A 45,068-nucleotide genomic window follows, 5' to 3' on the forward strand; every position below is an offset into this window, starting at 1 on the left:
CCATGCGCAAGCTGCTCGGTGCGGTCTACAGCGTCGCGAAAAACCGTCGACCCTTCACGCCGCAGCTCGCCGCTGCGTCGGTTACGGACTGACGATTTTTCTTGCGTGGGGGTCCCGGTATCTCAGGTCTCAGGTCTCGGGGACGGGCAGGGAAAACGAAAACGTGGTGGTCTCCCCGGGAACGCTCTCGGCCTCGACCCGCCCTCCGTGTGCCTCCACGAGCCCTCGCACGATGTAAAGCCCGAGCCCGAGCCCCTTGATCGTCCCGCCCCTCGCGCGACCCCGCTGGAATCGCTCGAACAGGGCGCGCATGTCCTCGGCCGTGATCCCCGGCCCCTGATTGCGCACCGAGATCACGACCTCGCAGCCACGCCTTTCCGCGACGACCTCGATTGGCGTCCCGGGGGCGCCGTATTTGAGCGCGTTCGAGAGAAGGTTCTCCACGACCTGCTCGATCCGCTGCGCATCCACGGGGACCACGGGCAGCTCGTCGCGGATGGAGAGCGTCACGCGATCGCGGGCCTCGGTCGTCTCGATGACGTGCCCGAGCAGCTCCGGGATGTCGGTCGGCGCGCGCACGAGCTCCAGCCGGTGCGCCTCGATCCGCGACAGATCGAGCAGATCGCCGATCATCCGCTCGAGCCGCTCCGTGCTCGTCACGATGCGCTCGGCGCGGCGGCGCGCCGTGGGATCGGGCGAGCGCGCGAGCATCCCCGCGAGGGTCATGATCGTCGTGACCGGCTGGCGCAGGTCGTGGGCCACCACGCTCGTCCATTCCTGCCGCAATCGTTCGAGCTCCTTCAGCGGCGTGATGTCCTCGTAGGTCACGACGGCCCCGAGGATCTGGCCGTCGTCGTTGCGAATCGGCGATGCATTCGTCAGGATCGGCACGTCGGGTTTGTCCGGAATGCGGATGAGCAGCTCCCGCCCGGTCACCACCTCGCCGCGCATGCCCCGCTCGATCGACAGATCCCCTTCGGGCACGGGGCAGCCGTCCGGCAGGTGCAACCGCTGCCGCATGAGGCTGAGCGGATCCTCGATCGGCCCGGTCACGCCGAGCAGCTCCTCGGACCTCCGGTTCAGGATGAACCGCGGACCCTTGGGGAGCTCGCAGAGCACGATCCCGATCGGCGAACGGTCGATCACGGTCCGGAGCCATCGCCTTTCGGTCGACAGGGCGCGCACGAGGTCCTCGCGCTCCGCTTCGAGCCGGCGCTGCTCGGTCACGTCGTCGTTGATGGCGAATGCCCCGAGGATCTGCCCCTCCGGATCACGCACGGGCGCCGCCGAGCTCAGCACGATCTTGTGGTGCCCTTCGATGGCCTCGATCTCGATGAGCTCGTTCAGCACGGTCTCGCCCGTCCGCACCGCGCGGGTGAGCGCCCATTCGTCGGGCTCGACCTCCTTGCCCGTATCGACCCACCACCCTTTGAACGCGCCGAGTCGCTCCGGCCCGGCGAGCAGCGCTCTGCCCCAGATGCGCTTCGCCGCGGGGTTCGCCAGGACGGACTTGCCGTGCTCGTCGGCGACCCAGACCCCGACGGGCAACGTCTCGAGCACCTGCCGGAAGAGAAGCTCGCTCTTCTGCAGCGCCATTTCTGCCTTCCGCTGCGCGGTCACGTCCTGCACCGTCCCGGTCATGCCGATCGTGCGCCCCGCCTCGTCGCGGATTACGTCGCCCTCCGCGTGCACGATCCGCTCGACCCCGTCGGCGGCGAGGATGCGATGATCGATCGAATAGGTAGCGAGCCCGTGGAGGGCTCGTTGCACCGCTTCGTCCACGCGCGCGCGGTCGTCCGGGTGCACGAACCCGAGGAAATCCCCGTAGGTTTTCTTGTCATGCGAGGGGGGGAGGCCGAAGAGACGGAAACATTCGTCCGACCAGGTCGTCTCGTCCGCCGCGGCCACCCACTCGAAGCTCCCGATGTGGGCGATCCGCTGGGCGCGGGTGAGGCGCTGCTCGCTCAGGCGCAGCGCCTCCTCGGATTGCGTTCGTGCGCTGATGTCGCGGAGGGTCGACATGTGTCTGCCCGGCACGAAATGAGCCTGCGCCGCGAACTCGCCGATGAACGTGGTCCCATCGGCACGCCGGAACGGCCCCTCGGCCTTGAAGCGCCCGGCTTCGAGGAACGCCGGCCACGCCTCCCGGAGCTCGGCCGCGACCTCGGGGGGCCGGAGATCGAACACGGTCCATCGCAAGAGCTCGTCGCGAGAGGCACGCAAAAGCTCGCAGGCGCACGGGTTTACGTCGAGGAGGCGCCCCTCGTCGTCCGCGACGAGGATCCCGTCGAACGCGTGCTCGAAGATGCTTCGGTAAAACCGCTCGGACTCCGTGATCGTCCCTCCCGTCATGCCGCCGCTGCTCACCCCAAGGCTTCCTGCCCGGCTCCTCGCCGCCCCAGCGTCTTCTAGCCCACCACCGATCGGCCGGCAAAACAAGCGCCGTCTTGGGCACTCGGGCGCGCTTCACCGCTTCGCGTCGAGCTCCGGGTAATGTCGGAAAACATCCTCTTCGCAGAAGGGCAGCCGCCGCGGGGACGCGAGATAGGCCGCGATCCGGGGGCGCGCGGCCACCGCTGCCGCGAGCGCCGCGAGCTTCGGCGTGCTTCGCTCGGCGCGTGCCATGGCGTTCGGGAACGCGTACCGCAGGCCCTCGATCACCTGGAACATGGAGAGGTCGACGTACGACAGGGCGGAGCCGATGAAATGTGCGCCCCCGTTCCTGGCGAGCGCCTGCTCGAAATACCCCAGGAACCTGGGCAGCCGCTCCTTCCGGAAGAGCGACGCGCGCTTCTTCGCCGCGGCCTTCTGGTCCTCGTAATAAAGGCTCGACGCGATCGGGTGGTGCGTGTCGTGGATCTCGGCGACGAAATCCGTGATCGAGAGCTGTAGCTGATGCGCAAAAAGGCGGCTCTCCTCGTCGTCGGGGACGAGTCCGAGCCGCGGGCCGAGGTAGAGCAGGATGTTCGCCGTGTGCCCCAGCAGAAAATCTCCGACCTTGAGGAACGGCGGCGCGAACGGCACGAGCCCGCGGCCCCCGCCTTCGAGGAGCTTCATCATCGCGCGGACGCCGCCGCCTTTTTTCGCGGGCAAGCGCGAAACGTCGACGTACGGGACGCCCGCCTCCTCGAACGCGAGCCGGACGAACTCCCCGCGCCCCTGGATCGACGGCCAGTAGTACAGCTCGTAACGCGCCTTCACCCGGCGCAAGGTATCACGGCGTCAGACCCCGTTCGAATGCTGCCGCAAATGGGTATCCACCGCCCGCGCCGCGTCGCGCCCCTCGCGGATCGCCCATACGACCAGCGATTGACCACGACGCATGTCCCCCGCGGCAAAGACCTTCGGGTTCGAGGTCTGGTAACTCCGCATATCAGCCTTCACGTTTCCGCGCGCGTCGAGCGCCACCCCGAGCTCCTCCAGCATTCCCTTGCGCACCGGGTGCACGTATCCGAGCGCGAGCAGCACGAGATCTGCCGGGACGTCGAATGCGGAGCCGGGGATCTCCTCGGCCCGTAGGGCGCCGGTCGCGTCCTTTTTCCAGTCGAGCCGCACGGCGGAAAGCGCCTCGACCTTCCCGTTCTTGCCGGAAAAAGACTTCGTCGCGATGGCGAAATCGCGGGAACAGCCCTCCGCGTGCGAGCTCGACGTGCGCAGCTTCATCGGCCAGTACGGCCACGTGAGGGGTTTGTCCTCCTTTTCGGGCGGCTCCGGCATGAGCTCGAAGTTCGTGACGGATCGGGCGCCCTGCCGCACCGCCGTTCCGATGCAATCCGACCCGGTGTCGCCGCCGCCCAGCACGACCACGTGTTTGTCCGTGGCGAGGATCTGTCCGGCCACCTCGTCCCCGGCGATCCGCTTGTTCTGCTGGGTCAGGTAGTCCATCGCGTAATGGATCCCGTCGAGGTCGCGCCCCGGCACCTCGAGCGGTCGCGGCGCCTCCGAGCCGCCCGCGAGCACGACCGCGTCGAACCCGGAGAGCAGCTCCTTCGCCGGCAGGTTCACGCCCACGTGCATGCCCGTCCGGAACACCACGCCCTCGGCCCGCATCTGATCGAGCCTGCGATCGACGTGCCGCTTCTCCAGCTTGAAATCGGGGATCCCGTACCGGAGCAGGCCCCCGATGCGATCGTTTTTCTCGAACACCGTGACCTCGTGCCCGGCCCGCGCGAGCTCCTGCGCGCACGCGAGCCCCGCCGGCCCCGAGCCCACCACGGCGACGCGCTTGCCCGTCTTGTGGCTCGGGGGCTGCGGCACGATCCAGCCCTCGTCCCAGCCCCGGTCGACGATCGATTGCTCGATCGTCTTGATGGTGACCGGCTGATCGTTGATGTTCAGCGTACAGGCCGCCTCACACGGCGCGGGACAGACACGCCCGGTGAATTCGGGGAAATTGTTCGTCGAATGGAGCACCTCGAGCGCGTGGCGCCAGTTGCCGCGGTAGACGAGGTCGTTCCAGTCGGGGATGACGTTGTTGACGGGACAGCCGCTATGGCAAAACGGAATCCCGCAATCCATACAACGCGCGCCCTGCCGGCTCACCTCGACGGGCGCCATCGGCAGGACGAGCTCCTCGTACCGCTGGATACGCAGCGGCACCGGCACGACCTCGGGATCCTTGCGCTGGATCTCCAGGAAGCCTTTTACCTTACCCATGGGCCACGACCTCCGTCACTGCAGCGGGAGCGGCCTTCGCGGCCTCCTCGGCCGCGTGCTCGGCGAGCGCGCGGCGGTATTCGTGCGGCATCACTTTCACGAAATGGGCCCGGTATGCGTGGAAATCGTCCAGGATCGCCCGCGCCCGCGCGCTGCCCGTGTAGAAGAAGTGCTTTTCGAGCAGGCTCTGGACGATCTCCGCGTCCGCGCGCCCGAGGTGCCGGACCGCCCCCTGTGGCATGTGCTCCGCGTCGAGGACCGGCTCGAGGGCCACCATCGAGAGGTTACACCTCAATCGGAAATCCCCGGTCATGTCGAGCACGTAGGCCACGCCGCCGCTCATGCCCGCGCCGAAGTTGCGCCCGGTCTTGCCGAGCACGACCACGGTGCCGCCGGTCATGTATTCACATCCGTGATCGCCGATCCCCTCGACGACCGCCGTCGCGCCGGAGTTCCGCACCGCGAACCTTTCGCCCGCGACGCCCCGGAAGTACACCTCGCCGCAGATCGCGCCGTACAGCACGGTATTGCCGACGATGATGTTCTCCTCCGGCACGATCGGACAATCGCGCGGCGGATACGCGATGATCCGGCCGCCGGACAAACCTTTTCCGACGTAATCGTTCGCCTGCCCTTCGAGCTCCAGCGTGATCCCCTTCGCGAGGAACGCGCCGAAGCTGCCGCCGGCCGTCCCGCGGGCTCGGATCCGGATCGTGTCGTCCGCGAGCCCCGCGTGCCCGTACCGCCGCGCGACCTCGCCGGAGAGCATCGCCCCGGCCGCGCGGTGGATGTTGCGGATCGGCACGTCGAACGCGACCGGCACCTGGTTGACGAGCGCCGGCTGCGCCTCGTCGATGAGCCGATGATCCAGCACGTGCTCCAGGCTGTGATCCTGCCGCTCCGTCCAGCGGATCGAAACGCCCGGCGGGGATTCGGGCCGGTAAAACACGCGCGAAAAATCGAGCCCTTTGGCCTTCCAGTGCGCGATTCCGCGCCGCGTGTCGAGTTTGTCCGAGCGCCCCACCATCTCCGCGAAGGTGCGGAAGCCCATCCGGGCCATGTACCCGCGCACCTCCTCGGCGACGAAGAAGAAGTAATTGACCACGTGCTCGGGCTGCCCGGCGAACCGCTTCACGAGCTCCGGATCCTGCGTGGCGATGCCGACGGGGCACGTGTTGAGGTGGCATTTGCGCATCATGATGCAGCCCTCCACCACGAGCGGCGCTGTCGCGAAGCCCATCTCGTCCGCGCCGAGCAGGGCCGCGATCACCACGTCCCTGCCCGTCTTCATCTGCCCGTCGGCTTGCACCGCGATGCGGCCGCGCAGCCGGTTCAGGACGAGCGTCTGTTGCGTCTCGGCCAGGCCGATCTCCCACGGCCCGCCCGCATGTTTGATCGACGAAAGCGGCGAGGCGCCCGTGCCGCCGTCGTGCCCCGAGATCGTCACGTGATCCGCGTGCGCCTTGGCCACGCCCGCGGCCACCGTGCCGACGCCGACCTCCGCCACGAGCTTCACGCTGATGCGCGCCCGCGGGTTCACGTTCTTGAGATCGTGAATGAGCTGGGCGAGGTCCTCGATCGAGTAGATGTCGTGGTGCGGCGGCGGCGAGATCAGGCCCACGCCGGGCACCGAGTGCCGGATCTGCGCGATGTACTTCGACACCTTGTGCCCGGGGAGCTGCCCGCCTTCGCCGGGTTTGGCGCCCTGGGCCATCTTGATCTGGATGTCGTCGGCGTTGACGAGGTACTCCGTGGTCACGCCAAAGCGACCCGCCGCCACCTGCTTGATCGCCGAGCGCATCGAGTCGCCGTTCGGCAAAGGCACGTACCGCGCGGGATCCTCGCCGCCCTCGCCCGTGTTCGACTTGCCGCCGATCCGGTTCATCGCGATCGCCAGCGTCGTGTGCGCGGCCTTCGAGATCGAGCCGAGCGACATCGCGCCCGTGGAAAAACGTTTCACGATCTCGGACGCCGGCTCCACCTCCGAGAGCGGGATCGGGTGCTCCGATTCTTTGATCTCGAACAAACCGCGCAGCGTCATCAGCCGCTCGCTCTGGTCGTTCACGAGCCGCGCGTATTCCTCGTACGTCGCGGGGTTGTTCATGCGTGTCGCGTGCTGGAGCTTCGCGATCGCGTCGGGCGTCCACATGTGGGCCTCGCCGCGGGTGCGGTAGGCGTAGTCGCCGCCGGCGTCGAGCGTGTTCCGATAGGCCGGCGCGTCGCTGTAGGCGCGCCGATGCAGGCGCACGGTCTCCTCGGCGATCTCCTGCAAACCGACGCCCTCGATGACCGTCGCCGTCCCCGTGAAATAACGATCCACGAAGGCCGAGGCGAGCCCGACCGCCTCGAAGATCTGGGCGCCGCAATAAGACTGGTAGGTCGAGATGCCCATCTTGGACATGACCTTGAGCAGCCCCTTCGCGATCGCCTTGATGTACCGCGCGCAGGCATCGTGATGCGTCATTCCGGGCGGCAAGAGATCGCCGAGCATGCCCAGCGTGGCGAACGCGAGGTTCGGGTGGATCGCCTCGGCGCCGTAGCCCGCGAGCAGCGCGAAATGGTGCACCTCGCGCGCCGATCCCGTCTCGACCACGAGCCCCGTCCGCGTCCGCAGGCCCGCGCGCACGAGGTGCTGGTGCACGTCGCTCACCGCGAGCAGCGCCGGGATCGCGATGTGGTCCTCGTCGACGTCCCGATCCGACAGGATCAGGATGTTCACCCCGCCGCCGCGCACCACGTCTTCAGCGTCCGCGCAGAGTTTTCCGAGGGCCGCCTCCATCCCGTCCGCGCCCCACGCGGCCGGGTAACAGATCGACAGGACCACCGACCGAAAATGCCCTTTCGTGAGCTCCTCGGCACGGTGCAGCTTCTCCATGTCCTCGAACGTGAGAATGGGCAGGTGCACTTCGAGCCGCATGTTCGGCCCGCTCTCGTCGAGGGCGAGGATGTTCGGCCGCGGCCCGATGAACGAGACGAGCGACATCACGGTCTCTTCGCGGATCGGATCGATCGGCGGGTTCGTCACCTGCGCGAAGAGCTGCCGGAAGTAGCCGTAGAGCGGCTTCGGCCGATCGGAGAGCACGGCGAGTGGCGTGTCGTCGCCCATCGAGCCGATCGCTTCCTCGCCCGTCGCGGCCATCGGCGCCATCACGAGCCGCAGATCCTCCTGCGTGTAGCCGAACGCCTGCTGCCGATCGAGCAGCTTGTCGCTGTCGGGCACCGGCACGTAGTCCGGCATCGGGATGTTCTCAAGCCGGAGCTGCGTGCGATCGAGCCATTTCTGGTAAGGCCTGTGCTTCGCGAGCTTCGTCTTCAGCTCCTGATCGTCGATGATGCGCCCCTCGGCGAGATCGATGAGCAGCATCTTTCCCGGCTGCAGGCGCCATTTCTTGACGATCTTGCGCTCCGGGATGTCGAGCACGCCCGCCTCGGAGGCGAGGATCACGTAGTCGTCGTCGGTGAGCAGATACCGCGCGGGCCGAAGGCCGTTCCGATCGAGCGTCGCGCCGATCTGCCGCCCGTCCGTGAACGCGATCGCCGCGGGCCCGTCCCAGGGCTCCATGAGCGCCGCGTGGTACTCGTAGAAGGCGCGCCGACGCTCGTCCATCAGCGGGTTCGTGGCCCACGCTTCCGGGATCATCAGCATCATCGCGTGCGCCAGCGAATAACCGCCGAAGTAGAGCAGCTCGAGGGCGTTGTCGAACGAGGCCGAGTCCGACTGGCCGTCGTAGATGAGCGGCCAGATCTTCTGCAGGCCGTCGCCGAGCAGCTTCGAGGCGATGTTCTGCTGGCGCGCGCGGATCCAGTTCACGTTGCCGCGCAGCGTGTTGATCTCGCCGTTGTGCGCGATGAGCCGGAACGGATGCGCGAGATCCCACGAGGGGAACGTGTTCGTCGAGAACCGCTGGTGCACCATGGCGAGCGCGGACTCGACCGCCTTGTCCTTCAGGTCCACGTAGAACTCGCCGACCTGGTGCGCGAGCAGCATGCCCTTGTACACGATCGTCCGCGCTGAAAACGAAGGCACATAGAACTGCCCCGCGCGCGAGATCCGGAGCGCGCGGATCGCGTGGCCCGCGCGCTTGCGGATGATGTAGAGCTTGCGCTCGAAGGCCTCGACGTCCGGCGTGGAGAGGCCGCGCGCCACGAACACCTGCCGGATGACGGGCTCGCTCGCTTTCACGCCCTCGCCGAGGCCGGTGTTGTCGACGGGCACGTCACGCCAGCCGAGCACCTCCTGGCCTTCGGCCACGATGGCGCGCACCACCTCGTGCTCGCAGGCCGCGCGCGCGCCCGGGTCTTGCGGCAGGAACATCATGCCCACGCCGTACTCGCCGGGCTCGGGCAACGTGATGCCGGAGAGCGCGCACTCGCGCACGAAGAACGTGTGGGGGATCTGCAGCAGGATGCCCGCGCCGTCGCCTTGCAGCGGGTCGGCGCCGGTGGCGCCGCGGTGGGTCAGGTTCTTCAGGATCTCGAGGCCTTGCGCGACGATCGCATGGCTCTTCTTGTCCTTGATGTGGGCGATGAACCCGAGCCCGCACGCGTCGTGCTCGTTGCGCGGGTCGTAGAGGCCCTGGCGGGGCGGCGGCGCCTGATGCTTCACAGCCTACGATCGTACGGCGATCGGCGGCCGAAGCACAGTCCATGTTGCTGCGATGCAGCAATTTCTTTTCTTACCCTGGTGCGACGCGCTACGGCCTCGACCCGGTGCGGCAATCCGTCCGCACCCGACTCAAGAGGCCGGCCGGTACAGGACGTCGGAGCGGAGGACGTATTTCGTGCCGTCCGTGACGGCTTTTCCCGCGTGGAGGAGCATGTGCTGGAAGAGGAGCGCGTCGCCGGTCTCCGGGACGATCGTGCGCTCCTGCTCGGGGAATTCGGTCTCTCCGCCGGCAAACCCCTCGTTCAGATAGACCATCAGCGTGAGCAGGCTGCGCGTCCCGCCCTCCCCCGCGTACGATTGATCCTGGTGCAGGCCGAAATGCTGGCCGACCTCGTACCGATAAATCCGGAGCGGCAGGAAGATCCCCGAAAGATGCATGGCCACGCGCCCGCGCGCGCCGAGCTCGGTGGTCATGCGCTCCGGCACGTGGGGCGAAACCCGCCGAAAGAGCTCGTCCGCGAGCGCGGGATCCCGCAGCACGGCCGTGGTGCTCGAACGAATGCGGGTATCGACGACGCGGCCCTCCTCGGCGTTCACGGTGGCCGGCAGCCACGTGCCGTCGCTCGCGCCGTCGAGGATCTTCGCGCAATCTTCGGGCGAAAACAGCGCGGGGACCGTCCAGAGCAAGGGGACGGTGAAATCGAAATGCCCGACGTAGAGGCCCATCACGCGAAGATTACCACCTCGCGGAAACCGGCGCGAGATTTTTACTTCATGGCGTCCGTGGTGTCACATGGGCTTTGCGGGAGCGCTGAGGCGATCTCCTGCAGGAGGAGATGTGATGAAACGAATGGTTTGCGCGGGGATGCTTTCGGCGCTCCCGCTCGTCGTGGGCTGCGGGAGCGACGGGGGCAGCGGGGGCGCGGCGGGCGGCCCGCCCGCGGACGCGGTCACCTACTGGGAGCATATCAAGCCCGTCCTCGACGCGAAATGCAATAACTGCCATACCCAGGGCGGCATCGCGCCCTTCTCGCTCGAGACGTACGCCGACGCCGCCCCGCTCCGCGGCCTCATCAAGCAGACGACCGAGGAGCGGACCATGCCGCCGTGGCCCGCGGCCAAGGGCTGTAACGATTACCTCGGCGATCGCTCGCTCACGGACGATCAGATCACGCTCCTCGGCACGTGGGCCGACGGCGGCGGGATCGAGGGGGATCCGGCGAAGGAGGGCGCGCCGATCGACCCGGGTCCCGGGAACCCGCTCTCCCGCGTCGATCGCACGCTCGAAATGCCGGTCGAGTACACGCCCACGAAGGCGCCCGACGATTATCGTTGCTTCGTCGTCGACTGGCCCGACGCCGAGACGTCCTACGTGGCCGGCTTCCGGGCGAACCCGGGCAACGCGCGGGTCGTCCACCACGTGATCGCGTACCTCGTGGAGCCCGCGCAAGTCGCCGAGCTCGAGGCGCTCGACGCGGCCGAGGACGGGCCGGGATATACTTGTTATGGTGGGGCAAACGTGAAGGCGAGCTGGCTCGGTAGCTGGGCGCCGGGCAGCCTCGGCGCGGACACGGCGGAGGGCACGGGCATTCGCGTGGATCCGGGCTCGAAGATCGTGCTGCAGATCCATTACAACACGCTCGCCGCGGGCGCCGAGCCGGATCGCACGTCCGTCGATTTCCGCCTCGAAAAATCGGTGACCAAGGAGGCGAAGATCCAGCCCTGGGCCAACCCCTCGTGGCTGCAAGGCAATGGAATGCTCATCCCGGCGGGTGAGGCCGACGTGAAGCACGCGTTCGCCGCCGACCCGACGGCTCTCGCGCCGAACCCCGGGCCCCTCACGGTGTATTCTGCCGGCCTGCACATGCATACGCTGGGCGCGTACGGCTCGCTTCGGATCGAACGCGCGGATGGCAGCAGCGAGTGCTTGCTCGACATCCCGAAGTGGAATTTCCACTGGCAGGGCGCCTATGAATTCGTCAAACCGATGACGTTGAATCCCGGCGACAAGCTCTCCCTCGAGTGCCACTGGGACAATACCGCGGAGAACCAGCCCGTCGTGGACGGGGTGAAGATGCCGCCGAAGGACGTGACCTGGGGAGAAGGAACGACGGACGAAATGTGTCTCGGGACATTCTACCTCACACGATGATTTTTCCTTAGACGCCGTGGGGCTCGGCTCCGACTTCCTATGCGCGACGAACCATGCCAGAGTGCGCGCCGAGGACTGAGGAGGGAATCATGAGCTTCACGAAACGCGTCATCGCCGTCGTCGGCGCCACGGGCGCGCAGGGCGGAGGTTTGGTCCGCGCCATCGCCGCCCACCCGAGCGGCGCATTCCGCGCCCGCGCAATCACGCGCAATGTCAATTCGACCGCCGCGAAGGAGCTTCGCGCCCTCGGCGCCGAGATCGCCTTCGCCGATCTCGATGACGAGGCCAGCCTGCGCCGCGCGTTCGAGGGCGCCTACGGCGCGTACTGCGTCACCTTCTTCTGGAGCCACTTTTCCCCGGAGAGAGAGACCAAACAAGCGCGCGCGATGGCCCGGGCGGCGCGGGCCACGCGCGTCGAGCACGTGATCTGGTCGACGATCGAGGATTCGCGCAAGTGGGTGCCGCTCTCGGACGATCGCATGCCGACGCTGCGGGGGAAATACAAGGTCCCGCATACCGATGCGAAAGGCGAGGCCGACGCGACGTTCACCGAGCTCGGCGTCCCGACCACGTTCTTTCACACCTCGTTTTACTGGGAAAACTTCCTTCACCTCGGCATGGGCCCCCAGCGAGACGGCCAGGGCCGCCTCACGCTCACCCTGCCCATGGGCACGGCCAAGCTGCCGGGCATCGCCACGGAGGACATCGGGCGCTGCGCGTACGGCGTCTTCGAGCGCGGCCCCGCGATGATCGGGCAGCGCCTCGGCGTTGCGAGTGACCACCTCACCGGGAGCGAGCTCGCCGCCGCATTCTCGGCGATCGCCGGCGAGGAGGTGCGATACCACGCCATCGAGCCCGAGGCGTACCGCCGCCTCGATTTCCCCGGCGCCGACGACCTCGGGAACATGTTTCAGTTCAAACGAGATTTCATGGCCGATTATTGCGGCCTGCGGGACCTCGCGCGGACGCGCGCGCTGAACCCGAACCTCCGCTCGTTCGCCACGTGGCTCGCGGAGAACCAGAGCCGCTTCGTCTTCCCGCCGCGCGTCTGAGCCGCGCGTCTACGTCCGTTTGTCCGGGGCGAGGGCGCCCGTGAGCAAGAGCTCGACGAGCTGCGCGAGAAACCCCTCGTCGATCGGCCGGCGCTCCATGCCGAGCCGGTGGTGGATGGTCGCTGCGAGCGAGCGGAAAATCAGGTTTGCGTCGATGCCGGGGGCGAGCTCGCCTCGCGCCTCGGCCGCTTCGATCACGGGGCGAGGCAGCGCCTCCATCGATTCGCGGAGCGACTGAGCGATGGCCACGGTTTCGGCGTCCCGATCCTCGCCGAAGAGCAGGCGCCGGAGGCCCTGCACCTCGGGCGAGCTCGCCTGCGCGGCGATTTGGCGCGCGATGAGAAGCAGGTCCCCGCGAAGCGAGCCCGTGTTCGGCGTGATCGCGCGATCGACCGTGATCGATCGGACCGCCGCCCGCACGAGGTCCTGCTTCGTCGGCCAGCGCCGATAGACCGTGGTTTTGTTCACCCTGGCGCGCGCGGCCACGTCCTCGATCCGCAGCGCCTCGTAGCCGACCTCGGCCAGCACCTCCAGCGCGGCCGCGAGGACCCCTCGCACGACCGGCTCCCCCCGGACGAGCGCGCGCCGTTCGGTAGGGCTCGGCTTCTCCTTCATGACCTGCTGTCCACGAGGCTCCGATCGCATCACAGAGCTCAGTGGAAGCCAACTTCGCGGCGTTGTCGACCCGGATCGCAACGGGTCGTTGCGGTAGAGACGTGAGCTGCTACATCATCGCAACTTCGAGTTGCGGTTGGGGCCGCGGGGAGGAATGGAGCGATGTTCGACGATGCACCGAGGACCGGGACATTTCTGCTCACCAGCTCGACCGCGTCGGGCCACCTCCTGCGTGTCCTTGACCTCGCGGAGCAGCTCACCTCGCGCGGCCACCGGGTGCTCTTCAAGACGAAGGCCGACCGGGCGAGTGACGTGAAGGCGGCCGGCGCCGAGCTCGTCCCGTACGAGCAAGTCGTCGATCTGCAGGATTTTGCAGTGCACGCGCAGCATCTTTCCTTGCCGACATGGATCCCGCGCCTTTTGCGGTTCCCGTTCATGCGCGGTTTTTTCCAGGCCAGAAACGTCCTGCTCGCGCAGGAGCTCGAGCCCTTGCTGCGCCGCGAGCGGGTCGATTGCGTGGTGTACGACTTCATCGATTACGGCGCTGCCTTCGCCGCGGAGCGCGCGGGGATCCCCTGGGCGAGCGCCGGCAACATGGGCACGGTCCTCACGCGGGACGAGCTGCCGCTGCTGCTCGACGCGTCGTCGAAATGGCGCCGCCTCGGCAAGGTCCCCGCCGTGCCCCACGCCCTCCTGAACCAGTTCGTCTCCCTTCGCGCCGACCGCGAAAAACTCGGCCTTCCCCCGTATGCCCGCGGCACGGCGGAGCTCATCGCCGCGATGGCCTCGCCCCACCTGCACATCATCATGTCGTACCGCGGCCTCGCCGGGGACATTCCGCTTCGTGATCGCCAGGTCTTCGTCGGCCCCACGACGTTCAACGTCTCCGCGGGGCCGCGTGGAGAAGCGCCACGCGTCGAGCCCGGGACCGTCGTCGTCAGCACCACGACCACGGGCCGCGACGACGGCTTGTTCCGGCGTGTGCTCGAAGCCGTCGCGCCGCTCGGCGTCCCCGTCCTCGGCACGGCGGCGAGCGCGGGCGACGTCCCCGAGGGCCTCGGCGCGCATGTCCGCATCGAGCGGTACATCCCGCACGACAAGGTCTTCCCGGAGGCGCGGGCGCTCATCACGCACGGCGGCTGGGGCACCGTGGGTCGCGCCTTGGTGCATGGTTTGCCCATGCTGGTGATCCCGCTCTTCGGCGATCAGATCCTCAATGCGGCGCTCGTCGAGCGCGCAGGGCTCGGCCGCCATTTGCCCCTCGACAAGGCCACGCCCGAGACGATCCGCGCCGAGCTCTCGGCGCTGCTCGCGGATGAACCCCTCCGCGCCCGCGCCCGCCGCGCCTCCGCCGAGATCCAGAAACTCAAGCAGGACAAGGTCGCGGCCCGTGCGCTCGAAGAGCTCGCATTCAGGGACACGCTCGGAGGCGTGGCCCCTGCCCACCGCGCTGCGTGATATCATGACCGCCCCTCTGGCCCCTACGACCCACATGCCTACCGGCGAGCGCATCGATTACGCGAGCCTCCTCGCGCCCCGCACGAAGGCCCTCGTGCTCGCGGGCGTGATGATGGCGCTTTTCCTCGCGGCGCTCGATCAGACCATCGTCGCCACGGCCTTGCCGCGTATCGTCGGCGAGCTCCACGGCATGGAGTATTATGCCTGGACCTCGACATCCTACCTGCTCGCCAGCACCACCATGGTGCCCATTTACGGCAAGCTCTCGGACAGCCTGGGTCGGAGGACGGTCCTTCTCACGGGCATCGCCATCTTCCTCGTGGGCTCGGTCCTGTGCGGCTTCTCGCCCTCGATGCTCGCGCTCGTCGTCTCCCGCGGCGTCCAGGGCCTCGGCGCCGCGGCGATCACCTCCACGGCGTTCGCGGTCCCGGCCGACATCTTCGCGCCCGCGGAGAGGCCGCGATATCAGGGCATCTTCGGCGCCGTCTTTGCGCTCGCCAGCATCATCGGCCCCGTCCTCGGCGGCGCGCTCACGGACGGCGTCGGCTGGCGCTGGGTCTTTTTCATCAACCTTCCGCTCGGCGCCCTGGCCGTCGCGTTCATCCTCGCGAAAATGCCGCGCCTCCACAGCGGCCTCGAGAGCAAGGTCGATTGGATCGGCGCACTTTTCTTGATCGTCGCCACGGTGCCGCTCCTCTTGACGCTGCGCGGGGATCGACCACTCGCGGGCTGGCTCGCGCCCGAGGTGCTCGGGATGCTCGGCCTCTCGCTCGTGGGCCTCGTCCTGTTTTACCTCGTCGAGCGGAACAACCCGCACGCGATCATCCCGTTCGCGCTCTTCCGCAATCGCATCTTCGTCCTCGTGACGCTCACTTCGATGTGCATCGGCGCCGCGTTCTTCGCGGCCCTCTTGTTCATCTCCGTGCTCGCGGTCAATTCGCTCGGCGCGACGGCGCGGGCCGCGGGCATGGCCATGCTCCCGCTCACGGCCGCCGTCGTTTCGACCTCCGTCATCACCGCGCGTTTCGTGCACCGCACCGGCCGCTACAAGAGCATGATCGTCGGCGGCCTCGTGCTCACGTGCGTCGGGCTCTTTCTCCTGCGCACGCTCAGTGCGGACAGCACGCTCACGAGCATTGGCCTCTGCGTCTTCGTCTTCGGCTGCGGCATGGGCCCGGTGATGCCGATGCTCACGCTCTCGATCCAGAATGCCGTACCGTTCCAGCACGTCGGCACGGCGACCGCGGGTCGGCAGTTTTTCCAGCAGCTCGGGCAGGTCGTGGGTAGCGCGATTTTCGGCATCGTCCTCGCGACCACGCTCGCGCACGGGCTCACGGAGCGGCTCGGGCCGGTGCGCGCCGAGGTCCCGGCTGCGGTGCGGCCTCAGTTCGACGCCGTCTTCGACGCGGATCGCCTGCGCAAGGGCGGCGTGGTCGAGGAGGGCGCGGGCGAGGTCCCCCGGTCTTCGCGGGATCGCTTCGCGGACGAGGTGCACGCGAAATACGACGCCCTCCGCCGCGAACCTTCCGCAGACATTGGCGCACTCACGCGCGAGGAAACACGTGCCCTCGAGCTTGGCCGCGCGGGGGATCGCGCCGTGCGTGTCTCGTTCGCGCGGGCCGTCACGCGTGTCTTCGACGGAGCGTTCCCGCTCGGCCTCATCGCGCTCGTCCTCGCGCTCTTCACCCGCGAAATCCCACTCCGCAAGGGCAGCCCGAAGGTCTCGGCCGTCGCGGGCGAATGACGAACATCGTTTCACCACCAAGGACATCGGGCGGATAACCTGCCCGGAACGCAATTACAATTCGCGCGCGCGCCGCTCGTGCGGCCGGGAGCGGCGCGCGTGTATTCGTGATACGCTCGTTCATGCTTGTCGATGGGGTGGCCGCGATCTCGCCCCTCCCGGGCGCCGAGGCGGCCGTCGTGGCATTTCGTGCGGGCGGCGTCTTGCACGCCACCGTGATCACCAAGGCGACGTTCGCCTTCGCGCCCGACGCGCCCATGTCGCGCGCCTCGCCCCAGCCGATCCTGCGGGAGGAGGTCCACCACGGCGACAATCCCGCGCGAAGCGTACGTTTCACGAGTGATCTCGTCCCCTACCTGGCGCGCGCCGACGTGCTCTTCACGGGGCATGGTTATGCGCCGAGCGCGCGCCTCCAGATCCACGCGGGCGAGCGGGTGCTGCTCGACAAGACGATCCTTTTGAAGGATGCGCGTGCCTCGCAGCGAATGCCCATCGTGTACGAGCGCGCGTTCGGAGGACCGGGCGTCCCGGACAACCCCCTTGGAATCGACGAGGGCGAACCGACGATTCTCACCCCGGGCGACCCGCGGCGCCCTGCGGGCTTCGGGCCGATCGCGCGCGCCTGGCCCGCGCGCAAGCGCCTCCTCGGTTCGACCTCGCGGAGCATTCTGGAAGGCCGGGTCGCCGAGATCCATTCAGGCTTCGACGGCGCCTATTTCCAGAGCGCGCCCCTCGATCAGCAGACCGATTTTCTCCGGGGCGACGAGCTCGTCGTGCTCGAAGGCCTGCACCCCTCGCTGCCCCGGCTCGTGACGCGTCTGCCTGGCCTGCGCGGCGTCGCGCGGATTCATGGCCTCTCGGCCTTCGGCATCCCGGACGGCCAGCCCATGGACCTCTGCATCGATACGCTGCGCATCGACGGCGACGAGCAGCGGTGCACGGTGGTTTGTCGGCGGTGGATGATGCTTCCCCACGAAAATGCCCTCGAAGCGCTGCGCGTGGTGGCGGGCGTGGAGGCCGCGGGCGAGCCGATAACGTGGTTCGATCCGCCGCATCGCACGGCGGGCCCGCCCTCCTCCGGCAAACCCGCGCCGTCGCCCGCCTCGACGATCGCCCTCCCGCCCGACGTGAGCGACGCGCGGCCGGCGCTCCCGTTTCGCACGGGATCCATGTCTGCGTGGCGCTCCGAATTCACGGCGTCGCCGCCTCCGCCCATTCCGCCGCCGGTCCTCTACCCGTCCGGCACGCCGCTCGCGCCGAGAAGCGCGCTTTCCGCGTCGAATGCGGCCGCCGATCTCGTCGACGCTACCCCGGCGATGCAGCCGGCCCTGGCCACCCCGAAAGAATGGGCGGTGCCGTCGCGGGTGCTCGATCTTCTGTGGTTCGATCCGCGAAGCTTGCCACGCATCCGCAAGCAGCCTGCGTGGCGTGAGATCGTGGATGCGCTCGCGGACGAGCCCCTCGATCCGGACATCGACGATCCGGATCTCGGCTTCGAGCCCGCCGAGGTGGAAGAGCGGCGCGAGATGTTCGAGGTGCTCGCGCACGGAGCGGCGCTGGGCGAGGAAGCGATCCGAGAGGCGGTGCGGGCCGCCATTCGCAAGGATGGTCGGTTCGTCGCGCCGCTCGTTTTGGTCGAGGGAGAGCTCTCGCTGTCGTTCGATGCCATCGAAACGCTGCGGGCGCTCGTGGCGGTGGTGGGTCCGATCGCGGGCGGAGACGAGCGACCGAAAGAGGCGCTCGCGGCGGCGCGTGAATACCTGAGCGCCCCGGATGCCGTTCGTGATCCCGTCACGGCGCGGGAGCTCGGGGCGGCGATCGATGCGGCGTATACGCAGGCCAAAAAACGCGTGGTCTCGCCGGCGGAGATCACGGCGCGGGTGGAGCGAATCTTGCTCGAAGACCGCCGTTACCAGCGGCGGGCCGTGTTCGGAGCGAAGCACCTGCGTGGCGCATGGCAGCTCCCGGGAGGCGAACGCGAGCTATCCGTGTACGTCCCGGAGGCGCTCGCGGAGCTTTTGCCGATGTTCACGAAGTTCACGGCCCGCATGGTGGCCGAAGCGCATCTCTCGCCGGACGCGCGCGAGGCGTCTCCGGTGGCCTTGCGGGGCGTGGCGATCGCGCGGGTCGGGACCACGGACGGATGGTGACGGCACATGTCGATTCTTTACGAGATTCCAGCGGTCGCGGCGCAGAAAGGGCCCACGTGCTGGTATTACGCGGCCAAGATGATGCTCCGCTTCCACGAGCTCATCGACGCGGCCCAGCGCCTCGAAAACGAGTGGCGCTCGCTCCACCTCGCGCGGCAGGTCATCACCCAGCTCGCGGCCGAGAAAAAGCGCTACGACAACCCCGCCGTCGCCGAGCGCCTGACCCAGATGATGCAACGCGAGCCGGACGGACACCGGCGCGCGCTCCTGCGCGAGGCGCGGAACAAGATCCAGAGCAGCCCATCGACCCATCGCTTCGACATCCTCGACGCGTTTTTCCGCGACGTCGTCCGGCCCCTGCCGCTCGGCAACCACGCCTACGGCCTGCCGTTCGTCGCCGCGATGCTCGCCGACCACGGGCCCTTGTACGCCTCGATTCACCGGCTCGGGGACACCCTCGAGAACGATTACGTGCTGGATCCCCTGATGAACAGCAGGTACGTCTACAAGATCGAGACGAAATGCCGCGTGGGCGGCCTGCACGCCATCGTCGTCACGGGCGTGGACGAGGCCAATGACCACGTGTATTACCGCGATCCGAACACGCCGCATCGCGACACGATGGTCGCGTGGTCGACCCTCGAAAAGGTGCTGAACTCGCCGGGAGGATCCCTCGGGGACAGCCTGTTCGGCGCGATCGAATGTCAGGGCTGCCAGCACCGGACGAGCCGGCGCGCGTTCTGAATCGGGCTCACACCCGAGCATGGGTCTCTTCTTGGGGCCGCTGCGCCGGGGCGCTGCCCCGGACCCCGCGGGGGCTATTCGCCCCTCGACCCGAACCAGGGCAAGCCCTGGACCATTTGGGGAAGAACTGCGCGATGCGCAGTTCTTCCCACAGGCCGGTGGCAAGACCAGGAAGGTGCGTTGCCCGCTGGCGACGGGCACGTTGCCTGTTGAGTCGTCAGCGCCGCTGTCTTGGCTGGCAGGGTCGTCATTGGTCTTGACCTGGCCTGTTCGATGAACTGCGCATCGCGCAGTTCATCGACCCCGGGTCCAGCGCTTGCGCTGGTCCGGGTCCAGGGGCGGATAGCCCCTGGTGGGGCCTGGGGCAACGCCCCAGCGCAGCGGCTCACGCCGGCGGGCCGCGCCGCGGCCGCTCGGAGCGTCGCCGGTTGAGCGCGGCCTCCGCCTGGACGTCGGGCGTCACGCTGTTTCGCTTTTCGTTGTTGTGCTGCGCGCTCATCACCATCGCGTTGCTGTACGCGTTCGATCCGTTGTGCGCCTGGGGATACATGTGATCGACCTGGGGCGCGGCGTGCGTGCTGCCGTCGAGCAGCGTGCCGGGGCGGCGGCCCGGCGGCGCGGGCCAGCCCTGTGCCGGGTCCGTGGGTGATTCCGAGACCACGAATCCGCTTTGGTTGAGGATGCGGTTGTGCATGAGGATCAAATCCCGCTGCGCAGCCGTGAACTCCTTGTTGTTTCCGAGCGTCACACCCGCCGCAGCCGTCCCCGCGAGGTGCCCGTGCACGTGCAAATAATCCAGAATGGCGTGGCGGCCGGGCACGTTCGGGAGATTGAGCGGCATGCCCGAGGGATCGAGGAGCATGTGCGCGCTGAAGCCCGAGGCCACGAACGCTGCCCGGTGCTGATTCACCAAGTCCTCGAGCCACCGGTCCTCGGCGCGCTGCGCCGTCGGGGGCGTCGGCACGAACCAGCCGCTATGGCGCTGCACGAAGACGCCGTCGAGGAGCTCCTCCTCGACCTTCACGTGAAAGCGCACGGGCACGCGTGGATCCCTCTGGTCGTCGTAGCCGGGTGTGATCGTCACCCGCACGGGGCCGCCGCGCGCCTGCACGGTCCTGTCGATCTCGTCCTCGAAGTTGCTCCATTCCGTCCGGTTGAACCCGGCATAGGCCGGGACCAGGTTTTCACTTTCCTTGCTCCCGCCCCACCGGTGCGCGACAAGGTGGAATCGATCCGTGTGAAAGACCATCGGATCGGCCGCGCCGCCGGGCCCCACGAGCGCGAGCGGCGTTTCGAGCTCCTCGCGCGGGCGCTTGCGTCCCCTCGCCCCGCCCGCGCCGAGCTCGAAGGTCACGCGCGAAGGACGCTCGCGTGATTGCCCTTGGTACACGAACGATTCTCGCTGGTATACGGGAGAGCCGCGGAGCCGCGTTTGGCCATGCACACACCGCTGGACGCTCGGCTCTTGGACCTGCCATTGCGCCATCTGGTCCCCTGTGAACCTCATGGCGCCGATGGGCGCGAAGCGCGAAGCACCTCGCCTTGCTCCCCCTCCATCAAAAAGGCCTCGAGGATCGAGCCGAACAGCTCCCCTCGCTGCCGCAGGTTGCTCATCGCCAGAAATCGCCGGAGCACCCGCGGATCCTGAAACCGGAAATAAAGCCGCTTCACTTCGCCCTCCGCCTCCACCATCGTGAGCCGCCGGAGATGCCGCCGCACGTCCACGAAGGGACGAGAGCTCGTCAGATACACGCCCCAGCTCTGGCCCCATCCCTCATCAAGGAGTTTTCCCATGAGCGCGCTCTCCGGCGACAGGCGCACGAGATAGGGCGCCACGTCGGCGAGCGCGTCGCCTTGCGCGCCTTCGTAAAGCGATCGGGATTCGTCGACGGATTCTCGCAAGAGCTCGCGGATGCGCTTGTCACGTGCCGCGTCGAGGAGTGCGAACAGCGGCGTTTTTTCAGTTCGCAACACGGAAAACGCCTGCGCCTTGCACGCGGCCACCTCGGGCGAATCCGCCGGCCTTGGGCGCGAGGTCGCTCCCTCGAAAAAAACCATGAAGACCGTATCCCCGGCGCGAATCCACGACGCGTTCCGCGCCTCCCCCTCGTGCACCGGCTGCCCGTCGAGCCACGTCCCCGTGTCGCTGCCGCGATCCCGCACAAGGCAACACACCCCGTCCCACGACACCTCGAAATGGAGGCCCGACATCTGCCGATCGTGCGACACGACGAAATCGGAAACCTCCGTCCGCCCCACGCGCAGCGAGCCGCCGGGCGCGATGACCGCTCGCTGCGCCGCGAGCCGGCCCCATTGCACCTCGACGATCACGCGCATGGCTCGCAGAGCGGCGTCCCCTCCTGCGCCGCGCGTTCGAGCGTGCGTGCTTGCGCGGACGTGCCGATCAGCACGTTCGGACAGCCCATCGTGATCGTCCCCCCGCGCGCCGTCGGATCCCCGAGCCGCGCCGCCGGCCGATATCCGATCAGCACCGTCGGTTCTCCCGCGACGATTACATCCGGCGGCCCCGCGCACGTCGCCACGTCGCCTACACGCGCCGCGGGCATGTGCCCGATGAGCACGCGCGGATCACAAGGCGCCGCGACGGGCCCACCCGCCGGCATGAAAGGACATACATGCAAATCGGTCACGCGCGCTGCAGGCGGCATCGTCCCCCTCCTCGATTCACGGCGCGCCCGCGCCGGGCACGTCCACCACGGCCTCGATGGCATCTTCGGGCACGTCCGGTCGTGCCCCGCTCCCCGCGCCGGGCATGCCGCCGCTGTTGATTCGCACCATGTTCCCCACGATGGAAACTCCACCCGCGTCGATTCGAATGAACCCCCCGGGTCCCTTCAGCGTCAGGTCGAGCGCGCCCTCGATCACGACCGACGATCCCGCCGCGAGGTGAATCTCCTTGCCGGCCTCGATGGCGTGGCTCTGCTCTGCCTTCTCGTGCCGGCTCCCGCCCACCGTGATCGACGCCTTGCCGTCCACCTGCCGGCGCTCGTCCCCTCGCACGTGCAAATCACTTCGCCCGGCGACGAGCTCCTTTTTCTCGGCCTTGATCACGAGGTCCTGCCGCCCGCCGACCAGCACGCGGTGATTGCCCTGGATGCTCTCGTGCTCGTCCCCGAGCACCCGCGCATAAAGGTCGCGCTGCGCCTGCACGTAGACGAGCTCTTTCCCTCGCGCGTCCTCGAACATGATCTCGTTTGACCCGTTCCCGCCGGGCGACGACGCGCTCTTCAGCGTGCTTCGCGTCTTGTGCTCGGGGAGCTTGTACGGCACGAGGTTTTTCCCATTGAAGACACGCCCGACCACGACCGGCTGATCCGGATCACCGCCGAGGAACCCCACCAGGACCTCCTGCCCCACGCGTGGAATCATGATCGATCCCATCCCCGTCCCCGCCCAGCCCTGGCTCACGCGGATCCAGCACGAGCTGTCGTCGTCGTTTTTGCCCTCTCGATCCCAGGGAAACTGGACCCGGATCCGGCCGAATTCGTCGGTATGAATCTCCTGCCCCCGCGGCCCGACCACCACCGCGCTCTCCATCCCGAGCGCCCGTGGCTTGGGGGTCGTCATCGGCGGCCTATAAGGATCGGCCGCGAACACGGCCCGGCCGCTCATCTCCCATTCCGTCACGACGCTGCCCGAGAGGCAAAGCTCGGTCACGAGCAAGCGCTGCTGCGCGAGCGCCTGGTGCGGGTGGTCCTGGATCAGGAAAATGACCCCCGGCGCGAGGATCATCGAGTTGGTCGCGTAGGTGACGACCCGTTTTTCGTGGCGCTCCGCCTGGAGGCTCTGCGTCGCGCGGGTGATGCCGAATCCCTCGTCGCGCCGCGCCATGCCTTTGTCATCCGCGACGGGCGTGGCGCCGGCGCCTTTCGTGGTCTCGACGAGAAGCGCGCCGGGGCGGTAATGATACTGCTCGTACCGGTGCTCCGGATCCTTCGCAGGCGGGGCCTCGCCCTGGCTCGGGAAATCGGGCCGGCGGAAATCGTGGTCGCGCACGACGTACGCGCCCGGCCGCACGCGGTGGCTCATCTGCACGGCCGTGACGTATTCCTTCGGCGCGGTGCGGTTCGGCGCGTCGTCGAAGGTCAAGGGCGAGCGCGGGTGCGGCTTGCCGGCGGCGAGGGCGTCCGAGAACTGGAGCATGGTGCCGGCGCCGTCCTCGTCGGGGAACGAGTACGCAATGCCGGCCTCCTCCAGCAGGCGCGTCAGGAACGAGAGCTCGCTCTCGCCGTACTGGACCCGGTATTCGAGCCGGGGATACGCCGCCCGATCGATGGCCCACTTGTGCTGGATTTTCCACTCGCCGAGCAGCTTGTCGACGATGTCCGGAATGGAGAGGTGCTGGAAGACCCGATACCCGAGCCGCTGCCCGAGCAGCCACAGCTTGGGCATGATCGTCAGCGTGTAGGTGGATTCGCCGGTCTCCGAATCCTCGACGCGCACCTGCTCGATGTGCGTGCAGATGCCCTCCCACCGGCGGCGCGCCTGGCCAATGGAAAAATGGTCGCCGCGCTCCATCACGAAGGCGGCGGGTTTGCCCACGATGGTCTCGAGGTCGATGCTCGCGTCGTGGGAGCGCGCCAGGATGGAGACCTCGAACGGCTCGGAGATCGCCTCGCGCACCGAAAAGGTGCGGACGGACAAGTCCTCCCGCGGGGTTTTGGGCTTGAACGATTCGAAAAGTAAGTGGAAGCCTCGCATGTCATTCCTCCGATGCGGCGCGGGACGCGGGACAGGCGAGCGAGGGCTCCGCGCAACCGAGGCCAAACGCGTCGACGAGCGCGCCCGAGCGCCCGAGAATGGCCCGCGCGACCTGGTTCGCCGGGCAATACGTCGGATCGAAGGCCTCTCCCTGATCCTCCGCGCCGCCGAACGATTCCGTGCGCGTGCCCTCCCCGAGCGACAGGGACGGCGCCTCGGGCGTGCCGCGCGCGAGGAGCGGCGCGCAATGGAGCCTGAGGCTCCACAGAACCTCGTTGTCCCCGAACGGCCCGGTCGTGCCCTCGAACCCGACGACCATCGTGTCCGGCGGGCACATCTCGGGTCCCGTGGTCGAGGCCGAGCCGCGCATGATCGGGACGGTGGTGCCCGGCGCGAGGGTCATCGTATAGGGGTGCGTCTCCGAGGCGCGCACCGTCCCGCATAGAGCCATGATGCCCGACACGAACGGGCCATTCATGCCGCTTCGTAGACCTACGAGGACCTCGCCCTCCGGGCATTCGTCCAGAAACGGGCTTCCCCCGGGTCCGCCGTGCTCGTCCGTCGAGGTCAGACCGGTAAAACGCGGCGCACACGCCTCGAATCGAAGCGCGTCGACCCCCGTGATCGAATTGCACCCGAGCGATCCCTGGAGCCCGACCGCGCCGAGCAGAACGCCGAGGCCCCGGCGCGCCGGGGCACTTGAAAACAACTGCATGTCCGCCCCTCAATAATGAAATTGGATGTCCGCCCGACCGATCCCCACGGAAACACGGAGATCCTTCACGGCGCCCGTGGAAGCGCCCGCCGTGCCCCCCGGACGGAGCACGAGCAAGACCACGCCCGCCGCCGCCGCGACGCCGCCCACCACGAAGGCCGTCGTCGACACGTGACCAAGCGTGCGGGCCTCGTCGGCCTCGGCGCGGTAGGCCGAAAGGCAAGGCTCGTCCGGGCAACGGCTGCGGACATCGGACACCTTCGCCATCGAAAGCGCCCCGGTCACGGCCCCGACGCCGAGCCCAATCGCGCCCACACCGAGCGAAATCGCGCCGGGCACGAGGGAACCCTTCGAGGGCGCGGGTGCCGGGCGCTCGGAGGCCTTTTTTTCCGCGGCGAGCTTGGCCTCCATCTCGGCGAGCTCGCGCTCGGCGTCGTGATGCGCCTCCACGAACGGGGGCGGCGCGTCCTCGGGCAAGGGCTCGGCGAGGACCTCTCGATAAAGCGCCTTCGCCTCGACGACCTTGCCGAGCTTGCGCTGGCAACGCGCCATGTGCACGAGCAAGGTCGGCGCGGGGAAAAGCGCCTGGGCCTCGCGGAAGTGCTCGTAGGCCTCCTCGAAGCGGCCTTCACGATACGCATCGAGCCCCTGGTGCGCGTGTTCGAGGGCCATCGCGCGTTTGTCCGGAGCGCTCGTCGGTCGCGGCTGCGCGTCCGCGGTCGAGGGCGCGAGCGTGAAAAAGAGAGCGGGAACGAAAGGAACAAGCCAGCGAAGGCGCATGAAAACTCCCGATTCAGAAGCCGAAGGTCGGGTCGCGCGTGGGCACGGGCGAAGGTGGCGAAGGGCGCTTCGAGGTGGCGCGGGGCGTGGAGGTCGGAGCCGTCTTCCGCGGCGTATCCGGCGGCGGCGCGGCGGAGGGCGCCGATTCCGGAGGCGTGGGCGCGACCGTCGGGGTCGGCGTCGAGGACGCGCTGGTCGTGGGCGTCGGCCATGCGGGCGGCTGCGCCGGCAAGGGCTCCGCCGGGGCCACGGTCGGCATTTCGATGGGCTCCTTCGGCGAGGAGAGACGATACGCGGCGAGCGCGCCGAGGCCGAGGACGACCGGGGCGGCAATGCCGAGCGCGATCTTGGCGGCCCGCGGGCGGCTCACGACGATCGTGGTGGCGACGCCGGGCGCGGTCGGCAAGGCGGCCGGCGGCGGGGTCTGGGCGAGGGAGACGTCGGGCGTCGACGGCATTCGTTCCATCACCAGGGACGGCCCGGCGAGGAGAGTCGGCAACCCCGATCGGAGCGAAGCGAGGGCCTCGGCGAAGGCCTCCGCGCTCTGGAATCGCTCGTCCGGGTTTCGTGCGAGCGCCCGCGCGAAAAAAGGATCCACGACGGCGGGCAAGCTGGGCGCCACCGTCGTGGGCGGAGGGACCGGCTCGGTGCAAAGCTCGATGAGCAGCTCCCCGAGCGCCTGCGATCCGAACGGGAGGCGGCCCGTCAAGCATTCGTAAAGGACGACGGCGAGCGACCAGAGATCGCTGCGATGATCCACGCGCCGGCCCCGGGCCTGCTCGGGGCTCATGTAGCACGGTGATCCGAGCAAAACCCCCGACCGTGTCGTCTGTCCAGCCGCGTCGTGCACGATCCGCGCGACGCCGAAATCGAGAATTTTGACGATGGTATCGTCGCCCTGGCGCGCGAGGAAGACATTGCTCGGCTTGATGTCCCGGTGAATGATCCCGAGCTCGTGCGCGCGGCGGAGGCCCTTGCAGACGGGCAGGATGACGGCAATGGCCGCGGGCAAGGAAAGGCGCTCCTCGCGCGCGAGGCAGGCCTGGAGATCCTCGCCCTGGAGGAGCTCCATCACGAGGAACGGCGCGCCGTCCGCGACGCCGTAATCGTGGACGCCCACGACGTTCGGGTGCTGGATCTGTGCGCAGGCCCGTGCTTCCCGTTGAAATCGATCACGCGCGAATGCGGTGTCGACGTGCTCGGGCGCCATGACCTTGAGGGCCACGCGCACGTCGAGCTCGAGGTGCCGCGCCACCCACACGGCCCCCATCCCGCCCTTCGCCAGCGGTCGCTCGAGGACGTATCTCGAGGCGATGATGTCCCCGCTGTTCAAGGCAATGCCCCCCTCCGCCCGGCAATCCGCGAGAGGGTACGATCAGGGAGGGAGCCGGCAAGCTGATTCGGCTGCGTGTTCCTGCTGCGAAATGCGTCGCCGAGCCCTCGAATACGTCCACACACGTGTCATTCGCATTCGCCGACCTCCCGCGCGGACTGCCCCACATGGCACCTCCCTCCGGCGACCTCCGGCGCCACCTGCCACACGTGTCACCTCGCCGAACCGACCGGGATCCGCGGGCGGCCACGTGTGTCACTCGCCCTTTCCGACCTCCCCGCCCGTCCGCGACACGTGTCCGCCCGCCGATCCCGTCGCCCCCGTCACCTGCCGCCTGTGTCCGTCGCCCGCGCCGACCGGCGTTCGCGGCGACGACGTGGGACAGGTCGTCCGCGAGAGCAGGTCTCCGCTCTGCCACGTGTGGCAGGCCGGAACCGAGCGCGGACGCCGCTCAAGGCAGCGCGGAAAGCCGCGCCGCGAGCGTTTCGAGGTCGCCCGCCGCCCCGGACGCCCGCGCCCGGAGCGCGAGCGCGAGCGCCTGGCGGAGGTCGAGCGCCTCGCCCCGGCGTCGCGCCTCGAAATACCCCGTCTCCCACCCCTCGGGCACGCGGAGCGACCAGTTGTCGTCGCTGATCGTGCCGGGGACGTTGTACCGCTCCCGCAGCCCGAACAGGTCGGCGAAAAAGAGCATCGCGCTCCGAGCGTTGCTCGCCAGGGCGTCGGCGAGCTTCGCCGCGACCAGCATGCCAGGGTCACGCAGGACGGCCGCTTCCAGCGCCGGCGCCCCGAGCCGCCGCGCGAGGTACGAGGCCTGCGCCGCGAGCTTGCCTTCGGCCCGCCACGTGGCCGCGAGCTCCCACATCGAGGGCGTGTCGTGTGTGCCCATCATGATCCAGTCGGCGGGCTCGGCGTTTTCGCTGCGGTAGACGTCGCGCGGGTCGTCGAGGTTCGCCTTCTGGGTCACGCGGAATCGCCCAAGCCCGTGCCGCGCGAGCACCGCCTCGAGCTGCCCCGGCAGCGTGCTCAGGACCTCGCAAAACAGCGTTTTGGCGACGTGTCCCCTCACCTCGGCGGCTTCCACCAGGACGTCGAGGAGTTTTCCGTAGGCGCCCACCTGGGCCGCGTCGAGGTCCCGGACCCAGGCCTCCGCATGGCGCGGCAGGCTCCCATCGATCTGCGACGGATGCGGAATGGCAAACGCAGCGAGGCGCGGGTGATCGGAGAGGTCCGGCGAGGAGCGGAGGCGCGCGCCGCGCTGGACGGCCACGAGCGGGTCCTCCGCGGCCGCATCGTACACCCACGGGTCGACGAGGCCGTGTGGATGATCGATTCGCACGCCGTCGTAAGCCTCGAACATCGCGGTCATGCGCGCGCGGAGGAATTCGCCGGCCGCGCCAGGCCAGAGGGCGGGATCGAGGACGGGATACCCCCACGGTTGTCCCTCGGGATTCGTGCGGCTCGGCGGGGCGCCCATGCGGTAGCCGGAGAGGAAAATCGAGAGGTTCGACCATTCGTCCTGCAAGCCGAGGCCCACGGCGAGGTCGCCGTAAAGGGCGAGGTCGAGGGAAGCGAGATGCGCGCGCAAGGCCGCGTGTTCTTCCCGCGCGAGGAGCTGGCGGAAGGCGTGGGCTTCGATGGTTTCCGCGTAGCGTGAGCGGAGCGTGGACCATCGCGCGGCCGCCGCGGCCTCGTCCCCGGGCGAGGGCGCGAAGAGGCGCGCGTCCAGGGCGGGCCAGTCCTTGAAATGGCCGAGGCTGTGCTCCATCGCGAGGCGCTCGTAAAGCGCATCCCGCTCGATCCAGCCGATGTTCCGCGCACGCCACGCGTCGAGCCGGGCGGCAAACGCGGCGAGCGTGGGTGGCAGGCTGCCGAACCGACGTTTTTCCTGGAATGCCGCGAAGGCCTCGTCGAGCGCGCGGCGCACGGCGGCGGAGGCGTAGCGGTGATGCGCGCGGCCGGCCGGGCTGCGGGGGCGATCGGCGACGAGCGACGCGAGCGTTTCAGGGCGGAGGAGGCCGCCCCAGGCGGGATCCCGGGCGAGCGGGGCGAGCGCGATGGAGACGGTGGCGCGCGAAAAGCAGGCGCCGTCGTACGGCGAGGCGTTGCCTTCGGAGAGGTCGCCCTGCGGGCCGAGCAGGACCGCGGTGAAGCCGAGGTCGCGGGCGAATCGGAAAAAACGCGCCGACGCGCGGCCGTAGGGAGAGCCGCGGCCGATGTCCTCGTCGGGATCCGCAGGGAAGCTCGGGTCGTGGATGGCGAGCGCGAGGCGCTCTTTGCCAAGCAGGCGCAAGGCCTCGCCGGCAAGGTGACGTTCCTCGGCGCGCGTGTTCATGAAGGGCGCATCGTACCGCGCGGCAGGCCGGCGTCACGTGGGCGCAATGCATGGGTCCGGCCGGCTCGATCGGGATTTCAGTCCCCCTGCCCTTGCCGGCGCACCCAGTACATCTGCTTGTGTCCGCGGGCCTCGAACGTGGCGCACTCGCGCATGGCCCGCGAATACGAGAGGAACGTGGACATCTCGTAACGCTGCCCATTGTCGTCCTGGCGCCAGAGCGACCAGCGCGGGAGCGCGGCGAGGTCGATGCGTGGTTCGATCCATTGGACCTCCGGCGTGTCCAGGGCGAGGGCCTCCGCGAGGTCCTGCGCCGCCTCGGTGGGATCGTCCCCGCGGATCGTGCGAATCTCCAGGCCGCTCCCGCGTTCGAGGTCCGACACGGCCCAGAACCCACGCCCCGTGGCCGCCGAGGCGAAACACGTCTCCACGAGCCAGCCGAGCCCCGGCAGGAAGAAACGGACCGTGTCCCCGCGCATCTCCGTCACGAGCGAGTCGATGGAGCGCGCGACGGCGGCGAGCGGAAGCGACGCCATCAAATAGCCCCGCGTAGTCAGCCACTCGACGTAACCCGTTACGTCCTCGCGGCGCACCAAAAAATCGTCGCCCCAGCGCCGCTCGATGTCTTCGAGGGACATGAACACCAGGCGCGCGATGGCGTGATCCGGAAACCCGCCCTTGGCCGCCGCAGCTTCGCGCCATCCCGTGCACGTCCAGCGAGCGATGTCCACGCGGTCCGTCCGCCCTTCGAGGAACGCGCGGAGGAGGTCGACGAGCTCACGGACACGCGCGGCCTGGGTGTATTGCTCTTCGGGGGACAGAGGTCGGCGCATCGGTGGGTGTGTAGGCGCGGAGAGGCGGGGGGACAAGGTCGCGCGTCGCGACCGCGGGCGCCTCGGGCCCCCCTCCGCGCGCCATGTAGCGGACATTCAATGTCCCAGCAAACCACCGATTTCCCTCCATTTGAGTGCCCCTTGCGATAAAGTGTGCGCCGGTCGACGGACGATGAAGGTGCCGCTTTTTTCGAGCGGCGGTGGACCATCGGACGGACATCGAGGGGCTCGGGGAAATCGGCGCGAGAACGCGCCCGCGGGGCCTTTGTCGATCCGTTGCTTGCACGAGGAGGTGTTCGTGACGCTCGAGATGAATCAGATCGACGGCGTTCGTATTCGTTTGCCCATGGCGACGGCGATCGTCGCTGCAATCGTGCTCGTTGGTGTCGTGTTGCTCGTTCTTGCCTCGTGGATCGTGGAGACGAACGGGGCTTCTGCGCCGGAAGGCGCGCGGACGTCGCGCGTGATGGCGCCTTCGGACGCGCCAGATTCGGCGCGCTTGCTCGAGGACCGGGGGCGCCCGGGGCGCCGGTTCTAATCTGACAGACCTCACCCCCCCAACCCCCCCTCTCCGCGCCGCGGAGAGGGGGGGTGAGGGCCGGGCCAGCAGGTGGGTCGAGGGCGGAAGCAGGTGTCCGATTTTGGGACGCCGATCCCAGAACCGGTCACCCCTCCCCGGCTCGGCTCTCGTTTACGCGGGTTTTTCCGTGTCTGCCGCTTGGTACACCCTTCGCTAGGGCCCTCCGCGTCGGATGGACATCCCGCGCAAGCCCACCCCCAAGCGTCGCGCGCCGCTCTTTGCTGCGGCGGCAGGCGTCCTCGCGATCGCGCTCGTCACGCTGGGCCTCGGGCGCCTCCGTGCCGCGGCCCCCGAGGTCGAGCGGTCCGGCCTTTGGATCGCCACGGTGCAGCGCGGCCAGATGGTGCGGCAGGTGAAAGGGCCCGGGTCGCTCGTGCCCGAGGAGGTCCGGTGGATCACGGCCGAGACCGCGGGGCGCGTCGAGCGCATCCACGTCAAACCTGGCGCCACCGTCGCCAAGGACACGCTGATCCTGGAGCTCACGAATCCCGATGTCGTGCTCGAAGAGCTCGCGTCGGAGCGGGATGTGGCGAGTGCGCAGCTCGAGTTGTTCCAGGCGAAGAGCCGCCTCGAAACGCAGGCGCTTGCAGAGCGCGCCACCGTTGCCGATCTCGCCTCGCAGCTCGCCGACGTGCAGCGCCGCGCCGAGGCGTATCGCGCCGGCGCCGGCGAGGTGTACTCGGCGCTCGACGCGCGGCAGCTTGCTGATCGCGAGGCCGATCTTGCGGCGCGGCTCGAGCTCGCGAAGCGCAGGGTCGCGGTCGTCGACGGCAGCAAGCGGGACGAGATTGGCGCGCAGCAGACGCAGATCACGAAGCGGCGCGACATCGCCGCGTTTCGCAAGCGTCAGGTCGACGCGATGCGGGTGCGCGCCGGCGGCGACGGGCTCTTGCAGGATCTGCCGCTCGAGCTCGGGCAATGGGTCGTGCCCGGGACCGTGCTCGCCCGCGTCATCCGACCCGAGAAGCTCAAGGCCGTCCTGCGGATCCCCGAGCTTCAGGCGAAGGATCTGCAGATCGGTCAGGCCGCGACGATCGACACGCACAACGGCCTGGCGAAAGGGCGCGTGGCGCGCATCGCGCCCGCCGCGTACCAGGGGACCGTCACCGTGGAGGTGACGATCGAGGGAGATCTGCCGCAAGGATCACGGCCGGATCTCTCGGTCGAGGGGACGATCGAGATCGAACGACTTTCGGATGTGCTCTCCGTGGAGCGGCCCGCGGGGGCGCAGCCGGAGGGCGCGGTGAGCCTGTTCAAGTTGATCGACGGGGGCGAACTCGCGCTGCGCGAGCGGGTGGAGCTCGGACGCGCTTCCGTCGGGACGATCGAGGTCCGCGGCGGCTTGCGCCAAGGGGATCGGGTGATCCTCTCGGACATGTCGCGATGGGACGGGATCGATCGGATCAAGCTTCGCTAACGAAACGAGACGACGAAGGAGGGACGATGGCCAGCAAGGCGGAACGACTGATCGCGCTCGAAGGGATCACCAAGGTGTTCACCACCGACGAGGTGGAGACGCACGCGCTCGAAGGCGTGCACCTCACGATCGACAAGGGCGAGTGGATCAGCGTGATCGGGCCCTCGGGCTCGGGGAAGTCGACGTTGCTCGCGATCCTGGGGCTGCTCGATACGCCGTCGGGCGGCTCGTACACGCTGCGCGGAAAACCCGCCGCGGGGCTCTCGGCCGCGGAGACGTCACGCCTGCGCAACCAGGAGATCGGGTTCATCTTCCAGACCTTCAACCTGATCGGCGATCTGTCGGTGTACGAGAACGTCGAGCTGCCGCTGGTCTACCGGAAGGTGCCGCCGGAGGCGCGGCGCGAGAAGGTGATGAAGGCGCTCGAACGCGTGGGCGTCGCGCACCGCGCCCGGCACCTGCCCGGTCAGCTCTCCGGCGGACAGCAGCAGCGCGTCGCGGTGGCGCGCGCCGTTGTCGGCGACCCGGCGATCCTGCTCGCGGACGAGCCCACCGGGAACCTCGACTCGAAGAACGGGCAGGCCGTGATGCAGCTTTTGCACGAGCTGCACGAGGGCGGCGCGACGATCGCGATGGTGACGCACGACGTGGCCTTCGCGCGGCACGCGACGCGCACGATCAGCTTGTTCGACGGGCGGATCGTCGAGGAGTCGCACGCGCCCGGGGCGGCGGCCTGAGGCGCGGAGAGAGAGCCATGCACGACTTTCTGCAAGACGTCCGCTTCGCCCTGCGCATGCTGCGCAAGGCGCCGGCCTTCACGATCGCCGCGCTCGTGGTGCTCGCGCTCGGCATCGGCGCGACGAGCGCGATCTTCAGCGTGGTGAACGCGGTGGTCCTCCGGCCGCTGCCGTATCCGGACGCGGACCGCATCGTCGTCATCCACCAGGATTTTCGACTGGCGGGGCTCGAACAGATGGCGTTCGGCATCCCGGAGTACCACGACTTCCGCGATCAGAACCGCTCGCTCGAAGCCATCGCGGCCTACCAGCTCCGCGACAAGAACCTCGCGAGTGTCGATCCGCCCGAGCGCCTGCTCGTCGCAACCGTCTCGCCGGCGTTTTTCCCCGTGCTGAAGATCGAAGCGGCGCCCGGCCGCACGTTTACCCCGGACGAGGAGAAGGCCGGGAGCGATCGCGTCGTCCTGCTCTCGCACGCGCTCTGGCAGCGGCGCTTCGGCGGTGATGCGTCGATCGTCGGGCGCTCGGTGGATCTCAGCGGCGAGCCCTACACGGTGGTCGGCGTGTTGCCGCGCGGGTTTGTGTTGCCGCAGAAGGTCGACGTCTGGGTCCCACTCGCGCCTTCGGAGCTCGAGTCCTCGGAGGAGCGCCGCAACTGGCGGAACTACGACCTCATCGCGCGGCTGAAGGCCGGGATCTCCGTCGAGCAGGCAGCGGAGGATCTGACCGCGCTGCGCCGCCGCATGAACGAGGAGCACGAGGGCGCGGCCCCGGGCACGTCGCAGCTCCTCGTGAAGGTGCAGACGCTCAAGGATTTCATGGTCGGCGAGACGCAGACGACGCTCGTGTTCCTGCTCGGCGCGGTGGCGTTCGTGCTGCTCATCGCCTGCGCGAACGTGGCGAACCTCCTGCTCGCGCGGGCAGCGGTGCGGCAACGCGAGATCGCGGTGCGCGCGGCGCTCGGCGCGGGCAGCGGGCGGATTGCCGTGCAGTTCCTCGTGGAGAGCGCGGTGCTCGCCGTGCTCGGCGGCGCGCTCGGGCTCCTGCTCGCGCTCTGGGGCGTGGACGCGCTCGTCGCGATCGATCCCGACAGGCTTCCGCGCGCCGAGGAGATCCACCTCGACGGTGTCGTCGTCGCCTTCACGCTCGGCGTGTCGCTCGTGACGGGGCTCGTCTTCGGCGTGATCCCGGCGATACACGCGAGCCGCGTCGATCCGGCCGACGTGCTCAAGGAAGGCAGCCGCGGCACGGCCGGCGGACGTATGGGTCGCTTCCGGAACGCGCTCGTCGTCGCGCAAATCGCGCTCGCGCTGATGCTGCTCGCCGGCGCCGGCCTCATGACCCGCAGCCTCAGCGCGATGGCCCGCATGCCGCTCGGCTTCGATCCCGAGGGCGTGCTGACGGCAAAACTTGCCATCACGAACCCGCGCTACAAGGAGGACAAGGCGAAGGCCGCCTTCGCGCGTGACTTGCTCGCTCGCTTGAACAACCTCCCCGGCGTGACCGGCGCCGGCATCACCACGAACCTGCCGATCTCGGTGCGCTACAGCCAGAGCTTCCGCATCGAGGGCAAGACGCCCGCGGCAGGCGAGCGCTGGCCGTACGCGGTGCATCGCGAGATCACGCCGGGCTACCTGGAGTCGATGCGCGTGCCGCTGATCGAGGGGCGCATGCTGAACGACCAGGACCACGAGGACGCGCCGCACGCCATCGTGGTGAACCAGGCGCTCGCGAAGACGTACTTCCCCGAGGGCAACGCGGTCGGGCGCAGGGTCCGCATGCCCTGCGGCGACGACGAGAAGACGTGCCCGTTCTGCACGATCGTCGGCGTGGTCGGCGACGTGCGCGAGGTGTCGAGCGAGGAGACGATCGCGCCGACGTTTTACGCCTCGTACGCGCAGGTCCCCCGGCACAGCCTGAACATCGTTCTCCGCACGTCGCAGGATCCGCTGTCGCTCCTGTCAGCGCTGCGGAGCGAGGTCCGCGCGATCGATCGGGATCAGCCGATCTACGACGCGATCCCCATGCAAGCACGCGTCGACCAGCGCCTCGGGCCACGCCGGTTCGCGCTGGAGGTGCTGTCCGTCTTCGCGATCACGGCGCTCATCCTGGCCGCGGTTGGACTGTATGGCGTGACCTCCTACATGGTGACGCAACGCACGCGTGAGTTCGGGATCCGGCTGGCGCTCGGGGCCGAGGCACGCGACATCCTCGGCATGGTGCTCAAGCGGAGCCTGGTGCTCGCCGGGCTCGGGATCGGCGTGGGTCTCGCGGCCTCGCTCGTGCTGTCGCGGGTGATGACGAGCGTGATCTACGGCGTGAGCGAGCGTGATCCGCTGACGCTTTTGATCGCCTGCCCGGTGCTCGCGGGGGCGGCGCTCTTCGCGAGTTACTTCCCCGCGCGGCGCGCCACGCGTGTCCCTCCTGCGATCGCCCTGCGCGCGGAGTAACCTCGCCGTGACGACGATGAAGATCCTGCTGGCCGACGATCAGCCCGACGTGCTCGAAGCGCTGCGCCTGCTCGTGAAGGCCGAGGGTTTTTCCCCAACGCTTGCGCGGTCGCCGGCCGCCGTGCTCGCGGCCGTGGAGGGCGGCGACTTCGACGTCGTGCTCCTCGATCTGAACTACACGCGCGACACCACCTCCGGCCGCGAGGGCCTTTCGCTGCTCCCCAAGCTGCGCGAGCTCGACGCGACGTTGCCGGTGGTGGTGATGACGGCGTGGGGCAGCGTGGAGGGCGCGGTCGAGGCGATGCGCAAGGGCGCGCGCGATTACGTGCAGAAGCCGTGGGACAACGCTCGGCTGCTCGCGACGCTGCGCTCGCAGGTGGAGCTCGGGCGGGCGCTGCGGCGCATGCGGCGGCTCGAACGGGAAAACGCAGCGCTCCGGGGCGAGGTGCCGCCGCTCGTCGCGGGCTCGCGCGCGATGGCGCCGGTGATGCGGCTCATCGAGCGGATCGGGCCGTCGGACGCGAACGTGCTCCTCACGGGGGAGCACGGGACGGGCAAGGAGGTCGTCGCCTGCTACCTGCACGCGATCTCACGGCGGGCCAGCGGGCCGTTCGTGCCGGTGAACGCGGGCGGCCTCGCCGAGGGCGTTTTCGAGAGCGAGCTCTTCGGCCACGTGAAGGGCGCGTTCACGGACGCGCGCGAAGATCGGATCGGCTGCTTCGAGCTCGCCGACGCGGGCACGCTCTTCCTCGACGAGATCGCGAACATGCCGCTCGCCCAGCAGGCGAAGCTCTTGCGGGTGCTGCAGACCGGGGAGCTCTCCCCGGTCGGCTCGTCGAAGGTGCGCAAGGTGAACGCGCGTGTCCTCTCCGCGACGAACGTCGACGTCGGGGCGGAAGTGCACGCGGGGCGCTTCCGCGAGGATCTGCTCTACCGGCTGAACACGGTGGAGATCCACCTGCCGCCGCTGCGGGAGCGGCGCGAGGACATCCCGGCGCTCGCGGGGCATTTCCTCGTGTCGCACGCGAAACGCTACCGGATCGAGAACGCGTCGTTTGATCCGAGCGCGATCGAGGCGCTGCTCGCGCATCCGTTCCCGGGCAACGTGCGCGAGCTCGAACATGCGGTCGAGCGCGCGCTTCTCCTCGCGCCGAGTGGCCTCATCCGGGCCGAGGACATCATGCTGCGGCGGCCTTCGCAGGCCCCGAACCGGCTCGAAGAGATGACGCTGGAAGAGGCCGAGGGGCACCTCATCGCGCGGGCGCTCGCCCGCACCGGCGGCAATGTGAGCGACGCGGCGCGCGCCCTTGGCCTCAGCCGCAGCGCGCTCTACCGGCGAATGCAGCACTTCGGGCTCAAGGGCTCCGGATGAACGCCGAGCGGCCGCGACTGCCGTTCGATCGCGGGATTTTTCTCCTCACGCTCCTCGCGGGTCTGCCCGCGGTCGTCCTCGCGCTCGTGCTGCTCTGGCGGAGCGACGCAGGCGCGGCCGCGAAGTGGACGCTGACCACGATCGTCGTGCTCACGTGGGCCGGCGTCGCCTCCGAAGTGCAAGCGCGCGTGGTGCGGCCGCTCCAGACGCTGGCGAACGTGCTCGAAGCGCTGCGCGCGGGCGACACGTCGATGCGCGCACGCGGCGCGCGGCGAGGGGATCCGCTGGGCGAGGTGATGCTGGAAGCGAACGCGCTCGGCGATGCCGTGCGCGAAAAGACGCTCGGGGCCCTCGAAGCGAGCGCGCTGCTCCGCACTGTGATGGAGCAGATCGACGTGGCGATCTTCGCCTTCGACGAGGGCGAGACCCTGCGGCTCGTGAACCCCGCGGGCGAGCGCCTGCTCGGCCTGCCCACCCCGCGCTTGCTCGGCCGGCGTGCGGCGTCGCTCGGCGTGTCGGCTTGGCTCACGGCGCCCGCGCCTTGCCGCCTCGACGACGTCCTCGCGGGCAGCGGCGGTCCGTTCGAGCTCCGGCGCACGACGTTCCGGCAGGGCGGTCGGCCGCATTACCTGGTCGTGCTCACGGATCTGCGGCGCGCGCTGCGCGAGGAGGAGCGGCAAGCCTTCCAGCGGCTCATCCGCGTGATCAGCCACGAGATCAACAACTCGCTCGCGCCGATCCAGTCGATCGCCGAGGGGCAACGCAAGTTGCTCTCGCTCGACCCGCGGCCCGACGACTGGGAGGACGACGTGCGCGACGGCCTCGCGGTGATCGCGCGCCGCTCCGAAGCGCTCGGTCGGTTCATGTCGGCCTACGCGCGCCTCGCACGTTTGCCGTCGCCGTCGATCGGGCCGGTCGAGGTCGGATCCTGGGTGACGCGCGTGGCAGCGCTGGAGAAACGGCTGCCGGTACACGTGGACGAGGGGCCGGCAGTCGTCGCGCCGGGCGACGGTGATCAGCTCGATCAGCTCCTCATCAACCTGGTTCGCAACGCGGTCGACGCGGCGCTGGAGACGGGCGGAGGGGTGCGCGTGTCCTGGCGGGCGGTCGGGGCGCGCGTGGAGGTGCTCGTGGAGGACGAGGGGCCGGGGCTCCCGCAGACGGAGAACCTGTTCGTGCCGTTTTTCACAACGAAGCCGCAAGGATCGGGCATCGGGCTGCTCTTGAGCCGGCAGATCGCCGAGGCGCACGGGGGGCTACTCCGGCTGGAAAACCGGCCCGGTACGAAAGGGTGTGTCGCCATTTTGGTGCTGCCGCTCGGCGAGGAGCAAACGGCGCGCTAGAGAGCGCGCATGCTCAAAATCCGTCCTCCTTGGCTTCTCCTGTCCACGCTGTTGCTCTCATGCGCCGGGAACGACCCCGCGACGCCGGCCCCTCCGCCTCCGCCGCCGGAGCTCGATCCACGGATCGCCGACTGCCTGCGCATCAACGCCTGCGATGCAGAGGGAGGTCAGCCCATCGGCATGCAAGCGTGTCTCGGCCACGTCCTCGACGAGCCCTGGCTGTGGGCAGCCACCGGCACTCTGCGGCTCGAAATCCAGAGCCTCGATTGCAAGCTCGCCGCGAAGGACTGCGCCACCGTCCGCGCCTGCACGCCGCCCAAGGACCCCTTCGCCACCGCGTGCGCCGCGCACCCCGCCGACGACATCTGCGAGGGCCAGACCTGGGTTCTTTGCGACCCCGACGGCAAGCCGACCGCCGCGATGGACTGCGCAGCCGCGGGGCTCTCCTGCAACAAGAACATCTGGGCCGGCTGCGGCGCCGAAACCTGCACCTTCGGCACGACGAAGGCGGCCTGCGCCGCCGACGATCCCGACGTACTCGTCGAATGCACCGCGGCGGGCGTTCTCACGCGGATCGATTGCCGCACGCAGTACAACATGGTGCACATCAACGGGCAGGATGAGGAGAAGCGGATCACGATCGCCGGCGAGACCTGCGGCTTCGATCCCCAACGCAACGACATCGGCTGCATCGGCAAGGGCGAGGATTGCACCTTCTTCTCGCAGGCCTGTAACGGCGACGTGCTGGAGACCTGCGCAGGCGGGAAGATCGGCCGGCGAGACTGCGCCGCGCTGTCGCCCGAGGGCCAAAGCTGCGGCTTCGTGCAGAGCGGAGCCTTCGCCGGGGGCGCGGCATGCGGGTTCGTCGAGCCGACATGCGATCTCGGCGCCGCAGAATCGTGCGAGGGCAGCACGGTGTCGTTCTGCAACCTGGGCACCCCCGCGAAGGTCGACTGCCAGGCGCAGGGCTTCGGCGGATGCGAGACGGCCATGCTCGGAGGCAGGACCGTCGCGTATTGCGTGCCTTAGGGCGTCACGCGCGCTTCGGCCGCCGCAGACGCGCTGATGGCGGGCGCGGCGGCCTCTTCGAGCTCCGGCTCGATCGCGGGCTCCGCGGGCATGCCGGCGGCCGCCGGGCGCATGTCCGCGCCACGCACCGCGCCTTCAGCAATGTTCTTTTCGCCCCCCGTGGTGAAGGCCATGACGAGCGCGACGACGATGAACACGGCCGTCGTCGCGCTCGCGACGAACGCCACCGATTTCGCGCGGCGAGGCGCGGGCAGAGCCGGCGCGTAATCCCAGGGGGCCATGCTGTTCCCCATGGGTTCACTCGCGCTCGGCACGGGGACGCACGGGAGCGACGTGCGCACCGACGGAGGCGGGAGCGTCGGGAAGCTCGGCAGCCGCGGCGGGGCGAGCGCGGTCGCTTCGTCGATGGTCTCTTCGGGATCGAGGAGGGTCGACGTCGGCTTCGCGTCGGGCTCGAAGGCGGGCGTCGCGGGTTGCAAGGCCTGGGGGGGCCCTCCGAATCCCATTTCCCGGGCCTTGCGCAGATCGGTGCTGCCCATCGGGACGGTTCCGCCACCCGCGCAGGAGAGCTCGGGATCCCGGGGCATATCGCAAGGCGGTTCCGCAGGTACGGCCGGAAGGGCTTTCGGTTCGATGGCTTCCGCGCGCTTCAAGAACGGATCCGACTTGGTCGGGCGCCCCTTCGCCCGCGCCGCGCGGCGGCCCGAATCCTTGCCGATACAACCGAGCAGAATGGCGTCGATGTTCTTGGGAATCGGGCGCGAGCTGTTCGAGACCCGCGACGAGCGCGGATCGTCGGTGAGCGAGGTCCGCTCGTCCTCGGCCCAGCCTTCGCGGCGTTCGCTGTAGGGCGAGAGCGCGGCTTTGAGGTCGAGGGCGCGCGGGAAGCGCGAGTCGACGTCCTTGCAGAGGCACCGCATGATGACGGCCTCGAGCCCGGAGGGGATCCTTCCGTGAATCGACGACGGGAGGGGCGCCATCTCGCTGCCGAGCACGGCCATGCAGATCTCGGGCGTCGTGGCCCGCTGGAACGGCGCGCGGCCCGTGAGCAGCTTGTACAGAATCGCGCCGAGCGCCCAGATGTCGGCCCGCGCGTCGACCTCCCGCGCCGCGCGCATCTGCTCGGGCGCCATGTACAGCGGCGAGCCCATGATGTCGCCGTTGCTCGTCATCTCCGACTCGCCATCCTCGGGGACGTGCTTCGAGACGCCGAAATCGAGGACCTTGATGCACGGCGAGCCATCCTCGCGGTGCGTGAGGAACAGGTTCGCCGGCTTGAGATCACGGTGGACGATCCCGCGCCCGTGGGCCTCGGCAAGCGCGTCGCAAGCCTGCATGACGTAAAGGACGGCCTCGTGCACAGGCAGCGGCCCTCCTTTCTTGAGCAGCGCCGAGAGGTCGTCGCCGTGGAGCAGCTCCATGACCATGAACGGGGCGCCCGAGGGCAGCCGGCCGATGTCGTACACCTGAGCGACGTGTTCGCTCCGGAGTTTCACGACGGCGCGCGCCTCGCGGAAGAAGCGCTCGATGATCTGCGGATGCGTGAGCTCCGACCGGACCAGCTTGATGGCCCGCTCGTCCCGGAGCTCGAGGTGCGTGGCAGCGACCACGACGCCCATGCCGCCCATGCCGAGGAGACGCTCGACGCGATACTTCCCCGCGAGGATCTCGCCCACCGCGACCGGGCTCCGCACTGCTTCGTTTTCCATATCGCGCCCTAGGGCGCACGCTACGAAGGCCACGGCGCGCGGGCCAACAAAGCCGCCTCGCTGGGGCGCTGCCCCAGACCCCGCGGGGGCTGTCCGCCCCTCGACCCGGACCAGCGCAAGCGCTGGACCCGGGGTCGATGAACTGCGCGATGCGCAGTTCATCGAACAGGCCGCGTCGAGACGGGCAACGACGCTGCCGGCCAAGACGGCAGCGCCGGCATTTCAATCGGCACGGGTGTCCCCGTTGCCAGCGTGAACCACACCTTCACGGTCTTGCCACGGGCCCGCTGGAAGAACTGCGCATCGCGCAGTTCTTCCACCTTCGGTCCAGGCCGTGCCTGGTCCGGGTCGAGGGGCGGACAGCCCCCGCGGGGTCCGGGGCAGCGCCCCGGCGCAACGGCTCATCCCTTCACCGTTGCAATCGGCGCGAGCCGCACGACCCGCCGTGCCACGCCGGCATCCTCGACGGATCGCACGACCGGCGTGATGGCCTTGTATGCATAGGGCGCCTCCTCCTTCATCCGGCGGTGATACTTCTCGAGGATGTCGCGCCGCCCGCGGAGGGACGGCGCGTCTGGATCGATCGGGGTCACCACGTCGAGCTTCCCCGTCGATTCCCGGTACACGTCGTCGCTCACGTGGCTCGCCTGCCCGCGCGTCAGGCTCCGGCCTGCGCCGTGACAGGCGCTCGCGAGCAGCGCCTCGTTCCCGAGCCCCGCGAGCACCCAGCTTGCGTCACCCATCGAGCCTGGGATGATCACCGGATGCCCGGTGTACTGGAATGGGCTCTCGAACGGATCGGGCCCCGGCGCGGGCGTTGCGCCTTTGCGATGGAGAAAGCGCCCTGCCCTGCCCTCCGGCTCCCAGATGAGGTTGTGCGGCGCATCGTAGACGAGCCGCGTCTCCACTGTTCGCCCGAGGACCTCGCTCATCGCGCGCGCTGCCATCAGCACGAGGAAGAGCCGGTTTCCAAAGGCGAAGTTCGCTGCGTTGCGCATCGCGGACAGGTACGCGGCCGCCTCCGCGGCGAGCGGCCCCCAGGTCGGCATCACGTAAAAGCCGTGCGCTGGGTGGGGTAGGCCTTTCGGGTACAGCTCGTGGGCGCGTGCCATGAAATGGCCGCCCACCACGTGGCCGAGCCCGACGGAGCCCGAGTGCGCCATGATCGTCACGGCCCCGCGACCGAGGCCGAACGTGTGCGCCGCGTGGCCGTCTACGATCTCGTCCACGCGCTGCAACTCCACGAAATGGTTCCCGCCGCCGACGGATCCGATCTGGATGTCCCGGCCGTCTTTGGCGCCCGAGGCGCGGATGAAGCTCGCGAAGGCGAACGTGTCCTCGGTGGGCAACGCGCCGTTGAAATGAACCCGCTCGAGATCGTGGAGCTCCCGCGCGGGGTCGTAGTACTGCCAGATCCCGGTGCCTTGGTTATCGGCTGCGGTCTCGGCGAGCCCCCAGAGCCCGTCCCGGAGCAGCGCCTCGCGCTGGCGGGGGGACATGGGGATGTTTCGTTGGCCCTGAAAGAAGATGGCCCGCAGGCGCTTCTTCAAGGCGGCCATGTGTGGCACGAGCTCGTCGTGGGTCACGTCCGTGACTGCGAGGCGCATGCCGCAGCAGACGTCGTTGCCCACGGCGCGTGGGACGACGAATCCACGCGCGTCGGCCACCGTGCCCACGGGGATGCCGGATCCTTTGTGGAAATCCGGCGTGAGCACCACGGCCGCGAGACGGCCCGGCCCTTCGCCCCAAAAGGGCGCGATGCGGCCTTTGCGCTCCTCTTCCCAGATGGAGAGGAGCGTGTCCTGAATCGAAACGAATTCGAGAAGCTCCGCGATGCCCTCTGCCTCGACGGAGACATCGGGCCGCGCGATGAGCGTGATCGGAACACCAAAACGACTTTCGATGCGGGCGAGCGCGCTGTCCTCTCGGCGCACGACCGCATCCAACCTGAGATTGCCCATGGCTGCTTTCCCAGACGCGCGCACGTTCTGCCGTGCGAGCGCCCTGCGAACGAACGAACCCTATCGCGCAGGTCGTACGTCGCCGCGACGTCGAGCCTGGGAGCGCATCCAATCCAGAGGACGCACGTCTCCTCACGCTCGCACGCCGACGATCCATCGCCGACCCGCGACCCTTTCCCCGGTTCGTTTGAACTCCGGAGCGCGCCCGAGGAAAGCGCACTTCGCAGCAGCCGCGCCCACGATATACGAGCGATTCTCATTTGTCAAGGAAGAGCTCGCGCGCATTCCACTGCCGGCATATCGAATGCACGCCGCCCCCGGGCACTGGATGCGCAGGCCGGGTGCAACCCGTGTGCACGGTGGAGGACGAGATGGTGCGCGACGATGAAACGAACAACCCTCTCACGCAGGGGAAAGGCCGTACGGACGAGGTCGATCAATCGAAAGGAATCTACCCGTTCGGCAGGCCGCACCCGCCCGACGCGGAGATACGCCCGCCTGGTTCGCTCGGCGGTGGCTCGTACGACGAATCGGGCCGAGGCGGCGTGGCCCTCTCACCGGAGCGATCGACCACGGGCGCCGGTGAAGTTGGCGCGTCGATCGCAAAGCAGTTCGTGGAGCAGGGGCTGCCGGAGGAGGCCCCTGAACCGCAAGAGCCGAAGGGCGCGCTTCCGCCGCACGACGAGCGGAAGCCTCGTTGATCGAGGTCCTCTCCTCTCTCCTCTCGTTGTTGACAGTCGGAGGAGCGTCGTCAGCCTCCCCGCCCCTCGTCATCGAGATCGTCGGGTGGTTGACACCAGGGTGGAAGTGGTTACGACTACACTTCGCTGGGGGACAGAGGGCGCCGCGAGGTGTCGTCCTCGGCAGGTCCGCGGATGGAAGGGTACGGAGAATATTTTCGTCCTTCGCGGATCATTGTCCGTTGACAACAGGACCGAGGGGGGATAGACACGGCCCCCTCGTCGCGACAGAGGGCGCCGCAAGGTGCCGTCTTCGGCGAGGACCCAGGGTCCAGAGAATCTGAAAAGATTCTCGGCCCTCGGAAGAAAGATGTTGACAAGGTGAATGAGGCGGTTTAAAGAGCCGCCCCTCGCTGAGAGACGCAGGGCGCCGCAAGGTGCCGTCCTCGGTGAGGACCCAGGGTCCAGAGAATCTGAAAAGATTCTCGGCCCTCGGAAAAAAGATGTTGACAAGGCGAATGAGGCGGTTTAAAGAGCCGCCCCTCGCTGAGAGACGCAGGGCGCCGCAAGGTGCCGTCCTCGGCAGGTCCTCGAGCCTGAAGGATCTCGAAAGAGATTACCTGGGTTTGTGGGCATCTCGTAGTGCTCCGCATAGGCATATGCAGAATTTGCGAGATAATTGCTGAGATTGCCGCCGACGTCGGCCCTTTGGGCGCGGCGTTTGGTCGAGCGAACGAGGAGAGCTTTGCGAAGCACCTCGGCTCGGTCCTTGAAAACTGGATTGTACGCAACACGCATTAACGTGTGGTGACGTGGCCCTCGCCTTTGACCTGCGCAAGCACGGTCGAGGCAACACGTCATGCCAATGAGGCATGAGCCGTCACCCGGTCTTTAGCCGGACCGAGGTGACCTCCAGCAAGTTTAACTGGAGAGTTTGATCCTGGCTCAGAACGAACGTTAGCGGCGCGCCTAACACATGCAAGTCGTGCGAGAAAGGGCTTCGGCCCCGGTAAAGCGGCGCACGGGTGAGTAACACGTAGGTAACCTACCCTCTGGTGGTGGATAACCTTCCGAAAGGAGGGCTAATACAGCATAAGACCACGGCCTCGCGAGAGGCAGGGGTAAAAGCGGGCCTCTGCATGCAAGCTCGCACCAGGGGATGGGCCTGCGGCCCATCAGCTAGTTGGTGAGGTAACGGCTCACCAAGGCGAAGACGGGTAGCTGGTCTGAGAGGATGATCAGCCACACTGGAACTGAGACACGGTCCAGACTCCTACGGGAGGCAGCAGTGGGGAATCTTGCGCAATGGGCGAAAGCCTGACGCAGCGACGCCGCGTGAGTGATGAAGGCCTTCGGGTTGTAAAGCTCTGTGGAGAGGGACGAATAAGTGTCGTCGAATAGACGGCATGATGACGGTACCTCTTTAGCAAGCACCGGCTAACTCTGTGCCAGCAGCCGCGGTAAGACAGAGGGTGCAAACGTTGTTCGGAATTACTGGGCGTAAAGCGCGTGTAGGCTGCTTGGAAAGTCGGATGTGAAAGCCCTGGGCTCAACCTAGGAAGTGCATTCGAAACTTCCAAGCTGGAGTACCGGAGAGGAAGGCGGAATTCTCGGTGTAGAGGTGAAATTCGTAGATATCGAGAGGAACACCTGTGGCGAAGGCGGCCTTCTGGACGGTTACTGACGCTGAGACGCGAAAGCGTGGGGAGCAAACAGGATTAGATACCCTGGTAGTCCACGCCGTAAACGATGGGTGCTAGGTGTCGCGGGATTTGACCCCTGCGGTGCCGTAGCTAACGCATTAAGCACCCCGCCTGGGGAGTACGGCCGCAAGGCTAAAACTCAAAGGAATTGACGGGGGCCCGCACAAGCGGTGGAGCATGTGGTTCAATTCGACG

General features: G+C 68.4%; 31 protein-coding genes and 1 rRNA gene. 15 read left to right on the top strand and 17 right to left on the bottom strand.

Annotated features, from left to right (window positions below; genetic code table 11):
* Positions 1-129 precede the first annotated feature (129 nt).
* The 5 genes from KEG57_RS49770 to KEG57_RS49790 form a co-directional block, all read right to left on the bottom strand.
* Positions 130-2,352, bottom strand: coding sequence for a PAS domain-containing sensor histidine kinase (locus tag KEG57_RS49770; RefSeq protein ID WP_272427935.1), 2,223 nt, complete (start codon positions 2,350-2,352; stop codon positions 130-132).
* Positions 2,353-2,466: 114 nt separating this feature from the next.
* Positions 2,467-3,201 (bottom strand): glutathione S-transferase, encoded by a 735-nt coding sequence (locus tag KEG57_RS49775; RefSeq protein WP_272427934.1) that lies wholly within the window; start codon positions 3,199-3,201, stop codon positions 2,467-2,469.
* A 21-nt stretch (positions 3,202-3,222) separates the two neighbouring features.
* Positions 3,223-4,656, bottom strand: coding sequence for a glutamate synthase subunit beta (locus KEG57_RS49780; RefSeq protein ID WP_272427933.1), 1,434 nt, complete (start codon positions 4,654-4,656; stop codon positions 3,223-3,225).
* Positions 4,649-9,262: a glutamate synthase large subunit gene (gene gltB / locus KEG57_RS49785; RefSeq protein ID WP_272427932.1), complete on the bottom strand. Its 4,614-nt coding sequence runs from the start codon at positions 9,260-9,262 to the stop codon at positions 4,649-4,651. The genes KEG57_RS49780 and gltB overlap by 8 nt, the downstream gene beginning before the upstream one ends.
* A gap of 129 nt (positions 9,263-9,391) precedes the next feature.
* Positions 9,392-9,988 carry a prolyl hydroxylase family protein gene (locus KEG57_RS49790; RefSeq protein ID WP_272427937.1) on the bottom strand — a complete coding sequence of 199 codons (597 nt, stop codon included), beginning with the start codon at positions 9,986-9,988 and terminating at the stop codon, positions 9,392-9,394.
* Between the two features lie 115 nt (positions 9,989-10,103).
* Between KEG57_RS49790 and KEG57_RS49795 the strand changes: the two genes are divergently transcribed.
* Entirely contained in the window at positions 10,104-11,414 is a 1,311-nt protein-coding gene (locus KEG57_RS49795) for a monooxygenase (RefSeq protein ID WP_272427931.1), read from the top strand.
* Positions 11,415-11,503: 89 nt separating this feature from the next.
* Positions 11,504-12,466 (top strand): NmrA/HSCARG family protein, encoded by a 963-nt coding sequence (locus KEG57_RS49800; protein ID WP_272427930.1) that lies wholly within the window; start codon positions 11,504-11,506, stop codon positions 12,464-12,466.
* A gap of 9 nt (positions 12,467-12,475) precedes the next feature.
* On the opposite strand, the gene KEG57_RS49805 is transcribed toward KEG57_RS49800, so the two are convergent.
* Positions 12,476-13,111, bottom strand: coding sequence for a TetR/AcrR family transcriptional regulator (locus tag KEG57_RS49805; protein ID WP_272459853.1), 636 nt, complete (start codon positions 13,109-13,111; stop codon positions 12,476-12,478).
* A gap of 132 nt (positions 13,112-13,243) precedes the next feature.
* On the opposite strand from KEG57_RS49805, the gene KEG57_RS49810 reads away from it, so the two are divergent.
* The 4 genes from KEG57_RS49810 to KEG57_RS49825 all read left to right on the top strand — a co-directional run bounded on the left by KEG57_RS49810 (position 13,244) and on the right by KEG57_RS49825 (position 19,177).
* Positions 13,244-14,539 (top strand): glycosyltransferase, encoded by a 1,296-nt coding sequence (locus KEG57_RS49810; protein ID WP_272427928.1) that lies wholly within the window; start codon positions 13,244-13,246, stop codon positions 14,537-14,539.
* Positions 14,540-14,573: 34 nt separating this feature from the next.
* The gene (locus tag KEG57_RS49815; protein ID WP_272427927.1) at positions 14,574-16,283 is read left to right on the top strand and encodes an MDR family MFS transporter; all 1,710 of its coding nucleotides are present in this window, start codon (positions 14,574-14,576) and stop codon (positions 16,281-16,283) included.
* Between the two features lie 122 nt (positions 16,284-16,405).
* On the top strand, positions 16,406-18,433 hold the full coding sequence (locus KEG57_RS49820; RefSeq protein WP_272459854.1) for a DUF2169 family type VI secretion system accessory protein: 2,028 nt from the start codon (positions 16,406-16,408) through the stop codon (positions 18,431-18,433).
* Positions 18,434-18,439: 6 nt separating this feature from the next.
* Positions 18,440-19,177 (top strand): papain-like cysteine protease family protein, encoded by a 738-nt coding sequence (locus tag KEG57_RS49825; RefSeq protein ID WP_272459855.1) that lies wholly within the window; start codon positions 18,440-18,442, stop codon positions 19,175-19,177.
* 385 nt (positions 19,178-19,562) lie between these two features.
* Here KEG57_RS49825 and KEG57_RS49830 read toward each other — a convergent pair whose 3' ends face one another.
* The 9 genes from KEG57_RS49830 to KEG57_RS49870 all read right to left on the bottom strand — a co-directional run bounded on the left by KEG57_RS49830 (position 19,563) and on the right by KEG57_RS49870 (position 29,892).
* Positions 19,563-20,567, bottom strand: a complete 1,005-nt coding sequence (locus KEG57_RS49830; protein WP_272459856.1) for a DNA/RNA non-specific endonuclease — start codon at positions 20,565-20,567, stop codon at positions 19,563-19,565.
* Between the two features lie 113 nt (positions 20,568-20,680).
* The gene (locus KEG57_RS49835; RefSeq protein ID WP_272459857.1) at positions 20,681-21,514 is read right to left on the bottom strand and encodes a DUF4123 domain-containing protein; all 834 of its coding nucleotides are present in this window, start codon (positions 21,512-21,514) and stop codon (positions 20,681-20,683) included.
* A complete protein-coding gene (locus tag KEG57_RS49840; protein WP_272427922.1) occupies positions 21,505-21,846 on the bottom strand; it encodes a PAAR domain-containing protein in 342 nt (113 codons plus the stop codon). The genes KEG57_RS49835 and KEG57_RS49840 overlap by 10 nt, the downstream gene beginning before the upstream one ends.
* Before the next feature lie 16 nt (positions 21,847-21,862).
* Positions 21,863-23,899: a type VI secretion system Vgr family protein gene (locus KEG57_RS49845; RefSeq protein WP_272427921.1), complete on the bottom strand. Its 2,037-nt coding sequence runs from the start codon at positions 23,897-23,899 to the stop codon at positions 21,863-21,865.
* Between the two features lies 1 nt (position 23,900).
* The gene (locus KEG57_RS49850; protein ID WP_272427920.1) at positions 23,901-24,614 is read right to left on the bottom strand and encodes a hypothetical protein; all 714 of its coding nucleotides are present in this window, start codon (positions 24,612-24,614) and stop codon (positions 23,901-23,903) included.
* A gap of 9 nt (positions 24,615-24,623) precedes the next feature.
* Entirely contained in the window at positions 24,624-25,394 is a 771-nt protein-coding gene (locus KEG57_RS49855; protein WP_272427919.1) for a tetratricopeptide repeat protein, read from the bottom strand.
* Positions 25,395-25,407: 13 nt separating this feature from the next.
* The gene (locus tag KEG57_RS49860) at positions 25,408-26,727 is read right to left on the bottom strand and encodes a serine/threonine-protein kinase (protein ID WP_272427918.1); all 1,320 of its coding nucleotides are present in this window, start codon (positions 26,725-26,727) and stop codon (positions 25,408-25,410) included.
* Positions 26,728-27,178: 451 nt separating this feature from the next.
* A complete protein-coding gene (locus KEG57_RS49865; RefSeq protein WP_272427917.1) occupies positions 27,179-29,059 on the bottom strand; it encodes a 4-alpha-glucanotransferase in 1,881 nt (626 codons plus the stop codon).
* Between the two features lie 77 nt (positions 29,060-29,136).
* Positions 29,137-29,892, bottom strand: coding sequence for a hypothetical protein (locus tag KEG57_RS49870; protein ID WP_272427916.1), 756 nt, complete (start codon positions 29,890-29,892; stop codon positions 29,137-29,139).
* A gap of 298 nt (positions 29,893-30,190) precedes the next feature.
* Between KEG57_RS49870 and KEG57_RS49875 the strand changes: the two genes are divergently transcribed.
* The 7 genes from KEG57_RS49875 to KEG57_RS49905 all read left to right on the top strand — a co-directional run bounded on the left by KEG57_RS49875 (position 30,191) and on the right by KEG57_RS49905 (position 38,820).
* A complete protein-coding gene (locus tag KEG57_RS49875) occupies positions 30,191-30,430 on the top strand; it encodes a hypothetical protein (protein ID WP_272427915.1) in 240 nt (79 codons plus the stop codon).
* Between the two features lie 214 nt (positions 30,431-30,644).
* Positions 30,645-31,889, top strand: coding sequence for an efflux RND transporter periplasmic adaptor subunit (locus KEG57_RS49880; protein ID WP_272427914.1), 1,245 nt, complete (start codon positions 30,645-30,647; stop codon positions 31,887-31,889).
* 26 nt (positions 31,890-31,915) lie between these two features.
* Positions 31,916-32,626, top strand: coding sequence for an ABC transporter ATP-binding protein (locus KEG57_RS49885; protein WP_272427913.1), 711 nt, complete (start codon positions 31,916-31,918; stop codon positions 32,624-32,626).
* A gap of 17 nt (positions 32,627-32,643) precedes the next feature.
* Positions 32,644-35,076: an ABC transporter permease gene (locus tag KEG57_RS49890; RefSeq protein ID WP_272427912.1), complete on the top strand. Its 2,433-nt coding sequence runs from the start codon at positions 32,644-32,646 to the stop codon at positions 35,074-35,076.
* Between the two features lie 16 nt (positions 35,077-35,092).
* Positions 35,093-36,448: a sigma-54-dependent transcriptional regulator gene (locus KEG57_RS49895; protein ID WP_272459860.1), complete on the top strand. Its 1,356-nt coding sequence runs from the start codon at positions 35,093-35,095 to the stop codon at positions 36,446-36,448.
* Positions 36,445-37,791, top strand: coding sequence for a sensor histidine kinase (locus KEG57_RS49900; protein WP_272459858.1), 1,347 nt, complete (start codon positions 36,445-36,447; stop codon positions 37,789-37,791). Before KEG57_RS49895 ends, KEG57_RS49900 begins: the two co-directional genes overlap by 4 nt.
* Before the next feature lie 9 nt (positions 37,792-37,800).
* Positions 37,801-38,820: a hypothetical protein gene (locus KEG57_RS49905; protein ID WP_272427910.1), complete on the top strand. Its 1,020-nt coding sequence runs from the start codon at positions 37,801-37,803 to the stop codon at positions 38,818-38,820.
* Here the strand turns inward: KEG57_RS49905 and KEG57_RS49910 are convergent.
* Together KEG57_RS49910 and KEG57_RS49915 are read right to left on the bottom strand one after the other, a co-directional pair.
* Entirely contained in the window at positions 38,817-40,529 is a 1,713-nt protein-coding gene (locus KEG57_RS49910; RefSeq protein WP_272427909.1) for a serine/threonine-protein kinase, read from the bottom strand. The two genes, KEG57_RS49905 and KEG57_RS49910, sit on opposite strands and share 4 nt — an antisense overlap.
* A gap of 401 nt (positions 40,530-40,930) precedes the next feature.
* Positions 40,931-42,463: an RtcB family protein gene (locus tag KEG57_RS49915; protein WP_272427908.1), complete on the bottom strand. Its 1,533-nt coding sequence runs from the start codon at positions 42,461-42,463 to the stop codon at positions 40,931-40,933.
* 398 nt (positions 42,464-42,861) lie between these two features.
* Here KEG57_RS49915 and KEG57_RS49920 point away from each other — a divergent pair, with 398 nt between their 5' ends.
* Both KEG57_RS49920 and KEG57_RS49925 read left to right on the top strand, forming a co-directional pair.
* A complete protein-coding gene (locus tag KEG57_RS49920; protein ID WP_272459859.1) occupies positions 42,862-43,191 on the top strand; it encodes a hypothetical protein in 330 nt (109 codons plus the stop codon).
* 901 nt (positions 43,192-44,092) lie between these two features.
* A 16S ribosomal RNA gene (locus tag KEG57_RS49925) occupies positions 44,093-45,068 on the top strand; the annotation flags it as partial.

The sequence above is a fragment of the Polyangium jinanense genome, from assembly GCF_028435365.1.

Coding starts and splice junctions, on each gene's coding strand:
- KEG57_RS49820 (WP_272459854.1), top strand. CDS start 16,406: ATGCTTGTCGATGGGGTGGCCGCGATCTCGCCCCTCCCGGGCGCCGAG.
- KEG57_RS49900 (WP_272459858.1), top strand. CDS start 36,445: ATGAACGCCGAGCGGCCGCGACTGCCGTTCGATCGCGGGATTTTTCTC.
- KEG57_RS49845 (WP_272427921.1), bottom strand. CDS start 23,899: ATGCGAGGCTTCCACTTACTTTTCGAATCGTTCAAGCCCAAAACCCCG.
- KEG57_RS49835 (WP_272459857.1), bottom strand. CDS start 21,514: ATGCGCGTGATCGTCGAGGTGCAATGGGGCCGGCTCGCGGCGCAGCGA.
- KEG57_RS49800 (WP_272427930.1), top strand. CDS start 11,504: ATGAGCTTCACGAAACGCGTCATCGCCGTCGTCGGCGCCACGGGCGCG.
- KEG57_RS49890 (WP_272427912.1), top strand. CDS start 32,644: ATGCACGACTTTCTGCAAGACGTCCGCTTCGCCCTGCGCATGCTGCGC.
- KEG57_RS49870 (WP_272427916.1), bottom strand. CDS start 29,892: ATGCGCCGACCTCTGTCCCCCGAAGAGCAATACACCCAGGCCGCGCGT.
- KEG57_RS49905 (WP_272427910.1), top strand. CDS start 37,801: ATGCTCAAAATCCGTCCTCCTTGGCTTCTCCTGTCCACGCTGTTGCTC.
- KEG57_RS49865 (WP_272427917.1), bottom strand. CDS start 29,059: ATGAACACGCGCGCCGAGGAACGTCACCTTGCCGGCGAGGCCTTGCGC.
- KEG57_RS49840 (WP_272427922.1), bottom strand. CDS start 21,846: ATGCCGCCTGCAGCGCGCGTGACCGATTTGCATGTATGTCCTTTCATG.
- KEG57_RS49825 (WP_272459855.1), top strand. CDS start 18,440: ATGTCGATTCTTTACGAGATTCCAGCGGTCGCGGCGCAGAAAGGGCCC.
- KEG57_RS49770 (WP_272427935.1), bottom strand. CDS start 2,352: ATGACGGGAGGGACGATCACGGAGTCCGAGCGGTTTTACCGAAGCATC.
- KEG57_RS49810 (WP_272427928.1), top strand. CDS start 13,244: ATGTTCGACGATGCACCGAGGACCGGGACATTTCTGCTCACCAGCTCG.
- KEG57_RS49910 (WP_272427909.1), bottom strand. CDS start 40,529: ATGGAAAACGAAGCAGTGCGGAGCCCGGTCGCGGTGGGCGAGATCCTC.
- KEG57_RS49855 (WP_272427919.1), bottom strand. CDS start 25,394: ATGCGCCTTCGCTGGCTTGTTCCTTTCGTTCCCGCTCTCTTTTTCACG.
- KEG57_RS49780 (WP_272427933.1), bottom strand. CDS start 4,656: ATGGGTAAGGTAAAAGGCTTCCTGGAGATCCAGCGCAAGGATCCCGAG.
- KEG57_RS49880 (WP_272427914.1), top strand. CDS start 30,645: ATGGACATCCCGCGCAAGCCCACCCCCAAGCGTCGCGCGCCGCTCTTT.
- KEG57_RS49805 (WP_272459853.1), bottom strand. CDS start 13,111: ATGCGATCGGAGCCTCGTGGACAGCAGGTCATGAAGGAGAAGCCGAGC.
- KEG57_RS49885 (WP_272427913.1), top strand. CDS start 31,916: ATGGCCAGCAAGGCGGAACGACTGATCGCGCTCGAAGGGATCACCAAG.
- KEG57_RS49850 (WP_272427920.1), bottom strand. CDS start 24,614: ATGCAGTTGTTTTCAAGTGCCCCGGCGCGCCGGGGCCTCGGCGTTCTG.
- KEG57_RS49790 (WP_272427937.1), bottom strand. CDS start 9,988: ATGGGCCTCTACGTCGGGCATTTCGATTTCACCGTCCCCTTGCTCTGG.
- KEG57_RS49815 (WP_272427927.1), top strand. CDS start 14,574: ATGCCTACCGGCGAGCGCATCGATTACGCGAGCCTCCTCGCGCCCCGC.
- KEG57_RS49795 (WP_272427931.1), top strand. CDS start 10,104: ATGAAACGAATGGTTTGCGCGGGGATGCTTTCGGCGCTCCCGCTCGTC.
- KEG57_RS49895 (WP_272459860.1), top strand. CDS start 35,093: ATGAAGATCCTGCTGGCCGACGATCAGCCCGACGTGCTCGAAGCGCTG.
- KEG57_RS49920 (WP_272459859.1), top strand. CDS start 42,862: ATGGTGCGCGACGATGAAACGAACAACCCTCTCACGCAGGGGAAAGGC.